Origin of the sequence: Streptomyces sp. NPDC090499, assembly GCF_044769305.1 — a bacterium.
Classification (GTDB): domain Bacteria; phylum Actinomycetota; class Actinomycetes; order Streptomycetales; family Streptomycetaceae; genus Streptomyces.
Window position 1 is genome coordinate 1 of record NZ_JBIVXP010000031.1, and the last position, 42,238, is coordinate 42,238.

Annotated in this window: 38 protein-coding genes and 1 pseudogene; 22 read left to right on the plus strand and 17 right to left on the minus strand. The window is 73.1% G+C overall.

The window, feature by feature from the left end:
* The first annotated feature begins 283 nt into the window (after positions 1-283).
* Positions 284-1,381, plus strand: a complete 1,098-nt coding sequence (locus tag ACIQVL_RS48945) for a PP2C family protein-serine/threonine phosphatase (RefSeq protein WP_403478946.1) — start codon at positions 284-286, stop codon at positions 1,379-1,381.
* Positions 1,382-1,411: 30 nt separating this feature from the next.
* On the opposite strand, the gene ACIQVL_RS48950 is transcribed toward ACIQVL_RS48945, so the two are convergent.
* A complete protein-coding gene (locus tag ACIQVL_RS48950) occupies positions 1,412-1,852 on the minus strand; it encodes an Lrp/AsnC family transcriptional regulator (protein WP_093497173.1) in 441 nt (146 codons plus the stop codon).
* A gap of 38 nt (positions 1,853-1,890) precedes the next feature.
* Positions 1,891-3,240 carry a transaminase gene (locus ACIQVL_RS48955; RefSeq protein ID WP_403478947.1) on the minus strand — a complete coding sequence of 450 codons (1,350 nt, stop codon included), beginning with the start codon at positions 3,238-3,240 and terminating at the stop codon, positions 1,891-1,893.
* A 333-nt stretch (positions 3,241-3,573) separates the two neighbouring features.
* Here ACIQVL_RS48955 and ACIQVL_RS48960 point away from each other — a divergent pair, with 333 nt between their 5' ends.
* The 8 genes from ACIQVL_RS48960 (at position 3,574) to ACIQVL_RS48995 (ending at position 10,957) form a co-directional block, all read left to right on the plus strand.
* Positions 3,574-4,044 carry a hypothetical protein gene (locus tag ACIQVL_RS48960; protein WP_403441418.1) on the plus strand — a complete coding sequence of 157 codons (471 nt, stop codon included), beginning with the start codon at positions 3,574-3,576 and terminating at the stop codon, positions 4,042-4,044.
* A gap of 150 nt (positions 4,045-4,194) precedes the next feature.
* Positions 4,195-5,451, plus strand: a complete 1,257-nt coding sequence (locus tag ACIQVL_RS48965; protein ID WP_403478948.1) for a serine hydrolase domain-containing protein — start codon at positions 4,195-4,197, stop codon at positions 5,449-5,451.
* A 217-nt stretch (positions 5,452-5,668) separates the two neighbouring features.
* The gene (locus ACIQVL_RS48970; protein ID WP_403478949.1) at positions 5,669-7,132 is read left to right on the plus strand and encodes an ATP-binding protein; all 1,464 of its coding nucleotides are present in this window, start codon (positions 5,669-5,671) and stop codon (positions 7,130-7,132) included.
* Entirely contained in the window at positions 7,129-7,551 is a 423-nt protein-coding gene (locus ACIQVL_RS48975) for a roadblock/LC7 domain-containing protein (protein WP_403441409.1), read from the plus strand. The genes ACIQVL_RS48970 and ACIQVL_RS48975 overlap by 4 nt, the downstream gene beginning before the upstream one ends.
* Complete coding sequence (locus ACIQVL_RS48980; protein ID WP_362603082.1) at positions 7,548-7,910, plus strand: DUF742 domain-containing protein; 363 nt, start codon at positions 7,548-7,550, stop codon at positions 7,908-7,910. The genes ACIQVL_RS48975 and ACIQVL_RS48980 overlap by 4 nt, the downstream gene beginning before the upstream one ends.
* The gene (locus tag ACIQVL_RS48985) at positions 7,882-8,505 is read left to right on the plus strand and encodes a GTP-binding protein (RefSeq protein ID WP_403478950.1); all 624 of its coding nucleotides are present in this window, start codon (positions 7,882-7,884) and stop codon (positions 8,503-8,505) included. Before ACIQVL_RS48980 ends, ACIQVL_RS48985 begins: the two co-directional genes overlap by 29 nt.
* The gene (locus tag ACIQVL_RS48990) at positions 8,502-9,728 is read left to right on the plus strand and encodes a cytochrome P450 (RefSeq protein ID WP_403478951.1); all 1,227 of its coding nucleotides are present in this window, start codon (positions 8,502-8,504) and stop codon (positions 9,726-9,728) included. The genes ACIQVL_RS48985 and ACIQVL_RS48990 overlap by 4 nt, the downstream gene beginning before the upstream one ends.
* Positions 9,725-10,957: a cytochrome P450 gene (locus tag ACIQVL_RS48995; RefSeq protein WP_403478952.1), complete on the plus strand. Its 1,233-nt coding sequence runs from the start codon at positions 9,725-9,727 to the stop codon at positions 10,955-10,957. Before ACIQVL_RS48990 ends, ACIQVL_RS48995 begins: the two co-directional genes overlap by 4 nt.
* A 142-nt stretch (positions 10,958-11,099) precedes the next feature.
* Here ACIQVL_RS48995 and ACIQVL_RS49000 read toward each other — a convergent pair whose 3' ends face one another.
* Positions 11,100-12,629 (minus strand): helix-turn-helix domain-containing protein, encoded by a 1,530-nt coding sequence (locus ACIQVL_RS49000; RefSeq protein ID WP_403441398.1) that lies wholly within the window; start codon positions 12,627-12,629, stop codon positions 11,100-11,102.
* Positions 12,630-13,104: 475 nt separating this feature from the next.
* On the opposite strand from ACIQVL_RS49000, the gene ACIQVL_RS49005 reads away from it, so the two are divergent.
* The 3 genes from ACIQVL_RS49005 to ACIQVL_RS49015 all read left to right on the plus strand — a co-directional run bounded on the left by ACIQVL_RS49005 (position 13,105) and on the right by ACIQVL_RS49015 (position 15,954).
* The gene (locus ACIQVL_RS49005; RefSeq protein ID WP_403478953.1) at positions 13,105-13,725 is read left to right on the plus strand and encodes an L-threonylcarbamoyladenylate synthase; all 621 of its coding nucleotides are present in this window, start codon (positions 13,105-13,107) and stop codon (positions 13,723-13,725) included.
* Between the two features lie 114 nt (positions 13,726-13,839).
* Complete coding sequence (locus ACIQVL_RS49010; RefSeq protein WP_403441395.1) at positions 13,840-14,595, plus strand: dienelactone hydrolase family protein; 756 nt, start codon at positions 13,840-13,842, stop codon at positions 14,593-14,595.
* Positions 14,596-14,754: 159 nt separating this feature from the next.
* Positions 14,755-15,954 carry a glycoside hydrolase family 64 protein gene (locus tag ACIQVL_RS49015; RefSeq protein WP_403478954.1) on the plus strand — a complete coding sequence of 400 codons (1,200 nt, stop codon included), beginning with the start codon at positions 14,755-14,757 and terminating at the stop codon, positions 15,952-15,954.
* 56 nt (positions 15,955-16,010) lie between these two features.
* On the opposite strand, the gene ACIQVL_RS49020 is transcribed toward ACIQVL_RS49015, so the two are convergent.
* Positions 16,011-18,416, minus strand: a complete 2,406-nt coding sequence (locus ACIQVL_RS49020; RefSeq protein WP_403478955.1) for a M4 family metallopeptidase — start codon at positions 18,414-18,416, stop codon at positions 16,011-16,013.
* A 254-nt stretch (positions 18,417-18,670) separates the two neighbouring features.
* Positions 18,671-19,114: a GNAT family N-acetyltransferase gene (locus ACIQVL_RS49025; RefSeq protein WP_403478956.1), complete on the minus strand. Its 444-nt coding sequence runs from the start codon at positions 19,112-19,114 to the stop codon at positions 18,671-18,673.
* Between the two features lie 210 nt (positions 19,115-19,324).
* Here ACIQVL_RS49025 and ACIQVL_RS49030 point away from each other — a divergent pair, with 210 nt between their 5' ends.
* From ACIQVL_RS49030 to ACIQVL_RS49045, 4 genes are all read left to right on the plus strand, one after another.
* Positions 19,325-19,975, plus strand: coding sequence for an NADPH-dependent F420 reductase (locus ACIQVL_RS49030; RefSeq protein ID WP_403441383.1), 651 nt, complete (start codon positions 19,325-19,327; stop codon positions 19,973-19,975).
* 165 nt (positions 19,976-20,140) lie between these two features.
* On the plus strand, positions 20,141-21,181 hold the full coding sequence (locus tag ACIQVL_RS49035; protein WP_403478957.1) for an MHYT domain-containing protein: 1,041 nt from the start codon (positions 20,141-20,143) through the stop codon (positions 21,179-21,181).
* Between the two features lie 233 nt (positions 21,182-21,414).
* Positions 21,415-22,917 (plus strand): metallophosphoesterase family protein, encoded by a 1,503-nt coding sequence (locus ACIQVL_RS49040; protein WP_403478958.1) that lies wholly within the window; start codon positions 21,415-21,417, stop codon positions 22,915-22,917.
* A gap of 87 nt (positions 22,918-23,004) precedes the next feature.
* Positions 23,005-24,036 (plus strand): LLM class flavin-dependent oxidoreductase, encoded by a 1,032-nt coding sequence (locus ACIQVL_RS49045; RefSeq protein ID WP_403478959.1) that lies wholly within the window; start codon positions 23,005-23,007, stop codon positions 24,034-24,036.
* Position 24,037: 1 nt separating this feature from the next.
* Here the strand turns inward: ACIQVL_RS49045 and ACIQVL_RS49050 are convergent, their stop codons facing one another.
* A complete protein-coding gene (locus ACIQVL_RS49050) occupies positions 24,038-25,012 on the minus strand; it encodes a TauD/TfdA dioxygenase family protein (RefSeq protein ID WP_403478960.1) in 975 nt (324 codons plus the stop codon).
* Between the two features lie 89 nt (positions 25,013-25,101).
* Here ACIQVL_RS49050 and ACIQVL_RS49055 point away from each other — a divergent pair.
* Together ACIQVL_RS49055 and ACIQVL_RS49060 are read left to right on the plus strand one after the other, a co-directional pair.
* Positions 25,102-25,453: pseudogene (locus ACIQVL_RS49055) on the plus strand (DNA polymerase ligase N-terminal domain-containing protein); the annotation flags it as partial.
* A 142-nt stretch (positions 25,454-25,595) separates the two neighbouring features.
* Positions 25,596-26,030, plus strand: a complete 435-nt coding sequence (locus ACIQVL_RS49060) for a cupin domain-containing protein (protein WP_403441369.1) — start codon at positions 25,596-25,598, stop codon at positions 26,028-26,030.
* A 14-nt stretch (positions 26,031-26,044) separates the two neighbouring features.
* Here ACIQVL_RS49060 and ACIQVL_RS49065 read toward each other — a convergent pair whose 3' ends face one another.
* From ACIQVL_RS49065 to ACIQVL_RS49090, 6 genes are all read right to left on the minus strand, one after another.
* A complete protein-coding gene (locus ACIQVL_RS49065; RefSeq protein WP_403478961.1) occupies positions 26,045-28,402 on the minus strand; it encodes a SpoIIE family protein phosphatase in 2,358 nt (785 codons plus the stop codon).
* 57 nt (positions 28,403-28,459) lie between these two features.
* Positions 28,460-28,927, minus strand: coding sequence for a peroxiredoxin (locus tag ACIQVL_RS49070; RefSeq protein WP_403441364.1), 468 nt, complete (start codon positions 28,925-28,927; stop codon positions 28,460-28,462).
* Positions 28,928-29,305: a DoxX family protein gene (locus ACIQVL_RS49075; protein ID WP_403478962.1), complete on the minus strand. Its 378-nt coding sequence runs from the start codon at positions 29,303-29,305 to the stop codon at positions 28,928-28,930.
* Positions 29,306-29,407: 102 nt separating this feature from the next.
* Positions 29,408-29,944, minus strand: a complete 537-nt coding sequence (locus ACIQVL_RS49080; protein WP_403441358.1) for a MarR family winged helix-turn-helix transcriptional regulator — start codon at positions 29,942-29,944, stop codon at positions 29,408-29,410.
* Positions 29,945-30,033: 89 nt separating this feature from the next.
* Positions 30,034-30,759, minus strand: a complete 726-nt coding sequence (locus ACIQVL_RS49085) for a polysaccharide deacetylase family protein (RefSeq protein WP_403441355.1) — start codon at positions 30,757-30,759, stop codon at positions 30,034-30,036.
* Positions 30,756-32,219, minus strand: coding sequence for a glycosyltransferase (locus ACIQVL_RS49090; protein ID WP_403478963.1), 1,464 nt, complete (start codon positions 32,217-32,219; stop codon positions 30,756-30,758). Before ACIQVL_RS49090 ends, ACIQVL_RS49085 begins: the two co-directional genes overlap by 4 nt.
* A 193-nt stretch (positions 32,220-32,412) precedes the next feature.
* Between ACIQVL_RS49090 and ACIQVL_RS49095 the strand changes: the two genes are divergently transcribed.
* The 3 genes from ACIQVL_RS49095 (at position 32,413) to ACIQVL_RS49105 (ending at position 34,909) form a co-directional block, all read left to right on the plus strand.
* Positions 32,413-32,826 carry a BlaI/MecI/CopY family transcriptional regulator gene (locus ACIQVL_RS49095; protein WP_403478964.1) on the plus strand — a complete coding sequence of 138 codons (414 nt, stop codon included), beginning with the start codon at positions 32,413-32,415 and terminating at the stop codon, positions 32,824-32,826.
* Positions 32,827-32,830: 4 nt separating this feature from the next.
* Positions 32,831-33,841: a M56 family metallopeptidase gene (locus tag ACIQVL_RS49100; protein ID WP_403478965.1), complete on the plus strand. Its 1,011-nt coding sequence runs from the start codon at positions 32,831-32,833 to the stop codon at positions 33,839-33,841.
* A gap of 129 nt (positions 33,842-33,970) precedes the next feature.
* Positions 33,971-34,909, plus strand: a complete 939-nt coding sequence (locus ACIQVL_RS49105) for an alpha/beta hydrolase fold domain-containing protein (RefSeq protein ID WP_403441344.1) — start codon at positions 33,971-33,973, stop codon at positions 34,907-34,909.
* 266 nt (positions 34,910-35,175) lie between these two features.
* On the opposite strand, the gene ACIQVL_RS49110 is transcribed toward ACIQVL_RS49105, so the two are convergent.
* From ACIQVL_RS49110 to ACIQVL_RS49130, 5 genes are all read right to left on the minus strand, one after another.
* Positions 35,176-36,228, minus strand: a complete 1,053-nt coding sequence (locus ACIQVL_RS49110; RefSeq protein WP_403478966.1) for an Ldh family oxidoreductase — start codon at positions 36,226-36,228, stop codon at positions 35,176-35,178.
* A gap of 20 nt (positions 36,229-36,248) precedes the next feature.
* Complete coding sequence (locus ACIQVL_RS49115; RefSeq protein ID WP_403478967.1) at positions 36,249-37,949, minus strand: thiamine pyrophosphate-dependent enzyme; 1,701 nt, start codon at positions 37,947-37,949, stop codon at positions 36,249-36,251.
* Between the two features lie 13 nt (positions 37,950-37,962).
* Positions 37,963-38,823 carry an amidohydrolase family protein gene (locus ACIQVL_RS49120; RefSeq protein WP_403441335.1) on the minus strand — a complete coding sequence of 287 codons (861 nt, stop codon included), beginning with the start codon at positions 38,821-38,823 and terminating at the stop codon, positions 37,963-37,965.
* A 141-nt stretch (positions 38,824-38,964) separates the two neighbouring features.
* Entirely contained in the window at positions 38,965-40,164 is a 1,200-nt protein-coding gene (lhgO, locus tag ACIQVL_RS49125; protein ID WP_403478968.1) for an L-2-hydroxyglutarate oxidase, read from the minus strand.
* Positions 40,157-41,617, minus strand: coding sequence for an aldehyde dehydrogenase family protein (locus ACIQVL_RS49130; RefSeq protein WP_403441329.1), 1,461 nt, complete (start codon positions 41,615-41,617; stop codon positions 40,157-40,159). The genes lhgO and ACIQVL_RS49130 overlap by 8 nt, the downstream gene beginning before the upstream one ends.
* A gap of 193 nt (positions 41,618-41,810) precedes the next feature.
* On the opposite strand from ACIQVL_RS49130, the gene ACIQVL_RS49135 reads away from it, so the two are divergent.
* Positions 41,811-42,098, plus strand: coding sequence for an antibiotic biosynthesis monooxygenase (locus ACIQVL_RS49135; RefSeq protein ID WP_362601412.1), 288 nt, complete (start codon positions 41,811-41,813; stop codon positions 42,096-42,098).
* Positions 42,099-42,238 lie beyond the last annotated feature (140 nt).

Genomic DNA, 42,238 nt, shown 5'->3' on the forward strand with positions numbered 1-42,238 from the left:
CACACGGCAGGGCAGACAAGAAGCACCTCGGCGCACGCCACGACATTTACCACGCCCCCGGCGCGCACCGAAGGTGCGCTGGGTCGCTGACCTGTCACGCCCGGGGAATCGGGGAGGGAGCGCGGGATGGGTGTGAGGTACATCGCACTCGCCTCCTTCCGTCCGGTCTCGGGCGTGCGCCCATACGTTAGGGGCCGGGGCCGGACGCGTCCACGGGTTTTCCCGGCGCCGCTCTCATGATCGGGACAGGTGCGGTGACCGGTCACGGGCGTAGCTTAGGGATGTGACTTCGGTGCGCGGCTGGTCGTCGCGTGGCTACCGGGACGGTCGTGGCTGGCTGCAGGGTGCGCCGCCGCCACGCTGGGTTCGGGTGCTGCCCCTCGTCCTGCTCGGGGTCGTGACGGCGGCGACGCTGATCAGCCCGGACGGACACGACTTCGGCTTCCTGCTCGGCGCCATTCCGCCGCTCGCCGTCCTCTCCTACGGCCCGCTGGCCACCGCCGTCCTCAGCTGCCTGGTGGTGCTGCTGCTCAACGTGCCCGCCACCCACCTCAACCACCCCGGCGACACCGACCTCCTCACGGTCACCTTCGTGGCGCTGCTCAGCGTGTTCGTCTCGTACGTGCGCAGTCACCGGGACGCCCAGCTGCTCACCGAGCGGGCGGTGGGCGAGGCGGTGCAGCGGTCCGTGCTGCCGCCGCTGCCGGAGCGGGTCGGCGCGGTGGGGTGCGTGGGGCTGTACCGGGCCGCGCAGCACGGGACGCTGGTCGGCGGGGACTTCTTCGACGTGCGCGACGGCCCGTACGGGGTCCGGGCCGTGATGGGGGACGTACGGGGGCACGGGCTGGCCGCCGTCGCCACGGTGGTGTCGCTGCTCGGCGCGTTCCGGGAGGCGGTGCTCGACCTGCCGGACCTGGAGTCGGTGGCGACGCGGATGGACCGCAGACTGACGGTGGACTCCGCCGACGTCCCGCACGCGGAGCTGTTCGCCACGGCCCTGCTGCTGGAGTTCTCCGCCGACCTGCGGTCGGTGCGGATCGTGGCCTGCGGTCATCCGCCGCCCGTGCTGCTGCGCGACGGGCAGGCCCAGGAAGTGCTCGTCGCCGCCGGGGCCCCGCTCGGGCTGGGGCTGGTGGGGGTGGACCCGGCGAAGGAGATCACGGTGGAGCTGGGTCCCTGCGACCGCCTGTTCATCGCCTCGGACGGCGTCTGGGAGGCCCGCGACAGGGCCGGGGGCTTCTACCCGCTCCCGGAGCGGCTCGCCGGGTTCGCGGGCGTGGACGCGGTCGCGCTCACCGAGCTGGTGTGGGCGGACCTGACCGGCGGTTACGAGGTGCGTGACGACGCCACCATGCTGGTCCTGACACCGGCCGACCGCTGAGGTCCGGGGGCGCCGTCGTCGGCCGGGCTCTCAGCCCACCTCCCACAGGAACCGGTGGGTGTGGATGCCGAAGTACGGGAAGGGCCTCACCTCGCGTACGCCCTCGATCGGCCGGACCACGTCGTTGACGAAGTCGAGCAGGTCCTTCGGTCCGGGGGTGACCACCTCGGCGAACAGGTCGAAGCCGCCCGAGGTGAAGACGGAGTACACCACCGCGGGGTGCCCGGCGAGGGCGTCGGCCACGGCGCGGGGGTCGCCGTCCACGCCGATGCCGAGCAGTGCCATCGCCTGGCCGCCCATGGCCATCGGGTCGGTGACACCGACGACCTGCACGGCCCGGGAGTCCAGCAGCCGCTGCAGCCGCTGCCGGGCCGCGGAGGCGGAGAGGCCGACCTTCGGGCCCAGGTCGGCGTAGGCGATACGGCCGTCGGCCTGGAGCTCGCGCAGGATGGCGCGGTCGATGTCGTCCATGTGCACCATGTTCGCCTGCCCTCTGCCCCGCCCTGCCCTCAGCCGGCCAGTTCGAGCAGGGCGGCGCCGAACACCGCGGAGTGGGTGTCGACGTCCTGTTCGGTGGTGTCGGGGCACATCAGGGCCATGTTGTGGAACGGGGTGAGGAGGATGCCCCGGTTGGCGAGGTAGAGGTGCAGGAAGTCCTCGAGGCCGGGGTCGGCGGCGGCCTCGGACGCGGTGCCGGTGCGCGGGGCCGGGGCGGTGAAGCGGTACTCGGTGCGGGCGCCGAGGCGGCTGACCGACCAGGGCAGGCCGTGGGCCGCCACGGCGGACCGGACGCCGGTCTCGAAGCGGGCGGAGAGCCGGTCCATGTGGTCGAAGGCCTGGTCGGTGAGCACGTGCTCCAGGGTGGCCCGGGTCGCCGCCACCGAGAGCGCGTTGCCGGCCAGGGTGCCGCCGACCCCGCCCATGTCCACCAGGTCCAGGTCGTCGCGGGCGAGGAGACGCTCGGCGAGCTCGGCGGAGAGACCGTAGGCGCCTGCCGGGATGCCGCCGCCGATGGCCTTGCCGATGGTCAGCAGGTCGGGCTCCAGCTCCCAGGCGGCGGTGCAGCCGCCGGGGCCCGCCGAGAAGGTGTGCGTCTCGTCGTTGATCAGCAGCGTGCCGTACTGCCGGGTGAGGGCGCGCACACCCTCCAGGTAGCCGGGTTCGGGCAGCACGATGCCGATGTTGGTGAGGGCGGGTTCCATGAGGACGGCCGCCACGTCACCGTGGGCGAGTTCGCGCTCCAGCTGGTCGAGGTCGTTGAACTCGGCGACCCGGCTGGTCAGGGTGACGTCGCAGGGCGCGCCGACGTTGCCGGGGCGGGGTGCGCCCTTGCCGTCCGGGCCGACGACGATGAGGGACTCGTCGACGCTGCCGTGGTAGCTGTAGCTGTTGACGAGGATCTTCGGGCGTCCGGTGACGGCGCGGGCGAGCCGGATCGCCCACCGGTTGGCGTCCGTCGCGGTCAGCGAGAAGCTCCAGCGGGCCAGCCCGAAGCGGCGGGTCAGCTCGGCGCCGACCCACTCCGCGTCCTCCGTCGGCAGCATCGCGGTGGCCCCGCCCAGCTCGGCGAACCGGCGGTGCACCGCCTCGGTCACCGCGGTCGGCGAGTGCCCGGCCATCGCCCCGGTGTCGCCGAGGCAGAAGTCGATGTACGTGTGCCCGTCGACGTCGGTGACCCGGGCGCCGCGGGCGGTCGCCAGGTACCGGGGGAAGGCGCCGGCGGTCTTGTTCATCCACGTCATCGGGACCCGGCCGAAGAGATGGCCGGCGTCTGCATATGCCGCCCGGGAGCGGGGGTTTCGCCGCTCGGCCTCGGCGCTCTCGCGGGCCAGGAGGGCGTGCAGTCGGGTGCGGTCCATGAAGTACCCCCGGTCGAGCGACGGCGACGGAACAGCGCGAGCGTACGACCGATATCAGCCCCACGGCAAGATATGACGCTCGAATCAATTGCGACGACGACCGAATCGAGCGCGCAGTGTCACCGGGAAATGAACGGTGTTTTGAGCAACACTCGCACTACTGTGCAGTGTTCGAACATTCGCCCTCAAACGCCATGGTTCGCCACCCCTTCCGCCAGTTAGAAATATCTACCAGCATGCATATGCCGGGTTGGCGTGCGGGGGCGCCGAGTGCCCGGCGCCGGTCGTTCCCCTGCGTGCGGAACAGGGGGGCGGGATATCGCGGAGCGGTGCATGACGAACAGGATGTGGATGCAGGGCGTGGAATGGCTCGCGGCGGCCTCGGCGGACCCCCGGGCGTGCAAGTGGGAGTGGGACCACGGCGAGGGCGTCTCGCTGCTGGAGGCAGGCCGCTTCTGGGACGTGCTGAGCGTGCCGGACCGGCTCGGTCTGCTCACGCTCGACCTGCTGTGGCGGCCGTCCCTGCCGGTGCCCGGACCGACGCTGGTGGACACCGCGGCACGCCGGGTCGGGTTCTTCCTGCCGCCCGACCCGTCCGGCGGCTGGATCGGGGCCGGGCTGCGGTACACGACCAAGGGGGCATGGGTCGCCGTACCGCCGCCGTACCGGCCCACGCGATTCCTGGAGTGGCTGGTGCCGCCCGACGGCAGCGGGGCACTGCACCGGCCGGCCACGCTGGAGTCGGCGCTGCGCGAGGCCAACGGGACGCTGGCGGTCCTGCGGCCGGTGTGCGACGAGCAGTGAGGCCGGCGGCGGGGGCGGCAGGACGCGGACCACGCCCCGACGGCGCTCCGGTTCGGCAGGCGGGCGGGCGGCCGTGCTCGTATTCTGTGAGCTCAGGGTTCTGACGTCCGACCCCACCGCACGTTCCGCCCGCGTGCTTGGAGTCAGCCCATGCCGCACATCTCCGCCCTGCTGCGCCGGGGGGCCGCGGTCGCCGTCGCGCTGGGGACGCTCACCGTCCCCCTCGTCGCGGCGCCCGCCCCCGCACCGGCCGCGTTCGCCGCGCCGTCACCCGCCCCGTCGCCCGCCCCGTCGCCGTCCGGCAGCTCCGGTGTCCGGGAGATGACGCCGGCGCTGGCCCGACAGCTCGACGCGGTCGTCCAGCACGTGATGCGCGAGGCGGACGTGCCCGGCGTGACCGTCGGCATCCGGACGCCCGGGCAGCGCGACTACGTTCGCTCCTTCGGGGTCGCGAACAAGGCCACCGGGCAGAAGATGTCCCGCGACCTGTACATGCGGATCGGCAGCGAGACCAAGACGTTCACCGTGACCGCGGTGCTGCAACTCGTCGACGAGGGCAGGGTCGGCCTGGACGACCCCATCGGCAGGTACGTCGACGGCGTGCCCGGAGGCGACCGGATCACCCTGCGGGACCTGGCCGGGATGCGCAGCGGGCTGTTCAACTACTCGGAGGACCCGGGCTTCTTCAAGGCCCTCACCTCGGATCCGCAACGCTCCTTCACGCCGCGGCAGCTGCTCGGGTACGCGTTCCGGCATCCGGCGATGTTCCGGCCCGGGGAGAAGTTCTCCTACTCCAACACCAACCTGATCCTGCTCGGCCTGCTCGTCGAGAAGGAGAGCGGACAGCGGCTCGGCGACTACCTCGAAGAGCACGTCCTGAAGCCCGCGGGCATGCGCCACACCCTGTTCCCGACCGGGAACGAGTTCCCCACCCCGCACGCGCAGGGCTACACGGACCAGACGGCGGACGGGAAGGTCGCGGAGACCGCCGACTGGAACCCGTCCTGGGGCTGGGCCGCCGGCGCGATGATCTCGAACCTGGACGATCTGCACACCTGGGCCCGCACCGTGGCCACCGGGGTCTTCCCCGACGGTAGGGCCATGGTCGGGCCGGCCGTCCAGAAGCAGCGGCTGACCACCCCCGCGACCGGCATCCGGGGAGCCGGGTACGGCCTCGGCATCTTCGACGTCCAGGGGTGGATCGGGCACAACGGCTCGCTGCCGGGCTACGAGTCCCTGACCGTCTACCTGCCGTCGACGCGGACGACGGTGGTCGTGCTGCTCAACACCGACATCGGCTACCAGGGCGACATCGAGCCCAGCACCCTGTTCGGCGAGGCGGTCACCCGGATCATCTCCCCCGCCCACGTCTTCGACCTGCCGGCACCGGCCTCCGCCACACGGTGACGGAGTGCGGGCACATAGCCCCAACTCACCTGCTCCGTGCGGCATTTCCGACACTTGACACAGAACCGAACAGCCACCGAACGGATTCGCAGTGATGTAACGATTCACCGTGCGGGGCCGGTCAATGACGGTGTGTACTGTGCAGCGAGCGCCACATGGGAGGGCCCCGGGCTCCCCCTGCCCACTGCTGCCCTACTCCCCCTGGAAACCCGATTCCATGATCGAATTACCGGAACTGGTGGCCGGTGGTCTCGCCGCCGGAACGCTCTCCGCGCTCGCACTCGGCGGCAGCCTGCTCAGGTCCCGGCGCCAGAAGGCCGTGCTGCGGGCCGAGGTGGCGGAGCTGCGCGCCCGGCTGGAGGGCACCGAGGGCGCGTTCATCGCCGAGGTCGAGCATCTCGCCGCCCGCCGGATGCCGGCGGCCGCGGCCCAGCTCGCCCATCCGCATCTGAAAGTGCCGGGCCCGGCCGGGCAGCACATACCCGGGACCCCCACCGGGATCGCGCTGGAGTACGTGCTCACCGCGCTGCGCGAGGAGCTGACCGCGCAGCGCACCCGGATCGACGCGGCCGCGCAGGCCGGACTGCGCGGCGCCACCCGGGAGATCCAGGCCGCCCTGTACCGGTTGCAGGACGCCCTGCGGGGGCTCCAGCAGCGCTACGACGACCCGGAGTTGGCGCAGACGCTGTTCGCGCTGGACCACGAGAACGAGCAGTCGCTGCGGCGGGCGCAGGTCGCCGCCGTGGTGTGCGGGGCCTGGGTGGGGCTGGCCCGCGAGGAGTCCCACGTGGTGGACGCCGTCACCGGCGGCCAGGCCCGGCTCTCCGGCTACCACCGGGTCCGGGTCAACAACCACCTGGAGCCGGGCACCGCATTGGTGTCGCACGCGGTCGAGCCGGTCGCCATCATCGTCGCCGAACTCCTCGACAACGCGCTGCGCCACTCGGCGCCGGACACCGACGTCGTGGTCGATCTGGAACACGTCCACCACGGGGTGTGCGTGACCGTCGACGACGCGGGCCTCGGCATGACGCAGGACGAACGGGCCCGCGCCCAGCGGCTGGTGGCGGGCAGCGACCCGATCCTGCTGACCGACCTCGGCGACCCGCCGCGCATGGGTCTGGCCGCGATCGGCCAGCTCACCCGCCAGTTCGACCTGAACGTCGACGTCTCCTCCCCCTCGCCCTACGGCGGGGTCCGCGCGGTACTGCGGGTGGACACCCACCTGCTCGGCCGGATCGACCCGGACGAACGGCCCCCCTCGGCGAGCGCGCCGCGGTCGACCCGGGAGCGCTCGGTGCGCCGGGAACCGGTGCGGGAGGCCGCGGCACACGCGGCGCCCGTAGCAGAGGGAGCCGTACGCGAGGCGCCCGAGACGCCCGTGCCCGGGACCGGGCCGGCCGGGTCGCCGGCCGCCGCCGGGCCGGCCGCCGAGCACGAGCGGACCCCCGCTCCCGGCCCCGAGGACCCGGGTGACCTGGGCGGTCTGCCGCAGCGGCGGCGCCGTGCCCCGGCCGCCGACCCCGGCGTGCCGCAGCCGCAGCCGGCCGCGCGCCGGCCCGAGGAGGCGGCGGCCGCGCTCGCGGCCCTGCAGTACGGCACCGCGGCGGCGCGGGCCCCCAGGCGGGCGAGCGCGCCCGGACCCCAGCGGACCGACGACGAAGGAGGGGCGGCCGGATGAGCAGCCGCGAAGTGGGCGAGACGGCATGGGTGCTGGACCCCGTCCTGCAGGTTCCGCATGTACTGGCCGCCGTCCTGCTCACCCGGGACGGCCTCGCGACCGGCTACACCGACGGCCTGTCCCGGGCGAGCGCCGAACGGGTCGCCGCGATCACCAGCACCGTGCAGGGCGCCTGCCGGGCCGCGGCGGCCGCGTTCGCGGACCGGGACCGGGCCGACGTACGGCAGGTGGTCATCGAGTCGGACCACGGGTACGTGCTGATCGTGCCGACCGACCACGGCACCTGTGTCGCCGCGTACGGCGACCCGGAGGTGCGCCTGGACCTGCTGGCGCACCGGGTGCACTCCCAGGTGGCCCGGCTGGGCGAGAAGGCGATGGCGGCTTCGCCCAGAGGCTCCGACGGCGGCGCACCGGCATGACCGGCCGCCGTGGCGGCCGTCCCCTGGTCCCCGCGTACCTGTCGACCGGCGGGGTGGCCCGGCCCAGCCGTCCGCACCTGGAACGGCTGACGGTGCTCACCCGTGACGGGACTCCGCTGCCCGCCGGTCTGCCGGCGGCCGAACTGGCCCTGCTGGAGCTGCTGTCCGGCGGCGCGCTGACGGTGGTGGAGGCGGCGGCGCTGCTGCGGCTGCCGTTCTCCGCCGTGCGGGTGCTGGCCGCCGACCTCGCCGACCGGGGCCTGGTCCAGGCCCGCGCGCCGATCCCGCCCGCCGAACGGTTCGACCCCGACCTGCTGAAGAGAGTGGCCGATGGCCTCCGCGCCCTCAAGCACCAGTGAGCTGCCCCGCGGGGGCGGCACCCATCTCCCCGACGGCGCCCGCGACCTGGTGAAGATCCTGGTCACCGGGCCGTTCGGGGTGGGCAAGACGACCCTGATCGACTCGGTGTCGGAGATCCGCCCGCTGCACACCGAGGAGCATCTGACCGAGGCCTCCGTCCCCGTCGACGACCTCGCCGGGGTGCGGGAGAAGGAGACGACGACCGTCGCCATCGACTTCGGGCGGATCAGCCTGACCGGCGGGATCGTGCTGTACCTGTTCGGGACGCCGGGGCAGGACCGGTTCCGGACGCTGTGGGACGACATCTCCTACGGCGCGCTCGGCGCCCTGGTCCTGGTCGACAGCCGCCGCATCGACGCCTCCTTCGACGTGCTCGGTCTGGTGGAGGAGGCGGGGCTGCCGTACGCGGTCGCCTTCAACGCGTTCCCCGACGCGCCGAGCCACTACACGGGCGACCAGCTGCGCGCCGCGCTGGACCTGGCGCCGGGCACCCCGATGGTGGACTGCGACGCCCGGGACGCGCGCTCCTCGGTGGACGCGCTGCTCGCCCTCGTCCAGCACCTGATCGACGACCGGCCGGCGGAGGCCCGATGACCGCGCAGCAGTCCTTCACCGTCTCGGGTCCGGTACGGCTGTGGGAGGACGGGTTCGCCCGCAACCCGCACGGCTACTACGCGGCCCTGCGCGCCCAGGGCCCGGTCGGCTGGGCCGAGCTCGCGCCGGGCACCCCGGCGTACGTGGTCACCGAACGGCGGGCCGCCCTCGACGTGCTGCGGGACGTGGAGACCTTCTCGCACGACCCGCGGGACTGGGAGGCGACCGTCCCCGAGGACTCCCCGCTGCTCGGCATGATGCGCTGGCGGCCCAACGCCCTGTTCTCCGACGCCGACGCGCACATCCGCTACCGCGCCACCCTCATCGACGTGTTCGACCTGATCGAGCCGCACGACCTGCGCCAGCTGGTGCACCGGGCGGTCCGGCTGCTGGTCGACCGGTTCGGGCCCAGGGGCGAGGCGGATCTCGTCACCGACTTCACCCGGCCCCTGATGGCCCTGGTCTTCAACAACCTGTTCGGGCTGCCGGACAGCCAGGGCGACCGGCTCAACGAGGGCCTGCTGAAGATGATGGAGGGCGGCGCGCAGGCGGCCGCGGGCGAGGCGGACTTCGTCGAGTACGTGCTGCGGCTGATCGCGACCAAGGTCGAGGAGCCCGGCGAGGACCTGCCTAGCATGCTCCTGGACCATCCCGCCCGGCTGACCCCGGAGGAGGTCACCTGGCAGGTGTTCCTCACCCTCGGCGCCGGCTACGAACCGAGCACGAACCTCGTCTCCAACGCGCTCTCCCGGATCCTCGGCAACCCCGACTACTACTCCACGCTGACCAGCGGCGCCCGCCCGGTGATGGACGCGGTGGTCGAGGTGCTGCACCACGAGACCCCGCTGGCCAACTACGGCATCTACTACGCCCGCCGGCCGGTCTCCTTCCACGGGGCGTGGGTCAGGCCGGCGATCCCGGTGGTGGTCTCCTTCGGCGCCGTCGGGCTGTTCGCCGAACGGGAGGTCACCAGCGGCCGGCACGCCTCGGACGCCTCGCACCTGTCCTGGGGCGCCGGCCCGCACGCCTGCCCGGTCCGGCACCACGCGCTGCTCATCGCCACCGAGGCGATCGAACGGCTCACCCTGTGGCTGCCCGACCTCGACCCGGTCCTGCCCCGCGAGAAGCTCAGCTGGCGGCCCGGCCCGTTCCACCGCTCGCTGACCTCACTGCCCGTCCGGTTCAGTCCCCGCTCCCCCGACCAGCCTGGAGAGTCGTCGTGACCGTCACCGACCGCATCGCTCTCGACCCGTTCGGCTCCGACATCCCGGCCGAGAGCGCACGGTTACGCGCCCTCGGCCCCGTGGTGCCCGTCGAACTGCCCGGCGGCATACCCGCGTGGGCGCCGACCGGCTACGACGTCCTCAAGGAACTCATCCTCGATCCCCGGGTCAGCAAGGACCCGCGCAAGCACTGGCGGCTCTGGCCGGAGATCGGCGAACACCCGTCCTGGGGCTGGGTGGTGAGCTGGATCGGCGTGGTGAACATGCTCTCCGCGTACGGCCCCGACCACACCCGGCTGCGCAGGCTGGTGGCGCCGAGCTTCACGCACCGCCGTACCGAGGCGATGCGGCCGCGGGTCGCGGCCATCGCCGCGGAACTGCTCGACGCCCTGGCGGCCGAGGGCGCCGACGGCTCGGTGGTGGACCTGCGGGCCGGCCTCGCGCAGCCGCTGCCCATGCGGATGATCTGCGAACTGTTCGGCGTGCCCGAGGAGATGCGGGACGACACCGGCGCGCTGATCGCGGCCATCATGGACACCTCCGACCCGACCCCCGAGCACGCCGCGTTCGTGCAGGAGCGGATCGGCACGGTCCTCGGCGGGCTGATCGCGTACAAGGTGGAGCACCCGGGCGACGACATGACCACGGAGCTGATCCGGGTCCGCGACGAGGACGGCGACCGGCTCAGCGACGAGGAACTCCTGTACACGCTGCTGCTGGTGATCGGCGCCGGCTTCGAGACCACGGTCAACCTGATCGGCAACGCGGCCGTGGCGCTGCTGACGGATCCGGCGCAGCTGGCGGCGGTGCGCGCCGGGAAGGTCGGCTGGGACGCGGTGATCGACGAGACGCTGCGGGTGCATCCGTCGATCGCCTCGCTGCCGCTGCGGTTCGCGGTGAGCGACCTGGAGGTCGGGGACGTCACCGTTCCGGCCGGGGACGCGATCATCACGACGTATGCGGCGGCCGGCCTGGACCCGGCGCGCTACGGGCCGGACGCGGCCGCGTTCGACGCGGCCCGGGGCGGCGACGACCATCTGGCGTTCGGGATCGGCGTGCACCGCTGCATCGGCGCGCCGCTGGCCAGGGCGGAGGCGCTGGCTGCGCTGCCCGCGCTGTTCGAGCGGTTCCCGGGGCTGCGGCTGGCGGCCGGGGCGGACGAGCTGCGGCAGGTGCCGTCGTTCATCGCGTTCGGCTGGCAGGAGATCCCGGTTCGTCTGGAGGCGTGAACCGGCGTCGCGGGGGGCGCGACCGGGACGGCGGGGGCCTCGACCGGTCCCCCGTTCCGGTCGTGCCCCCGCACATCGTGAACATACGTCCGGATCCCGCCGTTGGGTATCGCGCCGATGCCCGTTCGTACCCGTTCAGGGCTCACCCGTGCACAGGTGAGTCCGGTTGGCCCGGATTCGCCCGCAGCAGGGCGGGGACGGCGAGGTCCCCGAGGGCGAGATGGGCCAGGACCACCTCGTACAGGTCGGTGCCGGCGGCCAGCAGCTGGCGTTCCAGGACGGGTTCGGCGCCCCGGACGTGTTCGCGGACGGTCTGGGCGTGCACGCCCAGCTCCTGGGCGGCGCGTTCGGCGTTGCCGCCGGCGGCGATCCAGGCGCGCAGGGTGCCGCGCAGGTCGCGGCCGTCCCGGACCAGCCGGTCCAGCAGGTCGCGCGCCCAGCCGCGCAGCGCCGGACCGGCCAGCAGGTCGCCCGGGCGCGCACCGGACGGCGCCGGTACCGTGGCGGCGCGTTCCTCGGTCAGCGCCGCCTCGGTGTTCAGGGCCAGGTGGGCGGCGGCGCGCACGGTGAGGTCGGAGAAGTCCGCGCCCAGCAGCGCCTCGACCCGGTCCATGCGGGCGCGCACGGTGTTGCGGCTGACGCCGAGGACCTTGGCCGCGCTGACGGCGGTGAACTCCAGGCCGAGACGGGTGGTCGCGAGGAGTTCCGCGCGGGTGTGGTGGGGCAGGGTGTCCAGCGGCCGCAGCACGGCGGCGGACCAGGCGTGCAGCGCGCCCGGGTCCATCAGCCGTTCCGGGTGCGTGCGTTCCGCGTAGACGGCGGCCTGGCCGGGGCGGAAACGGGCGACGGCGAGCGCGCTGACGGCCTGGCCGTAGGCGGTGGCCGTCCGGGCCAGGTTCTGCCGGACGCTGCCGCCGAGGAAGGTGCCGGGGCGGCCGTCGACGACGGAGCGCAGCCGCTCGGCCGTCGCGGGCGCGGGGCTGAGGACGATGACGTGGCCGTCCATCGCGGGGCAGCGCACGACGAGGGCCTGGCCGTGGGTCACGACCAGGCAGTCCTCGGCGAGGCCGTCGCGTTCCGCCGGGTGCCCCTCGACGATGTAGACGCAGGCGCTGTCGGTGTCGAGCAGTCCGGGCCACAGGCCGGCGGCGACGCGGCGGGCGGAGACGGTGTCCTCCACCATCAGGAGCTGCAGGATGGCCAGGCGCAGGTCGGCGGTGGCCCGCCTCAGCCGGTGCCCGGCGGCCGTCAGCTCCCGTTCGCGCAGCAGGAGTTCGACGACACCGGCACTGTGGGTGACGATCTCCGCGGCGCGCCGGTCGAAGGGCGCCTCGCGGGCCACGGCGAGCAGTGCGGCGGCCGCCGGACGGGGATCGGGGGCGCGGACCGCGACCAGCCGCAGGTGGCGGTCGCCGTCCTGGACGGCGGCGGCGGAGATCCGCCCGGCGCGCACGCCTGCCGCGAGATCCGCGTCGAGGGGGACCGGGGTCCCGGCGAGCAGGGTGCCGTCGGCGTCCTGGAGGCAGACGGTCCCCTGCACGGCGCCGGCGAGCCAGGCGACGACCCGGCGCGGGTCGCGGGCGCCGGGACGCAGGTGGTCGAGGAGCCGCTCGGCCCAGCCGTCGCCGTGCAGTGCCGGGTGCCGCGGGCCCTCGCCTGCTCGGCCTGCCATCTCGCCCTGCCCCTCGTCCCTCGCATCGGCCTCGGTCCACGGACGTTACCCGATGGACGAAGCCCGGTCCCGACCGGCGGGCACGGCTCCGCCGGCGGCCCTCGGGGGAAGGGCCGCCGACGGAGGAAGCCTCACCCGGGACCGGGGGGAGGGTCCCGGGGTGGCCGATTCTTCGGGTGCCCAGGAATCCCCGGGGTATGCACACCGATTTCCCGAGGCCGCCGACACCTCGAAGCCCACGGCCCGGCAGCGCCCCGAAGGGGCGCGGGGAACTGCGCGACCCGCCACGACGGCGCCGCAGACGGCCCGCGGTCGGCAGCGCCCCCGAAGGAGCGCGGGGAACTGCACGACCAGCCACGACGGCGCCGCAGACGACGGACGACACATCTCGGCACTCCCAGCGCAGCGCAGCGCCCCGCACCGCTGCGCAGCGCCCCGCTCGGCCGGAAGTCGCCGTACGGCATAAGCTCGGCGGATGGCGAAGTACTTCGACGTGCACCCCGACAACCCGCAGCCGCGCAGCATCTCGCAGATCGCCGACGCGGTCCGCTCGGGGTCGCTCATCGCATATCCGACCGACTCCTGCTACGCGCTGGGCTGCCAGCTCGGCAGCCGGGACGGCATCGACCGGATCCGCACCATCCGGCATCTCGACGACCGGCACCACTTCACGCTGATGTGCCGGGACTTCGCGCAGCTCGGCCAGTTCGTGCGCGTCGACAACGACGTGTTCCGGGCCGTGAAGGCGTCGACGCCCGGCAGCTACACCTTCATCCTCCCGGCGACCCGGGAGGTGCCCCGCAAGCTGCTGCACCCGAAGAAGAAGACCGTCGGGGTCCGCATCCCCGACCACGTGGTCACCCAGGCGCTGCTGGCGGAGATGGTCGAGCCGCTGCTGTCCAGCACCCTGCTGCTGCCGGACGAGGACGAGCCGCTGACCCAGGGCTGGGAGATCAAGGACCGGCTGGACCACCAGGTGGACGCGGTGGTCGACTCCGGGGAGTGCGGCACCGAGCCGACCACGGTCATCGACTTCTCCGGCGGCGAGGCGGAGATCGTGCGCCGGGGCGCCGGCGACACCTCCCGCTTCGAGTGAACTCGAGGATCCCCCGTCCGCAGCTCTCTCACCCCCGCGTGCCACGATGATCGTGACATGCCGCGCCGGGTGTCCCCCACCCCGACGCCGACTCCACAGAGAGGCACTTGCGCCATGACCGCCGTACAGGGAACCGACGTGGACATCACCACCGAGGACGGCGTCGCCGACGCCTACCTGGCCCACCCCGCCGACGGACTGCCCCACCCGGGCGTGCTCCTGTACCAGGACGCCTTCGGGATCCGTCCGCACCTGAAGTCGATGGCGGACCGGCTCGCCGGCGCGGGCTACACGGTCCTGCTCCCGAACGTCTTCTACCGCAGCGGCCGCACTCCGGTCATCGACCTCCCCGAGTTCATCGACCCCTCGGTGGACCCGACGATCTGGCAGCAGATCATGCCGATCATGATGTCGCTGACCCCCGAGCTCAGCGACCGGGACTCGGCCGCCTACCTGGACTGGCTGGCCAAGAGCCCGCTGGTGGCCGACGGACCGGTGGCGATCACCGGTTACTGCATGGGCGCCCGGCTCGCCGTGCGCACCGCCGCCGCGTTCCCGGACCGGGTCGCCGCCGCGGGCGGCTTCCACGGCGGCCGGATGGTCACCGACGACGCGGACAGCCCGCACCTGCTGGCCGACCGGATCACCGCGGAGCTGTACTTCGGTTTCGCGGACCAGGACCAGTCGATGACCGAGGAGCAGATCGCCACCTTCGAGGCGGCGCTCACCGCCGCCGGGGTCCGCAACACCTGCGAGATCTACCGGGGCGCCGACCACGGGTACACGCAGGCCGACACCCCGGCCTACTCCGCCGAGGCCGACGAGCGGCACTGGTCCGCGCTGCTCGACCTGCTGAAGCGCACCTTCTGATCCACCCGCTCCACCCGGTTACGGGGGCCCGCCGACCGGCGGGCCCCGTTTTCGTCCAGCTTGTTGACATGGACCCGACCTGCCGCCAACCTGAGAGCGCTCTCAGAATTGGTCCGGACCAATTTCCGGGCCAACCCCGACCCCACACGGAGGTGGAGAGTGCGCACAGGACTCGTACGCCGGGCGCTGCCGTTCACGGCGGCGGCCGCGCTGATCGGCGGGGCGCTCGCCCTGGGCACGCCGGCGCCGGCCGGGGCGGCCGTGCCGGACACGATCCCGCTGAAGATCACCAACAACTCCGGCCGCGGCGACCAGGTGTACGTCTACGACCTCGGCACCCAGCTCTCCTCGGGACAGCAGGGCTGGGCCGACGCGAACGGCACCTTCCACGCCTGGCCGGCCGGCGGCAACCCACCGACCCCGGCGCCGGACGCCTCGATCACGGGCCCGGCGGCGGGCCAGTCGAAGACGATCCGGATCCCGAAGTTCTCCGGCCGGATCTACTTCTCCTACGGCCAGAAGCTCGACTTCCGGCTGACCACCGGCGGTCTGGTGCAGCCCGCGGTGCAGAACCCGACCGACCCCAACCGGAACATCCTCTTCAACTGGTCCGAGTACACGCTGAACGACTCGGGCCTGTGGATCAACAGCACCCAGGTGGACATGTTCTCGGTGCCGTACGCGGTCGGGGTGCAGCGCTCCGACGGCAGCACGGCGAGCACCGGGCACCTCAGGTCGGGCGGCTACAACGGGTTCTTCGGCGCCCTGCGCGGCCAGTCCGGCGGCTGGGCCAACCTCGTCCAGACCCGCTCCGACGGCACCGTGCTCCGCGCGCTCTCCCCGCTCTACGGCGTGGAGACGGGGGCGCTTCCGTCGACCGTCATGGACGACTACGTCAACCGGGTCTGGTCGAAGTACACGACGTCGACCCTGACCGTCACGCCGTTCGCCGACCAGCCGAACACCAGGTACTACGGCCGGGTCTCGGGGAACGTCATGAACTTCACCAACTCGGCCGGAGCGGTGGTGACGAGCTTCCAGAAGCCCGACGCGAACAGCATCTTCGGCTGCCACAACCTCCTCGACGCGCCCAACGACCTGGTCCGCGGACCGATCTCGCGCACGCTCTGCGCTGGCTTCAACCGGTCGACTCTGCTGACGAGTTCGAACCAGCCGGACACCAACCCGGCCGACTTCTACAAGGACGCGGTGACCAACCAGTACGCGCGCGCCGTCCACGCCCAGACGGCCGACGGCAAGGCGTACGCCTTCGCCTTCGACGACGTCGGCAACCAGGAGTCCCTGGTCAACGACGGCAGTCCGCAGCAGGCGTACCTCACGCTCGACCCGCTGAGCTGACGTGCACGAGTGTCCCGCACCCGGCTCGCGGGTGCGGGACACTCCACTGCGCTACGTCAGCCGGTCGTGACGGCGGTGTCGTCGACGACGAAGCTGGTCTGCAGCGAGGAGTCCTCGACACCGCTGAACTTCAGGGTGACGGTCGAGCCCGCGTAGGACCCGAGGCTGAAGGACTTCTGCACGTACCCGGAGGCCGCGTTGAGGTTGGAGTACGTGGCCAGGGTGGTCGAACCGGCGGTGACCGTCAGCTTGTCGTACTGGGTGCTGGTCGTGGTCTCGGCCGTGTCGACGTGCAGGTAGAAGGTGAACGTGGTCGCGGTGCAGCCGGACGGGATCGTCACCGACTGGGACAGCGTGTCGGTGTGGGTGGAGCCGTAGCCGTCGAGCCACGCCTTGTACGAACCGGTACGGGCCGCCTCACCGCTGTCGGTGGTGATGACACCGCTGGTGGCGGTCCAGGTGGTGTTGCCCGACTCGAAGCCCGGGTTGCCGAGCAGCTGGGTCGAGGTGCAGGTGCCCCCGCCGCCGCTGGAACTGACGGTCCAGGTGAAGGAGGCCGTGCCGGTGGCACCCGTCGAGTCGGTCACCGTGACGGTGGTGCTGTAGCTGCCCGCCGTCGTGGGTGTGCCGGTGATGGCGCCGGTCGAGCTGCTGATCGACAGCCCGGTCGGCAGGCCGGTCGCCGCGTAGGTCAGCGAGCCGCTGTTGGTGCTGCTCGCCGATATCTGCAGGCTCACCGCGGTGCCCACGGTCGAGGACTGGCTGCCCGGGTTGGTGACCGTGACGCCCGAGGTGGGCACGGTGATGTGGCTGCCGACGTTGATGCCGGCGAACGCGTTGCCGACACCCGCGTACTGGGCGGAACTGGTGCCGTACAGCGCCGCGGCCGCGTTCAGGGCGGCGGTGCGGGCGCCCGCGTAGTTGGTACTGGACGTCATGTACGTCGTCAGCGCCTTGTACCAGATCTGCAGGGCCGCGGCCCGGCCGATACCGGCGACGGCGACGCCGTCGGAGGTCGGGCTGTTGTACGTGACGCCGTTGATGGTCTTGCTGCCGCTGCCCTCGGACAGCAGGTAGAACATGTGGTTCGCGGGACCCGAGGAGTAGTGCACGTCGAGGTTGCCGACCCCGGAGTACCAGCTGTCGGCCGACGAGCCGTCCTTGTCCGGCTCGTCCATGTAACGCAGCGGCGAGCCGTCGCCGTTGATGTCGATCTTCTCGCCGATGAGGTAGTCACCGACGTCGGTGGAGTTGTTGGCGTAGAACTCCACGCCGGTGCCGAAGATGTCGGAGGTCGCCTCGTTCAGGCCGCCCGACTCGCCGGTGTAGTTGAGCCCCGCCGTGTTCGAGGTGACGCCGTGGCTCATCTCGTGGCCCGCGACGTCGAGCGAGGTGAGGGCATGGGTGCTGCTCGTGCCGTCGCCGTAGGTCATGCAGAAGCAGTCGTCGTCCCAGAAGGCGTTGACGTACGCCGTGCTGTAGTGGACGCGGCTGTAGGCGGCGACGCCGTCGTTCTTGATGCCGCTGCGACCGAACGTGTTCTTGTAGAAGTCCCAGGTCATCTGGGCGCCGTAGGCCGCGTCGGCGCCTGCGGTCTGGGTGTTGGACCCGGATCCGGTGCCCCAGACGTCGTCGGAGTCGGTCATCAGGGTGCCGGTGCCCGACGTGCCGTTGTTGAGGCTGTACGTCTTGTGGCCGCCGCGCGTGGTGTCGTACAGCTGGTACGTCGAACCCGACAGCGTCGTGTTCAGGGTGACCGTGCCGCTGTACTGGGTGTTGCCGGTGCCGGTCTGGACGGCCTGGTAGCGGTAGAGCTCCTTGCCGGTGGTGGCGTCCGTGACGACGTGCAGCTTGCTGGGCGTGCCGTCGTCCTGGAAGCCGCCGATCACGGTCTCCCAGGCGAGCTTCGGGGTGCCGTTCCCGGCCCAGATCACCTTGCGGGCGCTGTCGGCGACGGGCTTCTGCGCGTCGAGTGCCTTCGCCGCCTTGAGCGCCTTGGTCTGGGCGGCGGACTTGCTGTAGGCCGCGCTGACCGTGGGCACCGTGACGGTGTGCCTGTTGTTGTTGAAGGTCGTGCTCACGGTGCCGGCCGCGAGGGACGCGGGCGGGGTGTGCACGACCAGGTCGCCGCCGAGGACCGGCAGACCGGCGTAGGTGCGCTCGTAACGGGTGTGCACGGTGCCGTCGTTGTCCTTGACGACATCCTTGACGACCAGTTTCTCCTTGGCGCCGAGGCCGATGGTGCGGGCGGTCGCGGCGGTCTTCTGCTGGGCGCTCTTGAGCAGCGCGCTGTGCTGGGCGGGGGTGAGCCTGGCCTCCACGCCGCCGGTGCGCAGGGGGCTGGGGTGGGGGGTGGCGGGCTTGGCGTTCGCCGGGACCGACTGGATGCCGACGGCGAGGAAGGCCGCGGTGGAGACCAGAGCGGCTCCTACCGTGGCCCGTCTGTGGGGAAGACGTCTCACTCGTACTCCTCCTGCTGCGGCCGCCGGGTCGCGGCCGGTGACAGACCGGGCAGACGGGGATGTGCTGTCCGGGAAGAGCTGAGCTGTGCGGGAACCGGGATCCGGGAAGGTGCGTGGTCCGTGATCCGTGGACACGCCGGGGAGAAAGCGTGTGCTGAGCGAGGATTCCAGATTTGACCCGCACATGTCAGCCAGGTCGAGGTCGTTCGAGGGTTTTCCCTATGCAGGACGGGACGTTCGGAACGGAACGACGCTCACGGGGACGGCAGGCGCACCATGAACACGTCCACCCGGTCCTCGCTCTCGACCAGGAACCCGTGGCGCTCGTACAGCCGCCGGGCGGCACTGCCCTGCAGGACGTTCAGCCGTACCGGGACGCCGTCGCGATCGCACCGCTCCAGCAACTCGCGCAGCACGGCCGAGCCGATGCCCCTGCCCTGCGCGTGCGGGGCCAGATAGAAGTGTTCCAGCCGGCGGGTGTCACCGGCCGGCCGCAGCGCCACACAGCCCGCGAAGGCGCCGGCCGCCTCGATCACCCAGGTGTGGGCCGCGTCGAACCCGTCCCGCAGCCGCTGCCGGACCCGCTGCTCGTCGTACCGGCCGAGCCGCTCCAGGTCGTCCCGCATGACGACGGCACGCAGTTCGGCCACCGCCTCGACGTCCGCGTCCGACGCCGGCCGCACCTTCCAGTCCGCCATGATCGACACGCTATCCGCCGCGGCCGGCCGCCGGGGAAGCGGGGCGGGGAACCCGGCGCGATCGGCGGACCCTGGACGCGCACGCCCGGGTGCGGGCACCAGCCCGAGCCAGGCCAAGCCGACCGATTTATCATGATTCAGAACGAATGCAACAGTCTCGCACCCCCGACCGACCGTCGGCAGCTCCCACCCCACGGAAGGGGCACACGCATGCGGGTCTTCATCGTCGGCACAGGCAACATGGCGGGCGGTATCGCCACCCGGGCGCTGGCGGGCGGGCACACGGTGCGGCTGGTCGGCACGGATCCGGCCAAGGCCGCGACGCTCGCCGACGCGCTGGGCGCGCGGACGCCGGGGGCGGACGTGGCGCCCGCGGTGCCGGACGCGGTCGGGTCGGCGGACGTGGTGGTGCTGGCCGTGCCGTTCGACGCGGCGAAGCAGGTCGTGACCGAGTACGGGGACCAACTCGCCGGGAAGACCGTCGTCGACATCTCCAATCCCGTGGACTTCTCGACCTTCGACTCGCTCACGGTGCCCGCGGACAGCTCCGGCGCCCAGCAGCTGGCCGAGGCCGCCGCGCCGGGCACGCACCTGGTGAAGGCCTTCAACACGACGTTCGCGGGCTCGCTGGTCGCGGGTGAGGTGGGCGGGCTGCCGCTGGACGTGTTCATCGCCGGAGACGACGCGGCCGCCCGCGACCAGGTGGCCGAGCTGGTCTCCTCCGGCGGGCTGAATCCGGTGGTCGTCGGCGGACTGCGGCACGCCCGGGAGCTGGAGGGCATCCAGCTGCTGCACATGGCCCTGCAGACCCGGCCCGAGGGGCACGGCTGGATGAGCGCGATCAAGATCGTCGCACCCTGAGTTCCCCGGAGCCGCCCGCGCCGCGGCCGGAAACCAGCCCTGCGGCGGCGCTGCCGTTCCCTGTTCCCGAGAGACAGCTGAAGTCCCGGTGAACGCCCCGGCGCACGCCCCCGGCGCGTAGTACCTTCCCCCACAACAGCCGTGACTCTGGGGGGAGTTGCACACATGCACGGCACGACGGAAGGTTTCCACTACGGCGCGGTGACTCCGGTCGCGGCCTATCTGATGGCCTGTCTGGGCGGCGCGCTGGGGCTGCGCTGCATCGTCAGGTCGCTGTACCACCACGGGGAGTCGTGGCGGCCCGGCTGGCTCGCCCTGGGGGCGGCCGCGATCGGCTGCGGCATCTGGACGATGCACTTCATCGCCATGATCGGCTTCCACGTCCGGGAGACCACGGTCCGCTACGACGTGGGCCTGACCCTGCTCAGTCTGGCGGTGGCGATCCTGGTGGTCGGCATCGGCGTCTTCGCGGTCGGCTACCGGGGCGCGACCACGGGGACGCTGTGCACGGCGGGCGTCGTCACCGGGCTCGGCGTGGCCGCCATGCACTACCTGGGCATGGCCGCGCTCCGCTTTGACGGAACGATTCACTACGACCGGGTGACGGTCGGCCTCTCCGTCCTGATCGCGATCGCGGCGGCGACGGCCGCGCTGTGGGCGGCCGTGTCGGTGCGGGGCTTCACGGCGAGCCTGGGCGCGAGCCTGGTGATGGGCCTCGCGGTGTCCGGCATGCACTACACCGCCATGGCGGCCGTGAGCGTCGATGTGCACCCGGCGTCCGCCACCTCCTGGTCGAGCGCGTCACCCACCTCACTGCTGCTGCCGATGCTGCTCGGCCCGATCGTGTTCCTGCTGCTGGCCGGGGTGGTGGTGATGTTCGACCCGCTGCTGGTCCTGGGCGAGGCGGACTGGGACCGGCAGGCGGCCGGGCGGAACGGTCCGCCGAAGGCGCCGGCCGGAACGGCGCACTCACGCCCACCGGGCGGACGCCGCTCGCGCACCCCCCGCAACCGCGGCGGCAGCCCGCCGCGCCCGGTACCCGGCCCGCACACCGCGGCGCCGCACCCGGCGCCGTCCGGCACGGACCGGTACGGCACCCCGGGCCGCCCGGCACCTGGCGGCACCGGCCGGTTCGGCACCCCCGACCACCGGGCGCCGGGTCCGCAGGATCCGTACGGAGCCCCCTCGAACCCCTACGAATGGTGACCGGCCCCGCCCGCAACATGCGATCGATGCCGACGCGCGCGGGAGGCTGTCACCCAGGCCGTCACACGACAGGGCCCGTGAGCCGGCGAGGACGCTCTCGCCGGCCTCCGGCGACGGGTGCCACGGCGCACCCCGAGACGGTTCCGGAGTCCGCTCGCTGCCCCGGGATGCCGGTACACCGTTGCCCCGACCGCGAATGCGGTTCGCGACATTGATCGTTGTACCGTTCCCGCGTGTCTGACTCCTCACGCGATACCGCAGAAGGCGCCGGCTGGGGCGAGGCCGAGCACGGCGCCTACCGCCAACTGATGCCGGGCCATGTCGAGAAGCTGTTCTGGTTCAACCCGAGGACCATGTGGGCCGCCCGCAACGGTGTGCTGGCCTCCTGGTTCGGCGACCCGACCGGCCGAACCCGCAGCCGTTGGGTGGCGCAGCGGGCGGCCGCCGGGGCACCCGCCGACAAGGTGATCCGGCGTCATGAGACGGACCGGTTCTCGTTCATGGTGATCGGCGACACCGGCGAGGGCGACGCCTCCCAGTACGCCGTCGTGCCGGGGTTCCTGAAGGCGAGTCAGGACACCGACTTCGCGGTGATCGCGAGCGACGTGATCTATCCGGTGGGCGCCACCGACGACTACGGCACCAAGTTCTTCCGCCCGTACCGGGACTATCCGGCGCCGATCTACGCGATACCCGGCAACCACGACTGGTACGAGGACCTCGGCGCGTTCATGCGCGTCTTCTGCGACGACACCCCGGCGCTCCCGGCCGGACCGAGGCCGCGCCCGCTCACCCGCGCCTGGTGGCGCACCCTGCTGTGGCACCGCCCGCGTCCGGCGAACGAGCAACTCCTGGCCGACGCGAGGAAGTTGCGCGGGCAGCAGGAGCAGACGGCCGTGCAGCCGGGACCGTACTGGGCGATCGACGCCGGGCCGGTCCGGATCGTCGGCATCGACACCGGCCTGCTCGGCACCATCGACGCCGAACAGGGCGCCTGGCTGCGGGAGGTGTCCCGCGGACCGCGTCCGAAGATCCTCGTCACCGGCTCCCCGCTGTACGTGGACGGCGAGCACCATCCGTGCGCGATCGAGGGCGGCGGCACGGTCGACGACATCGTCCGAGACCCGGCGCACCACTACGTGGCGGCGATCGGCGGCGACATCCACAACTACCAGCGCTACCCCGTCGACGTGGCCGGACGCACCGTCCAGTACGTGGTGGCGGGCGGCGGCGGTGCCTTCATGCACGCCACCCACACCATCCCGCCGGTGTCGATCGCGAACGTCACCGAGGACGACTTCCGCTGCTACCCGCTGCGCGGTGACTCGCTCGCGTTCTACAGCCGGCTGTACGGCCGACGGCTGCGGCTCCGCCGCTTCTTCACCCTCAGCGAGGCGGAGGCGACGGCCGTGATCGCCGAGCGCCTCGGCATCAGGCCCGGCCGCACGCCCGCCGCGGACACGCGGGTCACCCGCCGCACCCGCCTGGTCGCGACCCTGCTCGGTGCCGGCAGCCGCCCGGACCGCGGGCCGCGCTTCCGGCTGCCCGTGAAGAAGATCTACACCCAGCTGTTCTCCCCCGGCTCGGCCACCTACAGCCCGCCCTTCTTCAAGTGCTTCCTGCGCCTCGACGTCGGCCCGGAGGCGGTCCGGCTGCGCTGCTTCGCCGCCACCGGGAACCGGCCGCAGGAGCTGGACCCGCCGGTCGAGGACGAGATCGTCATCCCCCTGACCTGACCCGGAACCGATCCGGAGCTGATCACACTCCCGCAATGTTCGGGTGCCACAATCGGGTCAGAACCACGTACGACCGCTGGAGGACCCGTGCCGTCCACCCCCCGCCCGCTGCGCAGACTGGGCTTCCTCACCATCGGCCTGTTCGACGGCGCGGATCCGGGCCGGGGGCACGAGTCCACACTGGAGATCATCGAGCTGGGCGAGCGGCTGGGCTTCGACAGCGCGTGGGTGCGCCACCGGCACCTCCAGTACGGCATATCGTCGCCGGTCGCCGTCCTCGCGGCGGCCTCGCAGCGGACCAGCCGGATCGAGCTGGGCACCGCGGTGATCCCGCTGGGCTGGGAGAACCCGCTGCGGCTCGCCGAGGACCTGGCGACCGTCGACATTCTGTCCGGCGGCCGCCTCAACCCGGGGGTCAGCGTGGGCCCGCCCATGCACTACGAGCAGGTCAGGGAGGCCCTCTACCCGGACACGGCCGACGTCGAGGACTTCAGCTACGAGCGGGTGCGGCGGCTGCTGGACTTCGTCCGGGGCAAGCCGGCCACCGACTTCAGCGGGGTGGAGGGCTTCGAGGTGTTCTCCGACGTCGTCCAGCCGCACTCCGCCGGGCTCGGGCGGCGGCTCTGGTACGGCGGCGGCAGCCTCGGCTCGGCCCGCTGGGCGGGCGAGCACGGCATGAACTTCCTGACCAGCAGTGTCGTACGGGCCGGGGACGAGGCGGACGCGTACGACTTCGCGGAGATCCAGCTCGCGCACATCCGGGAGTTCCGCGCCCATCACCCGGACGGCGAGGCGGCACGGGTCTCCCAGGGGCTGGTGGTCGTCCCCACCGACTCCGCCACCCCGGAGCAGCGCGCCAGGTACGAGGCGTACGCGGCCAAGCGGCTGCCCCGCACCACGGCCCCGCAGGGTCCCGGGCGGCTGCTGTTCGCGCCGGACATCGTCGGCACCTCGGCCGAGATCGTCGAACAGCTGCACGCGCACGCCGCGTTCCGCGAGGTCGACGAGGTGGCCTTCGCGCTGCCGTTCACCTTCGAGCACGAGGACTACGTGCAGATCCTCACCGACATGGCGACCCGGCTGGGCCCGGCGCTCGGCTGGCGCCCGGCCGCCGCCTGAGTCACCAGCGGCGCACCTGCGTGCCGGTCACCGGCTCCGACGGCTTGCCGTCCACCCCGACCGGCACCTCGCCGTGCAGCATCACCCGGTGCATGACGCGGGGGAAGTCCAGGTGGGCGTTGTCGCCGGGCGCGAGGTGGATGGTGGCCCTGTTGTCCCAGAAGGCGACGCTGCCGGACTCCCAGCGGAACCGGACCGTGTACTCGGGCCGTACCGCCTGTTCGAGCAGCATCTCCAGGAGCGCGGCGCTCTCCGGGCGGGAGACACCGGCGATCTGCTCGACGTAGTAGCCGTTGACATACAGCACCCGCTCCCCGCTCTCGGGGTGCACCCGCACCAGCGGGTGCACCGAGGCCACCTGGTGGTCGAGGAGGTGGCGCAGGTAGGAGTCGTCGCCGGAGCGGGGCTGGTAGCCGACGCCGAGGCGGTGCTCGGAGCGCAGGCCGTCGACGAAGTCGCGCACGGGCGCGGAGAGTCCGGCGTAGGCGGCGGCCAGGTTGGCCCAGGTGGTGTCGCCGCCGTACGGCGGGACGGTCTCCGCGCGCAGGACGGTCGCGGCGGGCGGGTCGATGCGGGCGCCGTGGTCGCAGTGCCAGCCGCGCAGCAGGGTGTGCCGGCGCCGCCGGAGCCACTCCTCGTGCTCCATCCCGAACCGGCCGCCGAGCTCCAGCCGGTCGGCGGTGGTCTCCACCTCGGGAAAGCCGGCCGGTGAGGCGCTGCCGCGCCGGCCGAGCACGACCGGTTCGCCGAAGCGGCGGGCGAAGGCGACGTGCCCGGCGTGGTCGAGCCGCTGGTCGCGGAAGAAGACGACCTTCCAGCGCAGCACGGCCTCCCGGATCAGGGCGACCACGGCGTCGTCGAGTTCCGCGGCGAGGTCGACCCCGGTGATCTCGGCCCCGATGTATCCGGCGACGGGTCTCACCTCGGCTCCGGCGGCGCCCTGTGCCCGTCCTGCCGTACCCCGGTCGGTCGTCATGCGTACTCCGCGTGGTCGTCGGTACCCGTCCGGGGAAGATCGTGTCAGCCCGGCCCGCACCGCGGAAGGGAGCCCCGGCCCGGGTCGATCAGGTCGGCGGCATCCTGAAGTCCTGGGCGGTCCCGAAGGGCGAGTACGGGGGTGGCACGGTGATCGTCCGGGACCACGGCTGGTACGAACCGGTCGGCCACGACCGCAGGGGGCACCCGGCCGGCCTCGCGGAGCCGCTGGAGCGCGGGCACACCACCTTCCGGCTGCACGGGCTCCAAGCTGCACGGCGAGTACGCCCTGACCCGGTTCCGGGGCCGCGACGGCGAGGACGCCCGGCTGCCCGTGAAGAAGCGGGCCGGCCGCTCGGACGGCCACGGCACGCCCGACCCGCGGCGGGCCCGTTCGGCGCGCTCGGGCCGCACCCTCGCCCAGGTCGCGGCGGACGCGGGCGAGGCGTGGCGGGCGGCGTCCGGCGCTGTCGGCGGCAACGTCACCTGCTCGTGCGCGGATTGGGCCGTTCGCGCCTCGCCCGGCCGTGCGGGGGCCTATGTTCACGAAGGTACTCGATCTTCGGTTCAGGAGGCCCCCACACATGCGTACCGCACTCCGTACCGCCATGGCCGGGGCGGTGGCCGCAGGCACTCTGCTGACCTGCGGCACCGCCCATGCCACCCCCGCCGGCCCCGGCGTGACCGGCAGGGTGCTCAGCCAGACCACCGTCGGCGACACGGACTACGTCCTGCGGGAGATCACCGTCCCGCCCGGCCAGACGACCGGCTGGCACTACCACGACGGCCCGGTCTACGGGTACGTCCAGAAGGGCACGCTCAGCCACTTCCACTCGGACTGCAAGGAGGACGGCGTCTACCGGCGGGGCGGCACGGTGTACGAGTCGGGCGGGCCGGGCGACGTGCACCTGGGCGCCAACCTCGGGGACACCGACCTGGTCCTGGACGTGCTCTACATCCTGCCGCACGGCTCGCCGTACTCGGAGTCGGTGCCGAACCCGGGCTGCGACTTCGAGTAGGGGCGAGGAGCCTGTCACTCGCCGGCGACCGGCAACGGGCCTGCGGGCAGCGGCTGTTCGGCCCAGATCGTCTTGCCGCTGCCCGTCTGCCTGCTGCCCCAGCGCTGGGTGAGCTGGGCGACCAGGAGCAGGCCGCGGCCGCCCTCGTCGAAGGCGTGCGCCCGGCGCAGGTGCGGTGAGGTGGAACTGCCGTCGGAGACCTCGCAGATGAGGGCGCGGTCGCGGATCAGGCGCAGCTGGATGGGCGGTTCGCCGTAGCGGATGGCGTTGGTGACGAGTTCGCTGACGACGAGTTCGGTGACGAACGAGGCCTCGTCCAGGCCCCAGTCGGTGAGCCGTTCGACGGCCGCCTGCCGGAAGTGCGCCACCTCGGCGGGGACGGGCGGCACGTCCCAGGTGGCGACCCGGTCGGCGCCGAGCACGCGGGTGCGGGCCAGCAGCAGGGCGACGTCGTCGGCCGGCTGTTCCGGCAGGACGGCCTTGAGGACGTTGTCGGTGAGGTCCTCCAGGGAGTCGGAGGGTGCGCTCAGGGCGCGGCACAGCTCCTCGATGGCGCGGTCCACGTCCCGGTCGCGGTCCTCGACCAGGCCGTCCGTGTAGAGGGCGACGACGGCTCCCTCGGGCAGTTCGAGCTCCGCCGCCTCGAAGGGCAGACCGCCGACGCCGAGCGGCGGCCCCGCGTTCATCGGGATCAGCTCGGCCACGCCGCCCGGCAGTACGACCGCGGGTGCCGGATGCCCGGCGGCGGCAAGACTGAGCCGTCGCGAGACGGGGTCGTAGACGGCGTACAGGCAGGTGGCGCCCAGTTCGGCGACCTCCTCGCCGGAGCCGTCGGCGGCGAGGTGGGTGACCAGGTCGTCCAGGTGGGTGAGGAGTTCGTCGGGGGGCAGGTCGACGTCCGCGAGGGTGCGTACGGCGGTGCGCAGGCGGCCCATGGTGGCGGAGGAGGGGATGCCGTGGCCGACGACGTCGCCGACGACCAGGCCGACCCGGCTGCCGGAGAGCGGGATCACGTCGAACCAGTCGCCGCCGATGCCGGCCTGCGATCCGCTGGGGAGATAGCGGTGGGCGACCTCGACGGCGGCCTGGGGCAGGCCGCGCGGGAGCAGGCTGTGCTGGAGGGCGAGGGCGGTGGAGCGCTCGCGGGCGAAGCGGCGGGCGTTGTCGATGCAGACGGCGGCGCGGCTGGCGAGTTCCTCGGCGAAGACGGTGTCGTCGATGACGTAGTCGTCGGGATGGCGCATGCGCACGCCCACCACGACACCGAGCAGGACGCCGCGGGCCTGCAGGGGTACGGCGATCATGGAGTGGACGCCCTCGCGGTAGGGCCGGCCCTCGGGCGCGCGGGCGTTGCGCTCCTCGACCCAGCGGCGGAACTCGGGTTCGCCGGCCTGGCCGACCACGGCCCGCCGCTCCCGCAGCGCCCGCGCCGGCGGTGACACCGCCGGGTGTGCCTCGGACTCGCCCAGCCGTACGGCGGCCTCGGGGGTGCCCTCGGTCACGGAGCCGTGGGCGACCCGGCGCAGGGCGATGTCGCCCTCCGGCACGGTGAGCGGTTCCTCGGCGCCGAGGACCCAGTCGAGGAGGTCGACGCTGGCGAAGTCGGCGTACCGGGGGACGAGGAGTTCGACGAGCTCCTCGGCGGTGCGCACCACGTCGAGCGTGGTGCCGATGGAGTTGGCCGCCTCGTTGAGGAGGGCGAGCCGGAGCCGGGCCAGGTACTGCTCGGTGCTGTCGAAGGCGGCGAGGGCGACGGCCGTGAGTTCGCCGTCGGGGTCGCGCAGCGGCCACATCTCGATGCTCCAGGCGTGTTCCCGGTTCAGGACGGGGGCGCCGGTGAAGCTCTCGTAGCGGACGGGCCTGCCGGTCTCGGCGACCTGGCGCAGATGGCGGAGGAAGCCCTCGCCGTGCGGGGCCTCCTCGACGGTGTCCAGGAAGAAGCGGCCCAGCAGGGCCTCCTCGGGGACGCCCAGGACGTGGCAGGCGGCGGCGTTGGAGCGGAGGTAGCGCTGGCGGAGGTCGAAGACCGACATGGACATGGAGGCCTGCTGGAAGGCCTGGCCGGCGAGGGTGGGGTCGGCCTGAAAGGGCGGGTCGGCGGTGAGCACGTAGCCGGTGGTGGCGCCGTCGGGGCCGAGGACGGGGCAGGCGCTCAGGGCGATCTCCGTGCGGCGTCCGTCGGCGCACCGCAGGGCCACGGTCCCGCGGCGGGCGGCCACCGCCTCGGCGGGGACCTGCTCGGCGAGGAGGTCGGTGGCGGGTCTGCCCACGACCTCCTCCGCCCGGTGCCCGGTGAGCATCCGCGCACCCTCGCTCCACCCCGTCACCCGGCCCAGGGCATCGATGATCGCCGCGGCGGCGACACGCTCCATACGCCCCAGGATGGGACCTATGTCCCGGCGCATCAAGCGCGGACCACCTGCGTCGGCTCAGCCCCGATGGGCACGCAGGGCGGCCAGCGCCCGGTCGGCGTGCGTGTTCATGCGCAGCTCGCTGCGGACGACCTCCAGGACGGTACGGTCCTGGGCGATCACGAAGGTGGCCCGCCTGGTCGGGGCGAGCGAGAAGCCCCGCTTCACGCCGAACAGCTCCCGGACGGTGCCGTCCGCGTCGGAGAGCAGCGGCATGCCGAGCGTGTGCTTCCCGGAGAACTCCTGCTGGCGTTCCACGCTGTCCCCGCTGATCCCGACGGGCCGGGCGCCGGCGGCCGCGAACTCGGCGGCGAGGTCCCGGAAGTGGCACGCCTCGGCGGTGCACCCGGCCGACAGGGCGGCGGGGTAGAAGAAGAGCACGACCGGCCCGTCGGCCAGCAGCTCCGTGAGGGTCCGCGTCGTACCGGTCTCGTCCGGCAGCGCGAAGTCCTCGATCGTGCTTCCCACCTCGACAGGTGCCGCCATCTATCGGCCCTCCTCGTTGCGTGCGACCCCGCGCGCCCACAGCACCAGGGGGACCTGGAGCGGGAGGCGGGCGAGGGCCGCGGTTCTGAGCGGCTCGGGCCGCTTCTGCCAGTCGACGGCCATCTGCACGTTGGCCGGGAACACACCCACGAAGAAGGCGGCGGCCGCCCGGGCCGCCGCCTTGCGGGTACGCGGCAGGGCGATCCCCGCCGCCAGTGCCAGCTCGACAGCCCCGCTGCCGTACGTCCAGGCCCGCGGGGATCCGGGCAGCGCCTTCGGGATCGTCGCGTCGAACTGCTTCGGCACCGCGAAGTGGGCGACCCCGGCGGTGGCGAGCAGTCCCGCGAGCAGCAGGGGTGAACGTTCGGACCGGGCCACGAAGCCTCCTCTGACGACCTGCCGCCGGATATTACCGGGCGGTACCGGCCCGCACCGCGCCGGGTCGGCCGTCGGCCCGGCCGCGCGCGTACCGCGGCCGCCTCACACGGCCCGGGACGCCGGGGGCACCGTGTCGGCGGTCTCCTGACCGGGTTCGTCCTCCACCGCGTAGGCCAGGAAGTCGTCGACCATGCGGTGGAAGAGCGTGGCCAGCTGCCGCAGTTCCTCCGGCTCCCAGTCGTTGAGGGCCAGCTGCATGCCGCGTGCCCCGGCGTCCCGGACCCGGTCGACGGCGGCCCGGCCGGCGTCGGTGAGCTCGATCCGCTGGGCGCGGCGGTCGTCGGGGTCGGGGACGCGGGTGACGTAGCCCGACCGCTGGAGCTGCTGCACCGTGCGGGTCACGTGGGACGCCTCGACCCCGAGCCGCTGGGCCAGCTCCCCCGGGCGCAGCGGCTCGGAGTCGGCGACCTGGCGCAGCAGGGCCACCGCGGCGCGGTCCAGCGGCACACCGGCCAGGGCCATCAGCCGCTCGTGCTGGCGGGCCCGGGTGCTGAGGTAGGTGATGCGCGTCAGGGCGCGCTCGATCTCCACGACCTCGGGGGTGGCGGCGGGGACGTCTGGCAGCGGTTCTGTGGGCATACCGGCCAGTTTACCATATCGTTGCGTAACTCAAGTAAGTTACTGCGAGGGTTTACGCACCGTACTGCGCCGAGCGTACGCACCGGCCGTCAGACGCCGTGCTCGCGCAACGGCCCGACGGTGAGTCCCCGCCGGTCGCAGCTGTCCAGGAGACGCGGCAGCGCACCCAGGGCCGAGCGCCAGGCGCCCGGTGCCGAGGTGCAGTCGGAGTCGTGCAGCAGGACGGTGCCGCCGCCGTCCAGGTCCCGTACGACCGTGCGGTGGACGGAGTCCGGGGTGGCGCGGGCGGTCCAGTCCTCGCCCCAGCAGGTCCACAGCACCGGAGTGAGGCCGAGCCGGCGGGCGGCCAGGTGGGCCGCGGTGGACATCACTCCGTACGGCGGACGGAACAGCCGCGGCGCCTGTCCGGTGAGCTCGCCGACCGTGTCCCGGGCTCGGGCCAGGTCGTCATGGGTGGCCCGGGGGCCGCGCAGCAGGAGCGGCCGGTGCAGCCAGCCGTGGATCGCCACCTCGTGTCCGGCCGCGGCGATCTCCCGGACCAGGCCGGGTGAGCGGCGGGCCTGCTGGCCGAGCAGGAAGAAGGTGGCCCGGACCCGCCGCTCGTCCAGGGCGCGCAGGAAGAACGGCGTCGACAGCGGGTCCGGGCCGTCGTCGAAGGTGAGGGCGACGTGGTCGGCCCGGCCCCGGCCGGCGAGGCGGGGCATGGTGCGGTTGCGCAGCGGCCCGAAGGTGGAGACGACGGGGGCCGCGTGCAGGGCGAGTACCGGGAGGGCGGCGAGGGCGGCCGTGCGGAGCAGGCGTACGGGCGTGGTCACGAGTGGTGGTCCTCCTGGTGCGGGCCGCCGGGGTGGGTGTCGTCGTCGAGGTCCAGGGTGTGGCCGATGGCGTGGATGACGCCCGATCCGCTGCCGGTCGTGGCGACCGCGGTGCCGACCGCGCCGGCCCAGAGGGCACAGGCCACGGCCCCGCTGGCAGCGAGGCGCCGGACGGCCCGGCGCGGCCCGCGCCGGGCGGGCGCGAGGCCGGGAGCGCGGCCGACCGGGTCCGCCGGGGGCGACGGCAGCCGGTCGGGGCGGGGCGGGGCCGGCAGCGGGCCGCCGGTGCGGCAGGCGCGGGCTATCTCGTCGGCGGGTCCCGCTCCGGCGGGAGCGAACAGGGCGCGGCCCGCCTCGCGTTGCAGCAGGCCGCGCGGGCCGTCGATCAGGTCGGCCAGGACGTCCTTGAGTTCGCCCGGCTCGCGGATCCAGGCGGCGACCCCGGCCTCGTCGAGCGCCGCGGCGTTGGTGAGGCCGTGCCCGGGTATGCAGCGGTAGCTCGCGACGGGCAGCCCGGCGGCGAAGGCCTCCAGCGAGGTCAGCCCGCCCGCGTTCTGCACCAGTACGTCGGCCGCGTGCATCAGGCCCGGCATGTCGGCGACCCAGCCGTGGACGTGCTCGATGCCGTCGGCGCGCAGCCGCTCCGCAAGGGCCTCGTTGCGGCCGCAGACGACGACCGGTACGGCCGCGCCGCAGTCGCGCAGTTCCAGGGCGACCTGCCGGACCGGGCCGACCCCCCAGGAGCCGGCTACCAGCAGCGCCAGCGGGGCGTCCGCGGGGAGTCCGAAGCGGGTCCGGGCCGCCCGGCGCCGCTCGGGGTCGGCGGGACGGAAGCGCGGGTCCACGACCGGGCCGCCGACCCGGACGTCCCGGGCACCCAGGGCGCGGGCCTGCGCGGCGGGTACGGCGTGGGCGGCGAGGTGGACGTCGACACCCTCGGCCACCCACAGCGGGTGCACCGAGAAGTCGGTGAGGTAGGTGAACACCGGCACGTCGAGGCGGCCGGTCAGCCGCAGTCCGCCCAGGACGCGGCTGGCGCCCGGATAGGTGGAGACGACGGCGCCGGTACCGGCGGGGAGGGCGGCGCGCATGCGGTTCTCGGCGGTGCGCAGCAGGGCGCGGGCCAGCGGCCCGCCGCCGCCGGCGCGTTCGGTACTGGTGTAGACGCGCTGGTAGATCCAGGGTGCCCGGACGAGCATCCGGTGGTAGCTGTCCCGGACGGCCCGCCCGAGCCGGGCGGGCAGCAGGTCGAGCAGGTCGCACCGGTCGACCGTGAGACCGGCCGCCGTCAGCCGGCGTTCCAGTTCACGTGCGGCGCCGTCGTGGCCCGCGCCGATGCTCGCGGAGACGATCACGACGCGCTCGGCAGGCGTCGCGGGCCGGGGGGCACGCGCGGGCCGGGGACGCAGGGCGGCGGCCGCCAGGGCGCGCAGATGCACCGTACTTCCGGGGTGGGGCATGGGTGGGTTCCTCCGCAGAGACTCCGCAGGTGGAGTGGAGCGGCGAAACTCTACAACATGTAGTAGGTGAACTCGTACAAGTTGTAGTAGACGGCTTCGGTGCAGTTCTCCGGCGCCGGGCCCCGGTTCTACATGCCGTAGTAGCAGTCCGGGTAGGCTGTGGGCTCGAACGCTGGTTGAAGGACGGTGAACGGTGCGCGACCGGAAGAACGACGAGACCGGCGAGGCATCCGGCCGGCGGGCCCGCGGAGAGCTGGAGAGCGGGGTACTGGCCGCCCTGTGGGCCGCGTCCGAGCCGCTGACCGCCCGCCAGGTCCAGGAACGGCTGCCCGGGGACCTCGCCTACACGACCGTGCTGACGATCCTGTCCCGGCTGCACGACAAGGGCATGCTGGTACGGCACCGGGCCGGCCGGGGCTACGCGTACGCACCGGTGCGCGACGAGGCGTCCGACACCGCCCAGCGGATGCACACCCTGCTGGAGCGCGGCTCCGACCGGGAGGCCGTGCTCAGCCGGTTCGTCTCCGAACTCTCCGCGGCGGACGAGCAGCTGCTGCAGCGTCTGCTCGGGGAGCACGACGGCGGTCCCACCGGCGAAGGACCGTGAGCCGATGACCGTCAGCGTCTACGTCCCCTTCCTGGTCACCGTGGTCCTCGCGGGGCTCGCACCCCGGCTCGCCCGGCGGTTCGCACCGCGCCCGGCGGCCTGGGCGCTGGCCGGCGGCGCGCTGGTGACCGCGCTCGGCTGGCTGGGCTCGCTGGCGCTGCTGGCGTTCACCGGACTCGCGCAGATCCCCGAGGTCGCGGAGGAGGGCCGCTGGTCGGTCACGGCGCTGCGCGCGGACGATCCCGTGTACCTCACGGTGTCCGCGGTCGCGACGGTCACCCTGCTCGCCTCCCTCACCGGCCTCGCGGTGGCCGCCGTACGGCAGCTCCGGCATCTGCTCTGGGCCCGCCGGGAGTGCGCACGGCTGCCCGGGGACCTGGAGCTGGCCGTGCTCGACGACGCGTCGCCGCACGCCTTCGCGCTCCCCGGGGCGCCGGGCCGGATCGTGGTCTCGCACGGGATGCTGCGCCGCCTCGGCGGCACCGAGCGGGAGGCCCTGCTGGCCCACGAGCGGGCCCATCTGCGCGGCCGCCACCACCTCTTCCAGACCGCCTGGCGGCTCACCGCCGCCGCCTGCCCCCTGCTGCGGCCGCTCGCCGCGACCGGCGGGTTCGTGCTGGAGCGGTGGGCCGACGAGGAGGCCGCGGAACACGTCGGGGACCGGACGGTCGTCGCACGCGCGGTGGGCCGCGCGGCCCTCGCCTCGGCCAAGGCCCCGGCCGGTGCCTCGCTCGCGGCGACCGGGGGCGCCGTGCCACAGCGGGTCCGGGCGCTGCTCGCCCCGCCGCCACCGCGCCGCGCACTGCCGCTCGTCGCGGGGGCCGCACTGCTCGCGCTGTCCTGCGCGAGCCTGGCCGAGGCCACGTCCGACAGCGAGCGGATGATCGAGGGCGCCCAGTTCGCCGCCTGCGTGAGCTCGCTCAAGGACACCGGGATGCCGGCGCAGCCGCCCGCCCACGGCCCCTGCTGCCACCCGCCCCGCGACCACGACGAGCCGGGCCGCCGCTCCCGCTGATCGCCGCAGGGCTTGACACCTCGATCGGAGCGGGGGATATCGTCACCGGACGATCAGCAGGATTCCTGATGGTCGATCGGCCCCCACCGGGGGCCGTCCCGTGGTCCAGGCCCCTTCGATCGGAGCCGTATGTCCCTTCTGGCACACCCTACGGCCGCCGCGCTCGCCGCGAAGGCCCTGCAGCGCCTGACCGGTTTCGCGAGCAGGCGCCGGAGCGGCCCGGGCTCCGACGCCGCCTCGCACGCCCGGTTCCCCGAATTCCCGCGCACGGTACGGACGTTGACCATTCCGACGTCCGTCGCCCCGGCCCGCGCCACGGTGTACCTGCCGCCGGCCGCGGTGCCCGCTCCCCCGGTGCACGTCAACTTCCACGGCGGCGGTTTCGTCATGTCGCTGACCGAACTCGACGATCCGCTCTGCCGGTTCCTGGCCGCCGAGGCCGGGGTGGCCGTGGTCAACGTCGACTACGTCGTCGCCCCGCAGCACCGCTTCCCGGCTCCGCCGCGCCAGGCCTACGAGGTGGTCCGCTGGGTCGCCGAGAACGCGGCGGAACAGGGCTGGGACGGCGCCCGGCTCACCGTCGGCGGGCAGAGCGCAGGCGGCGGACTCGCGGCAGCGGCGGCCCGGCAGGCGCTGGCCGAGGGCGGTCCCGCGATCGCCCTCCAGGTCCTGCACTATCCCCCGCTGGACCTGGCGACGGACTTCGCCGACAAGCGCGCCGCCGTCGCCAGGCCGATGCTGCGGCCCTGGATGGCCGACGTGTTCAACTCGGCGTACGTCCCGGAGCCGAAGAGACGTGCCGACCCGCTGCTCTCCCCCGCCCACCCCTCCGACACGGCCGATCTGACGGGGATCGCCCCGGCGCTGGTGATCACGGCCGAGTTCGACGTGCTGCGGGCGGAGGGCGAGCGGTACGCCTCACGGCTGGGGGCGGTGGGGGCGCTGGCGGAGTACCACGACGTGGCGGGGGTGGATCACGGCTACGACGGCAAGGACGACGCGAAGGCGCGGGAGGTGTATGCGCTGATCGCGCGTCATGTGCGGGCGGTGCGGGGAGGGGACGCCTGACAGCTCGGGGTGTGCTGCCGGTGCGCGACCGACCGCTGTCTGCGGCCGGTCGCGCAGTTCCCCGCGCCCCTGACGAGGCACGGACGGACCGTCGCTCACAAGGTCGAGCCGGTCCGCCGAAGGCCGCTTCGGTTCGGCAGCGTTCCGAAGAGGCGTTGGTTCCAAAGGGGTGTTGGTTCCCAAGGGGTGTTGGTTCCCAAGGGGCGTTGGTTCCCAAGGGGCGTTGGTTCCCAAGGGGCGTTGGGGAGGAACCTCCCGCGAAGCGCCTAGCCTTCGAGCCGCGGCACGGACACGCCCAACCGCTCGGCATGCCCGGTCAGTTCGCGCCACACCTTCGCAGCGACCGGGATGCCCTTCGCCCCTCGCTCCCCGGCCACCGCCGCGCTGCGCTCACCGGGGTAGAACACCCCGTCCGCGCCCTCCGCGACCGGCAGGCGCTTCAGCGTGCCCAGGGTGTCGTCGACCGCGGCGACGAAGGCCTCCGGGTCGCCGAAGGCCGCCGGGTCGACGGCGACGAGCAGGGCGTTCTGGCGGTGTTCGCGGTCGCCGGCGTGGAAGGAGGCGAAGATCGGGGCCCCGACCAGGACGCTGGTCAGGAGTTCGAAGGCGAGGGACATGCCGGATCCCTTCGCGCCGCCCAGCGGCAGGGGCATGACCGCCAGTTCCGGGTCGGTCGTCGGGGTGCCGTCCGCCGTCGCGGCCGCGCCCTCCGGCAACGGCGTGCCGCTCGCCTTCGCCTGGCGGATCCTGCCGAGGGCGATGGTGGCGGTGGCCATGTCCAGCAGCAGCGGGGCGTGTTCGCGGGCCGGTACGGCGATGGCGAGGGGGCTGGTGGCGACGGCCGCGCCCTTGACGCCGGTGTAGCCCATGTTGGGCATGCCGGCCACGAACCCGAGCCCGAGCAGGCCCTGTTCGGCGATCCGGGACACGTAGTAGCCGATGGCGCCGGTGTGGACGGTGCGGCGGACGCCGACCGAGGCGATGCCGGTCTCACGGGCCCGTCGTACCGCCTCGTCGGCGGCGGCGGTCAGCGCGACCGGGCCGGGGGCGCGGTCGGCGTCGAGAACGGCGGCGGCCGGGGCCGTCGACTCGGTCGTCATCTGCGGCCGCGCGTTGGCGACGCCCTTGGCGAGCAGGTCCAGGTAGGCGGGGACGCGGGCGGTGCCGTGCGAGTCGACGCCGCGCCGGGCGGCCCAGACGAGCACGTCGGCGGTGGTGCGGGCGTGTTCGGCGCTCAGTCCGCCCTGTTCGAGGAGGGCGGCGCAGAAGGCGCGCAGGTCGTCGGCGGGCACCAGGATCTTGGCGGGGGTGCTGGACATGGTGGCGGTGGGTCTCCTGGCTAGCGGGTGACTAGGACGTCCACGACGGCGGTCGTGCCCTCGGCCACGGCCTTGAGGGCGCGTTCCAGCGCCGGCGCGAGCGCCTCCGACGTGTCGACGGTCTCGGTGTGCATGCCGAACGGCTCGGCGAAGTCGGCGAGCCGGGGCAGCCGGTGCAGATCGGTGCCGAGCCATTCGCCGGTCTCGGCGGCCGCGCCGTCGGGGTAGAAGCGGCGGTGGTTGAGGTTCATCGACTTGTAGACACGGTTGTTGAACACCACGATCAGCAGCGGCAGTTCGTACGCGTTCGAGGCGTCGTACGAGGGGATCACCGGGTTGTAGGTGAAGGCGCCGTCCCCGATGGTGAGGACCACCGGCCGTTCACCTGCGGCGAGTTTGACGCCGAGGGCGACCGCGATGCCCTGGCCGAGTCCGCCCTGGACGTAGAAGTAGGAGTCCGGGTCGGCGGTCTGGACGTGCCGCTTGACGATGCGGCTGTGCGTGATGGTCTCGTCGACGACGATCGCGTCCTGCCCGTGCAGCAGCCGGCGCAGGATGGCGGCGACCAGCACCGGGTCGATGCCCTTGGCCTCGGCCGCCTTCGCCTCGGCCGCCGCGATCGCGGACCGCTCGGCGGCGTGCCGTTCCTCCTGCGCCGTCCGGCGCACCTCGACCGCTCGCTCGTCGAGGTCCCTGGCCCGCTTGGTCAGCTGGCGCAGCGTGTTGGTGACGTTGCCCTCCAGGTACGCGTCGGCGAACAGCACTTGGTAGACGACGTGCGGGCGCTGCGGGACCTCGTCGATGACGACGATCCTCGCCGTGGCGGGGCGGCGGGAGGGCGGGTAGAAAGGGGCGCGGCAGTTGACGAGGAGGATCAGGTCGGCCGTGTCCATCCAGGGGCCGATGTCGCTCCCCGCGTGCAGCGGGTGGGTGCGCGGGAAGTTGCCGCACACCGCCGAGTCCGGCTCCACGACCGGGATGTGCCAGGCCTCGGCGAAGGCGACCAGGGCCTCGAAGCCGCCCGCCTCGCGGCCCGCCGTCTCGGTGACGATCACCGGGTTGGCCGCCTCGCGGATCAGCTGCGCTACCGGGTCGACCTCCTCCGGCGAGCTGTGCGTGGACCCCGGCCGGACGACGGGCTTGGCCTCGCGGCCGTCCCACTCCTCCAGGAGGATCTCCAGGGGGATGTTCAGGTACGCCGGCCCGGCCGGGGCCCGCCAGGCCAGTTCCGCCGCCCGGGTGATCATGGTGGGCAGCGTGTGCACGCTGGCGGCCTCGGTCGACCACTTGGTGAAGGGCTCGGCGACGCCGTGCGGGCCGCCCACGATCGACAGGTTGCGGTACCACTGGCCGCCGGGGTCGTGCCCGGGGGCGTCGCCGTACGTCGTCGACTCGGACGAGGCGACCACCATCGGGACGCCGGCCAGCAGCGCGCCGTGCACCGCCATCGAGCCCTGGAGCAGGCCCGGCGCCGCGTGCAGCAGGACGCCCTGCGGGCGCCGGGCGATCAGCCCGTATCCGGTGGCCATGCCCACGGCGACGGTCTCGTGGGTCAGGTCGAGGTAGCGCGGGGCGGGCTCGCCGTCGCGGTGCCGGCGGGCCAGTGCCTCCCACACCGGGGCCCATTCGGAGCCCGAGGAGCAGAAGACGTGGTCGGCGCCCGCCGCGTTGAAGGCGGAGACGACGGCGTCGCCGCCGTCGGTCCGTGGGGTGTTGGTCATCGCCGGTGGTTCCTCAGCCCTCGATCGGCCAGTTCAGGACCTCGGAGATACCGCGGCCCATGATCCATTCAAGCTCCTCGGGCGTGAAGTCCCAGTGCTTGGTGAACTGCTCGATCGTGTCGGTGTAGGTGATGCCGTGGCCGAGCAGCCGGGTGATGTCCGTGCCGTAGAAGCAGCGCTGCGGGCCCATCCTGTCGACCATCTCGCGCACGTACTTCTGGATGTTGTTGTTCGGGAACGGCTGGGTGGAGTAGCCCGGCAGCGCCGACACCTTGACGTAGATGTTCGGGTGGACGTGCAGGTCGGCGGTCTCCGAGACCCAGTAGCCGATCGCGTCGTCGACGCACCGGGCCATGATGCCCATGTGGTCGATGATGATCTTCAGCTCGGGGTGCCTGGCGGCGATCTCGCCGAGCTCGCGCTTCCAGATCGGGGCGTGGACCATGGTCGGGATGCGCAGTTCCTCGGCGATCGGCCAGTACCAGTCGTTGGTGCCGTCGATCATCCAGTTCCGGTCCTGCGGCCGGTGGAAGGTGAGCCGGGTGCCCTTCACGTGCGGGTTCTGGGCGAAGTCCTCGAGCATGGCCTTGCCCTCTTCGGGCCTGTTCTGCGGGATGCGGGCCATGATGCCGAACCGGTCCGGGTGGGCCTCGCAGGCCTCCAGGGCGTAGTCGATGCGGTCGCCCTCCCACGACGGCGGCAGGATCAGCGCCCGGTTCACGCCGGCCTCGTCCATCAGCTCCAGGGCCTCCTCGTAGGAGAAGGGGTCCTCGCGATGGCCGTTGAGCCGGATCCGCTCCCGGGCGCCGGGCACCCAGGGGCGGTCCGGGGTCTCTTCCTTCCAGATGTGGATCTGCGTGTCGACGACGAACATGGGGCGAGCTCTTTCTCTCGGACGAAGACTTGGGGTGGTGCGGAAGGAACGCTAGGCAAACCGCGGGCTCTTGCGGAGACCCCGGAGCGCAAGCTGTTGTTGCGCGGAAGTGCGCTGTTCGCGGGGCATACGGGCGCTGTTTCAGGCGTCGTCGAAGGCGGCCGCGGTGATGTGCTCGGCGATCGCCATGGAGGCCGTGGCGGCCGGCGACGGGGCGTTGCGGACGGCGGTGATCCGGCCGACCCGGTGGATGCGGAAGTCGTCGACGAGGGTGCCGTCGCGGTCCAGCGCCTGGGCGCGCACACCCGCGCCGCCGCGCACCACGTCGCGGACGCCGACGCCCGGGACGTACAGCCCGGCGTCCTTCATGAAGGCGGCCGTGGAGAAGGAGCCGCGGTACTCCTTGATGCCGGTGCGCCAGTGCCGGGCGGCCATCCGCCAGGCGCCCGGGTAGGCGGCGAGGGCCAGCAGGTCCCGGGGCGAGACCCGGCTGCGCCGGTAGCCCTCCTTGGCGAGGGCGAGGACGGCGTTGGGGCCGACCTCCACCGAGCCGTCGACGCGCGGGGTGAAGTGCACGCCGAGGAAGGGGTAGCGGGGGTCGGGCACCGGGTAGACGAGGCCCCGCACCAGATGGGTGCGGTCCGGCCTGAGCAGCATGTACTCGCCGCGGAAGGGGATGATCCGGGGCTCCGGCTCGTCCTGGGCCAGCCTGGCGACGGAGTCGGACTGGAGGCCGGCGCAGAGGATCAGCCGGTCGACGCGGACCCGGTCCTGTCCGGAGGCGACCTCGATGCCTGCGGGCACGGTGGTGATCGAGGCGACCGGGAAGCCCAGGCGCACCTCGCCGCCGGAGTCGGTGACGTCCTTCGCGAAGGAGCGGGCGACCGCCGGGTAGTCGGTGATCGCCGTGCGCGGTGAGTGCAGGGCCGCGATGCCGCCGACGTGCGGTTCGAGTTCCCTGATCTCCTCGCGCGAGATCCTCCGCAACTCCGGTACGTGGTTGTTCTTCGCCCGCTCGTACAGGTTCTGCATCCGGCCGAGCTCGTCCTCGCGGACCGCCACGACCAGTTTGCCGATCTCGTCGTACGGCAGCCGTCGGTCCTGGCAGTACTCGCGCAGCAGGGACACGCCCCGCACGCACAGGTCGGCCTTGAGGCTGCCGGGCGCGTAGTAGATGCCGGCGTGCACCACGCCGGAGTTGTGGCCGGTCTGGTGCCGGGAGACCTCATGCTCCTTCTCGAAGACCACGACCCGGGTCCCGGGGCGGCGCAGCGCGATCTCCCGGGCCGTGGCCAGGCCCACGATGCCGGCGCCGACGACGCCGACCGTCTCGTCAGCCATGGGCCCGCTCCGGGGCACCGAAGTGGACGGCCACCGTCTTGACGCGCGTGGAGAACCTCAGGACCTCCTCGCCCTGCTCCTTGTAGCCCGTCCCGGAGTCGTGGAAGCCGCCGAACGGCAGATGGACGTCCCAGCCGGTGGTGGTCGTGTTGACCGCGACCTGCCCGCACTCGGCCTCGTCCGCGAACCGGTACGCCGAGCCGAGGTCACGGGTGAACACGGCCGCGGCGAGCCCGTATTCGGAGTCGTTCACGGCTTCCACGGCCGCGGCGAAGTCGTCGACCGCACGGACGGCGAGGACGGGTCCGAAGACCTCCTCCCACCAGATGGCCATCTCCGGGGTGATGCCCGCGAGGACGGTGGGCTCCACATAGCAGCCGTGCGGCCGTGCCGTGTCCGCCCGGCCGCCGGTGAGCACGGTCGCGCCCTGCTCCACCGCCCGGCGCAGGTCGGCGAGGACGCTGTCGCGCTGCTTCGGGCTGGACAGCGGGCACAGGGTGGTGGCCGGGTCGGTGCCGGGGCCGACGGTGAGCGCCCCTGCCGCCGTCACCAGCAGGCCGACGAACTCGTCGTGCACCGGCTGCTCGACGATCACCCGGCTGGTGGCCGTGCAGCGCTGCCCGGCCTGGCCGAAGGCGGCGGCCACGACGGCCTTCGCCGCGGCCGGCAGATCGGCGTCGCGCAGTACCACCGACGCGTTCTTGCCGCCGAGCTCGCCCTGGAAGCGGACGTTGCGGTCGGCAAGGCGGCGCCGGATGCGGTTGCCGACGGCGTTGGAGCCGGTGAAGGTGATGCCGACGATCCGGGGGTCGTCGAGGAGGGCCTCCTCGATCTCGGCGGTCCGGCCGGTGACGACGTTCAGGACCCCGGCGGGCAGGCCCGCGTCGTGCAGGGCGCGCGCGAGGTGCAGTCCCGACAGCGGTGTCTCGGTGGCCGGCTTGAACACGGCCGCGTTGCCGGTGGCGAGCAGCGGGGCGAGCTTGCGGGCCGGGGTGATCAGCGGGTCGTTCCACGGGCTGATCACCAGGATCACGCCGATCGGCTCGCGCTGGGTGTGCGTACGGTGGTCCGGGCGTACGTCGTGCAGGAGGGTGCCGTAGCCCTGGCGGGCGAGGCCGGCGTAGTACTCCAGGAAGTCGGCGGCCTTCATGGTCTCGCCGGTCGCCTCGGCCACGGTCTTGCCGTTCTCGGCGGTGACGTCGGCGGCGATGTCCCCGGCCCGCTCCCGGACCAGGCGGGCCGCCTCGGTCAGGACACGGGCCCGCTCGAAGGGGCTGGTGCGCTTCCAGACGGCGAAGCCGCGCTCGGCGTGGTCGTAGGCCCGGGTGACGTCCTTGGCGGACAGGGCGGGGACCCGGGCGAGGGGGGTGCGGACGTCGGCCGGGTCGTGGACGTCGATCCAGTCGCCGGTCCGCACCCACTCCCCGCCCGAGAGGGTTTCCAGAGTGCGCATGGAGATCACTTCCTTCGTCGTCCGCGGTGCCGGCCGTGCGGGCCGTCTGCGACAACACACCATGTGGGAGGGGGTCCACCAGTCCCGCGGGGGCAGGCATAGATTGCATTGCGCGCGAGCCGTGGGGCGCATGATCCATGCTGGAATCGGGCGGACCGAACACGTTCTGAGACACGTTCCGAGGAGAAGACGGATGGCATACACAGTCGTCGCCCGCTACCGCTGCGCGCCCGCCGACGCTGCCGCGGTGCGCGCCGCGCTGCTGAAGGCGCGGGAGGCCACGCGCACGGAGCCGGCGAACCTGATGTACGACGTGCACGTGGTGGAGGGTGAGCCGGGTGGGTTTCTGCTGTACGAGCGGTACGTGGACCGGGAGGGGTTCGAGGCGCACAAGGCGGCCGAGCACTTCAAGGAGGTCGTCGTGGGGGTGGTGTGGCCGTTGCTCGTGGAGCGCACGGTGACTTTTGCGGAGGTGATCTAGCGTCTGCCGGGCCGGTGCCGGTGGTGAGGGCGCGGGTGGAGTGTGGTTGGGGGGGGGGGGGGCCCCCCCCCCCCCCGGGGGCGGGGGGCCCCCCCCGCCCCCCCCCCCCCCCCCCCCCCCCCCAACCCCCCCCAACCCCC

What these genes read in the sequence shown, in the direction of transcription:
- ACIQVL_RS48950 (WP_093497173.1), bottom strand. Translation starts at nt 1,852, where the DNA reads ATGGACGACATCGACCGCGCCATCCTGCGCGAGCTCCAGGCCGACGGC.
- ACIQVL_RS48955 (WP_403478947.1), bottom strand. Translation starts at nt 3,240, where the DNA reads ATGGACCGCACCCGACTGCACGCCCTCCTGGCCCGCGAGAGCGCCGAG.
- ACIQVL_RS48960 (WP_403441418.1), top strand. Translation starts at nt 3,574, where the DNA reads ATGACGAACAGGATGTGGATGCAGGGCGTGGAATGGCTCGCGGCGGCC.
- ACIQVL_RS48965 (WP_403478948.1), top strand. Translation starts at nt 4,195, where the DNA reads ATGCCGCACATCTCCGCCCTGCTGCGCCGGGGGGCCGCGGTCGCCGTC.
- ACIQVL_RS48970 (WP_403478949.1), top strand. Translation starts at nt 5,669, where the DNA reads ATGATCGAATTACCGGAACTGGTGGCCGGTGGTCTCGCCGCCGGAACG.
- ACIQVL_RS48975 (WP_403441409.1), top strand. Translation starts at nt 7,129, where the DNA reads ATGAGCAGCCGCGAAGTGGGCGAGACGGCATGGGTGCTGGACCCCGTC.
- ACIQVL_RS48980 (WP_362603082.1), top strand. Translation starts at nt 7,548, where the DNA reads ATGACCGGCCGCCGTGGCGGCCGTCCCCTGGTCCCCGCGTACCTGTCG.
- ACIQVL_RS48985 (WP_403478950.1), top strand. Translation starts at nt 7,882, where the DNA reads ATGGCCTCCGCGCCCTCAAGCACCAGTGAGCTGCCCCGCGGGGGCGGC.
- ACIQVL_RS48990 (WP_403478951.1), top strand. Translation starts at nt 8,502, where the DNA reads ATGACCGCGCAGCAGTCCTTCACCGTCTCGGGTCCGGTACGGCTGTGG.
- ACIQVL_RS49000 (WP_403441398.1), bottom strand. Translation starts at nt 12,629, where the DNA reads ATGGCAGGCCGAGCAGGCGAGGGCCCGCGGCACCCGGCACTGCACGGC.
- ACIQVL_RS49005 (WP_403478953.1), top strand. Translation starts at nt 13,105, where the DNA reads ATGGCGAAGTACTTCGACGTGCACCCCGACAACCCGCAGCCGCGCAGC.
- ACIQVL_RS49010 (WP_403441395.1), top strand. Translation starts at nt 13,840, where the DNA reads ATGACCGCCGTACAGGGAACCGACGTGGACATCACCACCGAGGACGGC.
- ACIQVL_RS49025 (WP_403478956.1), bottom strand. Translation starts at nt 19,114, where the DNA reads ATGGCGGACTGGAAGGTGCGGCCGGCGTCGGACGCGGACGTCGAGGCG.
- ACIQVL_RS49030 (WP_403441383.1), top strand. Translation starts at nt 19,325, where the DNA reads ATGCGGGTCTTCATCGTCGGCACAGGCAACATGGCGGGCGGTATCGCC.
- ACIQVL_RS49035 (WP_403478957.1), top strand. Translation starts at nt 20,141, where the DNA reads ATGCACGGCACGACGGAAGGTTTCCACTACGGCGCGGTGACTCCGGTC.
- ACIQVL_RS49050 (WP_403478960.1), bottom strand. Translation starts at nt 25,012, where the DNA reads ATGACGACCGACCGGGGTACGGCAGGACGGGCACAGGGCGCCGCCGGA.
- ACIQVL_RS49060 (WP_403441369.1), top strand. Translation starts at nt 25,596, where the DNA reads ATGCGTACCGCACTCCGTACCGCCATGGCCGGGGCGGTGGCCGCAGGC.
- ACIQVL_RS49065 (WP_403478961.1), bottom strand. Translation starts at nt 28,402, where the DNA reads ATGGAGCGTGTCGCCGCCGCGGCGATCATCGATGCCCTGGGCCGGGTG.
- ACIQVL_RS49070 (WP_403441364.1), bottom strand. Translation starts at nt 28,927, where the DNA reads ATGGCGGCACCTGTCGAGGTGGGAAGCACGATCGAGGACTTCGCGCTG.
- ACIQVL_RS49080 (WP_403441358.1), bottom strand. Translation starts at nt 29,944, where the DNA reads ATGCCCACAGAACCGCTGCCAGACGTCCCCGCCGCCACCCCCGAGGTC.
- ACIQVL_RS49090 (WP_403478963.1), bottom strand. Translation starts at nt 32,219, where the DNA reads ATGCCCCACCCCGGAAGTACGGTGCATCTGCGCGCCCTGGCGGCCGCC.
- ACIQVL_RS49100 (WP_403478965.1), top strand. Translation starts at nt 32,831, where the DNA reads ATGACCGTCAGCGTCTACGTCCCCTTCCTGGTCACCGTGGTCCTCGCG.
- ACIQVL_RS49105 (WP_403441344.1), top strand. Translation starts at nt 33,971, where the DNA reads ATGTCCCTTCTGGCACACCCTACGGCCGCCGCGCTCGCCGCGAAGGCC.
- ACIQVL_RS49110 (WP_403478966.1), bottom strand. Translation starts at nt 36,228, where the DNA reads ATGTCCAGCACCCCCGCCAAGATCCTGGTGCCCGCCGACGACCTGCGC.
- ACIQVL_RS49115 (WP_403478967.1), bottom strand. Translation starts at nt 37,949, where the DNA reads ATGACCAACACCCCACGGACCGACGGCGGCGACGCCGTCGTCTCCGCC.
- ACIQVL_RS49120 (WP_403441335.1), bottom strand. Translation starts at nt 38,823, where the DNA reads ATGTTCGTCGTCGACACGCAGATCCACATCTGGAAGGAAGAGACCCCG.
- lhgO (WP_403478968.1), bottom strand. Translation starts at nt 40,164, where the DNA reads ATGGCTGACGAGACGGTCGGCGTCGTCGGCGCCGGCATCGTGGGCCTG.
- ACIQVL_RS49130 (WP_403441329.1), bottom strand. Translation starts at nt 41,617, where the DNA reads ATGCGCACTCTGGAAACCCTCTCGGGCGGGGAGTGGGTGCGGACCGGC.
- ACIQVL_RS49135 (WP_362601412.1), top strand. Translation starts at nt 41,811, where the DNA reads ATGGCATACACAGTCGTCGCCCGCTACCGCTGCGCGCCCGCCGACGCT.